Here is a 44,591-nt window from a genome sequence, read left to right on the forward strand (position 1 = left end):
GCCGTAGCGCTCCGCAAGCCGGTTGGGATAGTGAGTCGACAAAAAGCGGAGCGCATAGACGGCGACATCCTGCAAGTTTAAAATTTCGTCCTTAATGGCGCCGGTCACCGCCAACTTGTAGCCCACGTCCTCATCCTCAAATTTCGGCCATAGGATGCCTGGGGTATCAAGCAGCTCCATTTCTTTGCCGACTTTGATCCATTGCTGCGCTTTTGTCACCCCCGGCTTGTCGCCGGTTTTCGCGATATGGCGGCCGGCGAGCCGGTTGATCAGCGTCGACTTGCCGACGTTCGGGATGCCGACGATGAGCGCCCGAACCGGGCGCGGGTTTTTAATCCCTTTCGCCCGCATTTTCTCGAATTTGTCTTTCACCATCTCTTTCGCTGCCGCCGCGATTTGCCGGACTCCTGTTCCGCTTTGAGCATCGATGGGCAAAGCCAGCCGCCCTTGATCGTGGAAATAGCGGATCCACTGTTCGGTCACCGCCTCATCGGCCATATCAGCCTTATTGAGCAAAATGAGGCGCGGCTTTTGTCCGAGAATCTCGTCGATCATCGGGTTGCGCGAGGACATCGGCACACGGGCGTCAAGCAGCTCAAACGCTACGTCGATCAACTTTAATTTTTCTTGCACTTCCCGCTTGGCCTTCGCCATATGGCCGGGGAACCATTGAATCACTGTCATTGGCATCACCTGCCTCGTTTATTTCACAATCCGGGCGTCAGCCAACGGCCAATACACAAGATTCGCCTTGCCAACGACTTTGGACATCGGAATGAAGCCGATATGGCGGCTGTCTTTGCTGAAACGGCGATTGTCGCCCATGACAAACAAATGCCCCGGCGGCACCGTGCTTCGCCCGGTCAGTTCCTCCAAAGTGAACGATTCCGTCAGTGGACCGCCGTCGGACAACTGCTTTTTATACTCGTCCAAATACGGCTCTTCATACGGCTTGCCATTGATATAGAGCGTATCATTTTTGTATTCAATTCGGTCGCCCGGCAGGCCGATGACTCGCTTAATATAGTCTCTCCCTTCTTCGGCGTGAAAAACAATGATATCGAAACGGTGCGGCATGCCGATTTTATACGCCAGTTTATTGACGATCATCCGCTCATGGTTATGTAATGTCGGCATCATCGAATAACCGTCGACGATGATCGGAGCGAAAATAAAGTAGCGGATGCCCCCGGCGAGCAAGACGGCAACGACGATCGCTTTCATCCATTCACGCCATTCGCTTTTTTTCTGTTCCATTGTCCACCCACCTAAATCAAAGTTTGCAGTCGTGGATCACTACCGTAATCATCATTGGCGGTAGTGAAAAAAGGAGCTTGAAAGCAAGCTCCTTTTCCGCTGTGATCCACCGTTGTCCATTATTGCGCTGCGTTCGTATTTTCCTTGATGCGCGCCGCTTTGCCGCGAAGTTCGCGCAAGTAGTACAATTTCGCGCGGCGGACTTTCCCGCGGCGGATGACTTCCAGCTTGGCGATTTTCGGCGTATGCACCGGGAATGTGCGCTCAACGCCGACGCCATAGGACACTTTGCGGACCGTGAACGTTTCGCTGATGCCCGCTCCGCGCCGTTTAATGACGACACCTTCAAACACTTGGATGCGTTCGCGGTTGCCTTCGACGACTTTCACATGAACGCGCACCGTGTCGCCCGGGCGGAAATCCGGCAAATCCGTCCGCAGTTGTTCTTTCGTAATCTCTTGGATTAAATGATGCATCATGATCCACTCCTTCCACAGATGTTCATGCCAATGATCTCTTCATTGCAGCGGAACATCGTTTTCCATCCTCAAGCCAATCGCTTAAGGTCACACAAAAGACATGATAGCATAAACTGTTGACTCAGGCAATAGCTATTCGCGCTCCTTTTCCCACTCTTTCAGCCATTGCTTTTGCTTGTCTGTAAGCGGATATTCATCGAGCAAGTCCGGACGGCGCAAAAACGTGCGCCGGAGCGATTCCTTCTCGCGCCACTCGGCGATGAGCTGATGGTTGCCAGAAAGCAGAATATCCGGCACTTTCATGCCACGGAAATCGGCCGGTCTTGTGTATTGCGGATACTCAAGCAGCCCGGAGCTGAACGAGTCATCGACCGGCGACGCCTCATTGCCGAGCACCCCGGGGAGAAGACGGACGACGCTGTCGACAATGACCATGGCGCCGAGTTCCCCGCCTGTTAAAATATAGTCGCCGATCGAAATTTCATCGGTTGCTAAATATTGGCGGATGCGTTCGTCATACCCTTCGTAATGGCCGCAAATGAGCACCAAATGCGTTTCTTTCGCCAGCTCTTCCGCCTTTTTTTGCGTGTAGCGCTCGCCTTGCGGGCAAAGCAAAATGATGCGGGCGCCAGGCGATCCAGCCGTCACGTGTTCCACCGCGTCAAAAATCGGCTGCGGCTTGAGCACCATGCCGGCGCCGCCGCCATACGGATAATCGTCGACCGTTTTATGCTTGTTGTCGGCAAACTCGCGAAAATCAATAAGGCGGATGTCGACGGCCCCTTTTTCTTGCGCCTTCTTTAAAATCGACTCGCTCAACACCCCGGAAAACATGCCGGGAAACAACGTTAAAATATCGATCCGCATCACTCGAGCAGCCCTTCCATCGGCCGGATGATGATCGTTTTCCGATCCGGATCGACGTGCAAAACGACCTCGTCAATGTACGGAATGAGCGCTTCCGATCCGTCTTCGCGCCGGACGACCCAGACGTCGTTCGCCCCTGGAGTCAAAATTTCCTTTACCGCGCCAATGGTCTCCCCGCCTTCTGTCACGACAGTGCAGCCGATGATCTCATGGAAATAATATTCCCCTTCCGCGAGTTCGCCGAGCTGGCTTTCCGGCACCTTCAGCATCGCTCCCTTAAACCGTTCCACATCGTTGATGCTGTCATAGCCTTCAAACGACAACAAGTCAAACGATTTATGGACGCGGTGGCTTTTCACCGTGACTTCAATCGGTTCCGTGTCCCGTTCGCGGAAAATGTACAGCTTGTTTCCTTTTTTATACCGTTCTTCAGGAAAGTCGGTGCGCGAAATGACGCGCACTTCGCCGCGAATGCCGTGCGTATTGACAATTTTTCCGACATTAAACCATCGTTCCATCGCTTTCATCCCTTCTTAGCGAATCTCTTTGACGACGCCGTCTTCAATGATGATGGCGCGCGTTTTTGTCACCTCTTCCCAACGGTCGCCGACGTTCACCTCAACGAGCGCCTCGACTTCCCGCTCTTTCAATTCGCTCCCTAACGGTAGCATATGTAATTGTTCGAGCTGAAACTCAAGCAGTTTCATTTTCTCCATCCGCTCGTCGATCTCTTTGGCAAAATATTGTTTCACTAAAGCGGGCGGATAGTTTCCGCTTTTCTCCATTCGTTTCTGTTCAAAACGAAGCTGGTCGCACTCGCGCTCGAGCTGCTGCTTGCGCGCCAAAAACGCGGCGGCAAGCTCTTGTTTGCTCCGTTCGGTGACGATTTGCCGCACCTCAACCGTTTGAATGAGCTTCATCCTCTTCCCCCTTTTGACACGGAATGAACGGCACCCGGGCCATTTTTGCGCCCTTTGGCATCATATCAAAAAAGGGAGAGGAACATCCTCACCCTTTGTCTTTCACTTGCACAACAACCCGCTTTGGCGATCCGGCCGCGGCGGCGGCAACGACCGTGCGAATCGCCTGGATCGTCCGCCCTTGTTTGCCGATCACTTTGCCAGTGTCGTCTTCATGCACGGACAGCTCATAGATGACGGCCGTCTCTTCTTCGCGGCGTTCAACCGCCACCGCCTCCGGATGATCGACAAGCGCCTTGACGATCGTTTCAATGAGCGGCTTCATGTGCATCTCGCTTATTTGCCGTATTTCAAGTTATGGAACTTCTCTAAAATGCCTTGCTTCGACAGCAAGCTGCGCACCGTATCCGATGGTTTGGCGCCGTTTTGCAGCCATTTGAGCGCCAATTCCTCATCGATTTTCACTTGCGCCGGCTCAGCGACCGGATCGTACGTGCCGATCGTTTCGATAAAACGACCGTCGCGCGGCGAGCGCGAATCAGCTACCACGATGCGATAGAATGGTTTTTTCTTTGTCCCCATGCGTTTTAAACGAATTTTTACTGCCATAGTCAGTACGCACCTCCGTATAGAGTTCACACAAGATAGTATATTAACAATTCTTTTTCCGTTTGTAAAGGTTTTTCGCTTAACAGATCTTCATTTACATAAATGGAAAACGGAATCCTTTCTTTTTCCCTTTTGGCATATTCGTCATCATTTTCATCATTTTTTTCATCTCGTCAAATTGCTTCAAAAGCCGGTTTACTTCCTGCACCGTCGTGCCGCTTCCTTTGGCGATCCGCTTTTTGCGGCTAGCGTTGATGATTTCCGGATGCGTTTTCTCTTCTTTCGTCATCGAGCGGATGATCGCCTCAACGCGGGCGATTTGCTTTTCATCGACTTGGATGTTGGCGAGCCCTTTGATTTTGTTGGCGCCCGGCAGCATTTTAATCAGTTCGTCAAGCGGTCCGAGCTTGCGCACTTGGCCGAGCTGCTCCAAAAAGTCGTCAAGCGTGAAGGTGGCCGTGCGCATTTTTTGTTCGAGCTCCTTCGCCTTCTCTTCGTCGACGGCCGCCTGCGCTTTTTCGATGAGCGTCAGGACATCGCCCATGCCTAAAATGCGCGACGCCATTCGCTCCGGATGGAACGGCTCCAAAGCGTCAAGTTTTTCGCCCATCCCAGCAAACTTGATCGGCGCTCCGGTGACGGCGCGAATCGACAGCGCCGCCCCGCCGCGCGTGTCGCCGTCCAGCTTCGTCAAAATCACCCCGGTGATGCCGAGCTGCTCATGGAAGCTTTGTGCGACATTGACGGCATCTTGCCCGGTCATGGCGTCAACGACGAGGAAAATTTCATCCGGCTTGACCGCTTCTTTCATTTGCTTCAGTTCATCCATGAGCGCTTCATCAATGTGGAGGCGGCCGGCTGTGTCGATGAGCACGTAATCATAATGCTCTTCTTTCGCCCGCTCGAGCGCCTGTTTCGCGATTTCAACCGGATTGGCGTGCTCGCCTAACGAAAAGACAGGCATGTCGAGCTGCTTGCCAAGCGTCTCAAGCTGTTTGATCGCCGCCGGGCGGTAAACGTCGGCAGCCACCAGAAGCGGCTTCCGGTTATGCCGTTTGCGCAGCAAGTTGGCCAGCTTCCCGGTGGTCGTCGTTTTCCCGGCCCCTTGCAACCCGACCATCATCACAACGGTCGGCGGTTTCTTCGCGACAGCGATTTGGCTTTGCTCACCGCCCATTAACGCCGTCAGCTCTTCCTTGACGATTTTGATCACTTGCTGGCCCGGCGTTAAGCTTTTCATCACTTCCTGCCCGACAGCCCGCTCGCTCACCTGTCTGATGAAATCTTTGACGACTTTAAAGTTGACGTCAGCTTCCAAAAGCGCAAGGCGCACTTCGCGCATCATCTCTTTGACATCCGCTTCGGTGACTTTCCCTTTGCCGCGGATGCGGTTCATCACCTGCTGCAAACGTTCAGACAGTCCTTCAAACGCCATGGCGGCCACCCCCTTTTTTAATCAAGTTCGTCAAGCTCGCGGACTAGCGCCGCCAATTCGGCGTCAGCGCCGTAGCGCCGGCTGATGTAGTCTTTCAGCCGCTCGATGATCTGCCGCCGCCGTTCATATTTTCGCAGCAGCCCGAGCTTCTCTTCATACTGCTCCAGCATCGCTTCTGTACGCCGGATGTTATCGTACACCGCCTGGCGGCTCACCTCATATTGTTCGGCAATTTCCCCGAGGGAGTAGTCGTCCAAGTAGTAAAGCGCCATATAGTTGCGCTGTTTCGGCGTCAACAGCGCTTGGTAAAAATCGTATAAATAGTTCATGCGCATCGTTTTTTCCAGCACCGGACTCTCCCTCCCTCATTGTTAAGTAAAATACCTTTACAAAAATGTAGTGTACCGTCTTTTCGGCAAGGTGTCAAGGGATGGAACGGACAAAGGGCTTATCGGTTACACCCCCGTGGACGTAACAACAAAGGGCGCTCCATTGTTTTGGGAGCACCCTCTGTTGGCTTGTTTATGATTCCAGCAAATCAGCAAACAATCCGTAGACGTACTGTTCTGGATCGAACACTTGCAAATCGTCCATCTTCTCGCCGAGGCCGACGAGTTTCACCGGGATGGCCATCTCGTTGCGAATGGCAAGCACGATGCCGCCTTTCGCCGTGCCGTCAAGCTTCGTCAACACGATGCCGGTCACATCGGTCGCTTCTTTAAACAGCTTGGCTTGGCTCATCGCGTTTTGCCCGGTCGTCGCATCCAACACAAGCAGTACTTCATGCGGAGCGCCCGGAATTTCGCGGCTGATGACGCGTTTCACTTTTTCGAGCTCTTTCATTAAATTCACTTTGTTTTGCAGCCGCCCGGCCGTGTCGCATAACAATACGTCAACGCCGCGCGCTTTCGCCGCTTGAATCGCATCATACATGACCGCCGCTGGATCGGAGCCGGCCGCCTGCTTAATGACGTCGACCCCAACGCGCTCGCCCCACGCTTCGAGCTGCTCGATCGCCCCGGCGCGGAACGTGTCGCCAGCTGCCAACAAGACGGATTTCCCTTCCGATTTCAGCTTATGGGCGAGCTTGCCGATCGTTGTCGTTTTACCGACGCCGTTGACACCGACGAACAAAATGACCGTCAGCCCGCCTTCTTGTATATTCAAAGCGGAAAGTTCTTTGTCATCGGCGCCGGCGCGGTAAATGTCAACGAGCTTTTCGGCGATGACGTCGCGCATTTGCGCCGGGTCTTGAATGTTGCGGCGCTTCACTTCCATTTTCAGCTCATCGACAAGTTCCATGACGGTCGTGACGCCCACATCCGCGGCGATCAAAATTTCCTCAAGCTCTTCAAAAAACTCTTCATCCACTTTCCGATAACGGGCGATGAGGTCGTTCACTTTCCCGGCGAGCGAATTTCGCGTTTTTGACAGCCCTTCTTTAAACTTTTCGGTTACGGCATCCGCTTGCTTTGTCCATTTTTCTTTCCATTTTTGAAAAAAACCCATCCAAAGCGCCTCCTTTCCATTATGACCGCACGAGCTCCTTCGAATCTTCCAAACGGACGGAAACAAGCTTTGAGACGCCCGATTCTTGCATCGTGACGCCGTACAGCACGTCCGCTTCTTCCATCGTCCCTTTTCGATGGGTGATGACGATAAACTGCGTGTCGCGGCTGAACCGTTTTAAATATTGGGCATACCGCTGCACGTTCGCTTCATCAAGCGCCGCTTCGACTTCATCAAGGACGCAAAACGGCACCGGACGCACCTTTAAAATCGAAAACAAGAGGGCGATCGCCGTCAGCGCCCGTTCGCCGCCGGAAAGCAAGCTTAAATGTTGCAGCTTTTTCCCCGGAGGCTGAGCAACGATGTCGATCCCAGTCTCAAGCAAGTCGTTCGGATCGGTCAGCCGCAAATCGGCGCGCCCGCCGCCGAACAGCTCGCCAAATACCTCGCCAAAATGGGCGCGGATTTGTTCAAACGTCGCGAAAAATCGTTTTTTCATTTCATCGTCCATTTCATCAATGACTTGGTGGAGCGTCGCCTTCGCCTCTTCCAAATCGGTTTTTTGCTCGCTTAAAAAGCGGTGCCGTTCGGAAACTCGTTCGTATTCATCGATCGCCCCCAAGTTGACGGTGCCGAGCTCCTCCATGGCGCGCTTGATCAGCTTCACCCGCTTGCGCGCCTCATCGGCGCCGATCTCAAGCGGGTACGCGGAGCGAGCCGCTTCAAACGACAGCCCATACTCTTCGCGCAGACGGACAAGCAAATTCTCAAGCTCCACATCAAGCCGGTTCAACTTTACTTCTTCGTCTTTCACGACATCGGCGAGCTGTTTATGCTGCCGCTTCGTCTCTTTCCATTCCTGTTCCAAATGTTCAAGACGGCGTTGGAAATCGAGCCGCTGTTCGCGACGGCTCGCAATCAGCTCCAATGTCTTTTGCTTGTCCTCAAGCTTTTGCTTTCGCAGCTGCTCAATCTCTTCCTCGTTCCATTCCGGCGCCTCCATTTCCGCATCCAAAGCGGCTCGTTCGCGCTCTGCTTCTTTGAGCCCACGGATCGTTTCGGCAAGCTCCGCTTCCCATTCTTCCACTTTCCGGCGTGCATGTTTCACGCGCTCTTTCGTTTCCGCCAAGGCGATTTTTTGCTCCGTGATCGCTGCCTGGAGCGCCTCTTTCGTCGTTTGCTCCGTCTGTTTTTGCGCCTGCAGCCGGCTGATGTCGTCATCGATCGCCTGCAGTTTCTCGGCAAGCTGCTCAAGCTGCCTGTCAATGGCGCCGAGGCGGCGGTTGAGCTCTGCCATTTCGCGCTCGTCGTTCGCCTTTTCTTCATCATACAGTGCGAGCCGCTCGTCGATCCGTTTTTTCTGCCATTCGAGCTCGCGTTGCTCGTCCTTTTGTCTTTGCAGGGCCTCCCGAAGCGCCGCAACCTCTTCTTGCAGCGCGGCCGCCTGCGCTTCCTGCTCCGCCAGCTCGTGTCGTTTTGCGGCAACAGCCCGCTCAAGCCGAGCGATCGTTTCATCCATTTCCTGCAGTTTGACCGAAAGCGTCTCAAGCTCGCGGTTTCGACTTAGCAACGACGCGGTCTTTTTCGCCGCCCCGCCGCCGGTCATCGCCCCGCCAGGGCTGACGACATCACCGTCCAATGTCACGAGGCGATAGCGATAGTGAAGAAGCTTGGCCAGCTCATTCGCGCCTTTTAAATCGGCTGTCACGATGACATGGCCGAGCAAATGGGCGATCGCCGCCCTATAGGCGCGGTCGTATTCGACGAGCTCGCTTGCGATGCCGACAAACGCCGGATGGCGGTCAATCGCCGCCCGCTCCCGTTCGGAAAGCGCGCGCGCTTGGATGACGTCAAGCGGCAAAAACGTCGCGCGCCCGTAGCCGTTCGTTTTCAAATAGTGAATCGCTTGCCGCGCCGCCTGTTCGCTGTCAACGACGATATGCTGCATCGCCCCGCCGAGCGCCGTTTCAATCGCCGTCTCATAGCGGTCCGGCACGCGAATGAGCTCAACAATGGCGCCATGAATGCCGGGCAGAAGGTCGCGCGCCTTTAATACTTCTTTTACTCCTTGGACAAAACCGGAATAATCATGTTGCATCTCTTCCAACCATTGCTGGCGCGCTTTGGTTTGCTGCCGGTATTGGCGCGCCTGATGCAGCAACGCTTCATGCTGCTCGAGCTCCGTTTTTTGCGCTGCGAGCGCCGCGGCGAGAGCGGCTTGTCTGTTATGCGCTTCCGTCAGCGCCTGTTCGAGGCGGGTCTGCTCGGCCCATAAAGCCGCCCGCTTCTGCTCGAGCTGTTCACGTTCGGCGAGATGGCGGCGGTTCGCTTCATCGAGCGCCGTCCGTTTGGCATGCAGCTTGCCAAGCGCCTGCTCCACATGTGCGCGTTCGTTTTTCAACGCCGCCTGTTCATGAACAAGGTCGATGTAATCACCTTTTCGCCGCTCGATTTCTTCTTCAATGTCGGCTTCATGCGCCGAAAACAAAGCCTGTTTTTCTTTCAGCTCCCGCTCGAGCGCTGCGGCGCCCGCCTCAAGCCGGGCGAGTTCCTCCCGCTCGGCATGCAGCTGCTCCGTCAAGCGGCGCCGTTTCGCAGCCAGTGCAGCCGTTATGTCGTCCAGCTGCGCTTTTCGCCTCGCGGCATGCTTTTTTCTCTCTTTCAATACTTCTTTCCGCCCTTCGAGCTTCTCAAGCTCTTCGCTGGCTAAAAGAAGCACTTGCTGCAAACCGTCGATCGATTCGTCAATGGCGGTCATTTGATCGCGGAGCTGTTCGATTTGGGCTTCCATTTTCTGCAACGCCGCCGCCAGCGCCACTTCGTCCCGCTGGTGCCCATCAAGCGCTTCCTTCAACTCATTCCATTGCCCGCGCAGCTGCTCGATGTCGTGAACCATCAGCGCCACTTCAAATCTCTCGAGCTCTTCGCGTTTTTCCAAAAACTCTTTGGCGAGCGACGCCTGCATGCGGAGCGGCTCAAGCTGCTGTTCGAGCTCGTGCAAAATATCGTTGACGCGGTGCAAGTTGTCTTGCGTCTCCGCTAGCTTCGCCTCCGCCTTTTTTTTCCGCAGCTTGTACTTCAACACGCCGGCCGCTTCTTCAAAAATCGTGCGCCGCTCTTCCGGTTTGCTGCTTAAAATCTCTTCGACCCGGCCTTGGCCGATGATGGAAAACGCCTCCTTGCCGAGCCCGGAATCGAGAAACAAATCGACGATGTCTTTCAAACGGCACGGCTGGCGGTTGATGAAAAACTCGCTCTCCCCCGAGCGATAGACGCGCCGGGTCACGCTCACTTCCTGGTACTCAAGCGGCAAAAAGCCGTCTTCATTGTCGAGTGTGATCGTCACTTCAGCCACATTGAGCGGCTTGCGCGATTCGCTGCCGGCGAAGATGACGTCTTCCATTTTCGCCCCGCGCAACGATTTTGCTGATTGCTCACCGAGCACCCAACGGATCGCATCGGTAATGTTGCTTTTGCCGCTCCCGTTCGGACCGACGACCGCCGTCACACCAGGGACAAACTCGATCGATACACGGTCGGCGAACGATTTAAAGCCGATCACATCCAATCGTTTCAGGAACATGGTATGACGCCTCACCATCTTTCCACTGTGATCCACCACAAACACCCCGGAGCCCTTTTTGGAAACCGAGACGTTCGATCTTTTCATCCTACCATATGAGCTATCGAAAAAAACGCCTTTCTTCCCCCGCTCAAGGCGCGCATGTTCATCGAAACACCCATGAGCAGCGTTTGCTCTCCATCCCTTCGCACGTTCACAGAAAAAAGACTGACGTAACAGCGCCAGCCTTCACTGCTGATCGGCAGCCCGCAACGTTTCGAGCGCCATTTGCGCCGCATGTTGTTCGGCTTCCTTTTTCGAGCGGCCGACGCCGATGCCAAGCTCTTGGCCGTTTAACGCTACGCGGGCGACAAACTCCTTGTTGTGGGCCGGACCTTTTTCCTCCAAAATGGCGTATTCAAGCGTTCCGCTGCCGTCCCGCTGCACCAATTCCTGCAGCTGGCTTTTAAAATCCATCACATGAGAAAAAGCACCTTCATCAATTTTCGGAAACATCGTTTTCTCCAAAAAGCGGATGACCGCGTCCATTCCTTGATCCAAATACAAAGCGCCGATGAACGCCTCAAAGACGTCTGCCAAGAGCGCCGGACGCGTCCGCCCGCCGGTCAGCTCCTCGCCTTTGCCGAGCAAGACGAGCTCGCCGAACGACAGGGCGTTGGCAAATTTCACAAGCGACGGCTCGCAGACGATGGCCGCCCTCAGCTTCGTCAATTGCCCCTCGCTCATATGCGGGAACTTTTGAAATAAATATTGAGAAACGGTCAGCTCCAGCACGGCATCGCCTAAAAACTCAAGCCGTTCATTGTCTTCGTGAAGCCGCCGCCGATGCTCATTCACATACGATGAATGGGTGAACGCTTGAATCAACAGCTTTTCGTTTCGAAAGGTGATGCCGATTTTGTTTTGCAGCTCTTGAAACTTCGCCCGCCTCTTTTCATGGATGCGCTCTTTATCTTTTTGTTTTGACATAAAAATGCCCTCCGACTTCGTTCCAGAACAAAATGGCCGTGTCTTCTTCTATTATATCCGTTCTCCGGTCCGCTACGCGAGCGGGAATCGTGCGCTTTTTTCCGCAAGGCCCGCCGAGCATCCCTGAAAAAGCAGAGAAAGCCCCGTTCGAAGCAACGGGACTTTGCAAAAAAGCAGCATTACAGACGACTTTTTATGTAGTTCACAGCGTCTCCGACTGTGACGATTTTTTCCGCCTCTTCATCGGAAATTTCCATGTTGAATTCATCTTCAAGTTCCATGACGAGTTCGACGATGTCGAGCGAGTCAGCGCCCAGGTCGTCCTTAAACGACGCTTCGAGCGTCACTTGCGATTCGTCAACCCCCAGCCGGTCAACGATGATTTTCGTTACACGTTCCAATACATCGGCCATTGCGTTCACCTCCCTTCATGATTATAGTCGATTGGCAGAAAAAATACTAGCGCTGTTTTTCTTACGGCATCACCATGCCGCCGTCAACATGAAGCGTCTGTCCAGTCATGTAGCTCGCGGCGTCGGAAGCGAGGAAAGCGACGACGCGGGCGACATCATCCGGCTCGCCAAAGCGGGCGAGCGGAATTTGCTTTAACATTTCCGCCTTCAGCTCCGGGCTGAGCGCTTCGGTCATATCGGTCGTAATGAATCCTGGTGCGACGGCGTTAACGGTGATGTTGCGGCTGGCGAATTCGCGCGCCGCCGTCTTCGTCAGCCCGATGACGCCGGCCTTGGCGGCGACATAGTTCGCCTGCCCCGGATTGCCGATCACGCCGACGACCGAAGCAATGTTGACGATCCGCCCATAGCGCTGCTTCATCATCGGGCGCGTTGCCGCCTTCGTACAAAGAAATACTCCTTTTAAGTTCGTGTTAATCACGGCATCCCATTCTTCTTCTTTCATCCGCATCAATAAATTGTCGCGTGTAATGCCGGCGTTGTTGACCAAAATATCGAGGCGGCCAAAATGGTCAATCGTCGTTTTCACCATGCGCTCAACATCTTCAGCGCGGGCGACGTCCGCCTGCACGGCGATCGCTTCGCGGCCGAGCGAGCGGATGGCCTCGACAACTTCATTCGCTTTCGCCTCGCTGCCGGCGTAATTGACGGCAACGTTCGCCCCTTGGCGGGCAAGCTCCAGAGCGACCGCCCGGCCAATGCCGCGCGACGCCCCGGTCACAAGAGCAATTTTTCCTTCGAGCATCGCTTTATTCCCCTTTCAGCGCCGCAACGGTCGCTTCGAAGGAAGCAAGATCGTTCACCGCATAAACGCGGGCGTTGCGGTCGATTTTTTTCACAAGGCCGGACAACACTTTTCCCGGACCGATTTCGACAAACGTGTCGACGCCAAGCGAAAGAAGCGTGCGCACCGACTGCTCCCAACGCACCGGCGAATACAGTTGTTCAATGAGAAGGCGGGCGATGTCCTCTTTTTTCGTCACCGGCTCAGCAGTCACATTGGCGACGACCGGAATGACGGCGTCACGAATCACCAAACTGTCAAGAACCGCTTTCAGTTTTTCTGCCGCCGGCTTCATGAGAGCGGAGTGGAACGGACCGCTCACCTCAAGCGGAATGACGCGTTTGGCGCCGCGTTCTTTCAAAAGCTGAGCCGCTTTTTCCACTCCGGCTTTCGAGCCGGAGATGACAATTTGCCCCGGGCAGTTGAAGTTGGCCGGCTCGACCGGATCGCCTTGGGCGGCGATTTCATTTGTCACTGCTTCAAGCGCATCAGCGTCCATCCCAAGCACCGCCGCCATCGTCCCTTCACCGGCCGGCACCGCTTCATCCATCAGCTCACCGCGGCGGCGCACCGCGTAGACGGCATCGGCAAACGACATGGCGCCGGCGGCGACAAGCGCCGTATATTCGCCTAAGCTGTGGCCGGCAACATAGTCCGCTTTCAGCCCAGCGCCGTCGACAAGCTGGAGCAAGGCGATGCTGGCGGTCAAGAGCGCCGGCTGGGCGTTATATGTCAACGTCAGCTCTTCTTGCGGTCCGTTGAACATGAGCTTGGAAAGCGCGAATCCAAGCCGCTCGTCAGCCTCCGCGATGACGGCACGGGCGCGGTCGTCATGCTCGGCAGCGTCTTTCGCCATGCCGACCGTCTGCGATCCTTGGCCAGGAAATAAAAAGGCGATTTTCCCCATTTTTGATTCCTCCTTTACCGATTATGCCCGTTCCAGCTCCGCTCTGATCGTGCCGATGACATCATGAACCACCATCTCTCGCGCCTGGCGGATGGCGTGGAAGATGGCGTTCGCATCGGACGACCCGTGCGCTTTAATGACCGGAGCATTTAAGCCAAACAGCGCCGCGCCGCCATACTCCGAGTAGTCCATCATTTTTTTCAGCCCGGCGAGCTTTGGCTTGAGGACGGCGGCGGCCAGCTTCGCCGCGACGCCGCTTGTCAGCGTCTGCTTGAGCAAGGAAAAGAGCGCCAGCGCCGTCCCTTCAATCGTTTTTAACGCAACATTGCCGGCAAAGCCGTCGGCGACGACAACATCAGCCACTCCTTGCAGCAGATCGCGCGCTTCGACATTGCCGATGAAATGAAGGTTCGTTTCCTTGAGCAAGGCAAACGCCCGTTTCGTTGTTTCGTTTCCTTTTTGGTCTTCCGTTCCGACGTTCAGCAAGCCGATGCGCGGTTTTTCGACGCCGCGCACGTTCTTTGCGTACACATGTCCCATCAAAGCGTATTGCTGCAAATGTTCCGGCTTTGCATCGACGTTGGCGCCGACATCCAGAAAGACAAAGCCGCGCCCATCCAACGTCGGCAGCGTCGGGGCGAGCGCCGGGCGGTCGATGCTGGCTGCCCGCCCGACGACAAACAGTCCGGCTGCCATGAGCGCCCCGGTATTGCCGGCGGAAATGCAGGCAGCGGCGCGCCCTTCTTTCACTTCTTCCGCCATGCGCACCATCGACGAGTTCTTTTTGCGCCGCACTGCCCGCACCGGCTCATCATCTGCTTCGATCACTTCGTCGGTGTGGATGATCGAAATGCGCTCTTCACCCGTCACATGCGGGCGAATTTTCTCTTCATCGCCAATCAGCGTAATCTCGATGTCAGGGAAATGGGCGGCGGCCATAAGCGCCCCGCGCACGATTTCGCCCGGGGCATGGTCTCCACCCATGGCATCAACCGCGATATTCATTGCTGTCCCCATCCTTTTTCTCTATGTTTGAACGATACATTTCAAACGTACCAGAAAAGACGAGCTCCTGGCCGACGTAGCTGTTCACCTCGACGATTGTGCGCCCGTGCGCCGTTTTTCCGGTCACTTTCGCTTTGGCTACGACCCGCTCCCCTTCTTTCACTTGGCGCACAAAACGAATGGTCGCTTTCGCTGTCAGCGCCAGTTCATCATGGATGACAGCGACGGCAAGCGAGTTGGCCTGAGCGAACAAATGATGGCCGCGGGCGATGCGGGTGCGCCGAAAGACGTGCTCCTCTTTCACATCGAAAATCGAAATGGCGCTCGCATCCGGCTCGATGTCAATAATGTCGCCGATCACTTCTTCAAGCGGCAACGCCCGCACTTTATCAGCGAACGACTGGCGGGCGACATTCTTGATGCGCTCACGCAGTTCGGGAATCGACAGCTCAAGCCGATCAAGGCGGATCGTCTGCACGCTGACCGAAAATTTTTCGGCGAGCTCTTCATCGGTGATAAACGGGTTTTCCCGGATCGTCTCCTGCAACAACCGTTGCCGTTCGCGTTTGCTTTTTCTCATCGATTCGTGACACCGTCCGATTTTATGACTAGGTACTAAAAGTAATATATAATATCAAAAAACGAAATGCAAGCACAAAAAATGAACAGCGCCACATGCTGTCGGCCGCTGTGGATCCGACGCCCCCCTCGCCAAACGGCTTTCTGCTCCATCCTCGAGGCTCACAAACGAAATAGTGGGACAGGCATCTCCTGCCTCCTCCGTCCGAACAATAAAAATATAGGCTTTCACTGGCCAAAAAATCAATTACCATAAAAAACAGCGGGGCGCGAATGCGCCGGCGCCTCCTCCCCTGTCTATTAATCTAGCTTTTCCCCATCGAGTATGCCGGACGTTTCCAGCTCGGCGCGCAGCCCGGCGTACGCCTCATCGCGCCAAAACGCGGCCGAGGAAACGAGCTTGGCGGCATCGCGGTGGGCGACTTCCAAAATGCGGTAATCATGCACTGGATCGCCGTAGCGGAATTCCGGGAGCCCGCTTTGTTTTGTACCGAAAAAATCGCCCGGACCGCGCAGCTCCAAATCTTTTTCGGCCAACACAAACCCATCGGCCGTTTCCGTCATGATGCGCATTCGTTCTTTGCCGACTTCCGATTTCGGGTCGGCGATCAAAATGCAGTACGACTGGGCGTCGCCGCGCCCGACCCGCCCGCGCAGCTGATGGAGCTGGGCGAGGCCAAACCGTTCGGCGTCGTAAATGACCATCACCGTCGCATTCGGTACATTCACGCCGACTTCAACGACCGTCGTCGAGACGAGCACATGGATGCGGTTTTCGCTGAACGCCCTCATGACGCGTTCTTTTTCGTCGGCCGACAGCCGGCCGTGCATCAAGCCGATCTCATATTTCCCGCGATAATAATGGACAAGCTGGCTATGGACATCGATGGCGTTTTGCACATCCAATTTGTCCGACTCCTCAATGAGCGGACAGATGACATACGCCTGATGACCACGGCGCAATTCCTTTTCGATAAAATCGAGCACGCGGGAGAACTGATGATGCTTCACCCAATACGTCTCGACTTTTTTTCGTCCGGCCGGCATTTCATCGAGCACCGATACGTCCATGTCGCCGAACGCCGTAATGGCGAGTGTGCGCGGAATCGGCGTCGCCGTCATCATCAATACATCCGGTGCATGCCCTTTCTCACGCAAAACGCGGCGCTGTTCGACGCCAAACCGGTGCTGCTCGTCCGTAATAACGAGGCCGAGCCGGCGAAACTGCACTCCTTCTTGAATCAAGGCGTGCGTGCCTACGACGATATCAATTGTTCCTTCTTCCAGTTCGGCAAGCACTGCTTTGCGCTGCTTTCCCTTCACTGAGCTTGTCAAGAGCGCGATCGTCACATCCGTATCGGCAAACAGCTCGGCGAGCGAGCGGGCGTGCTGTTCAGCCAGAATTTCCGTCGGCACCATCAGCGCTCCTTGAAATCCGGACAAAGCGGCGGCGTAAAGAGCGACAGCGGCAACGACCGTCTTGCCAGAACCGACGTCGCCTTGCAAAAGCCGGTTCATTTGCCGCGGCGAGCGCATGTCCGCCAAAATTTCGCCGATGACACGGCGCTGGGCGTTCGTCAAGACAAACGGCAATCCGGAAAGAAAGGACGAAAGCCGCTCTTCAGAAAACGAATGAACGACGCCGCGCCGCTCATCGCGCATCAATCGACGGAGCGCCTGCATTTTCAGCTGGTACAACAAAAACTCCTCATAGATGAGCCGGCGCCGCGCCTGATGCAATTCTTCGCGCGTGCGCGGAAAATGAAGGGCGCGGAGCGCTTCTTGTTTGTCGACAAGGCGATAAGCGCGGCGCAAAGCGGGCGGCAACGGGTCGGGAATGTGCTCGCCAAACTGTTCGAACGCCGCTTTCATCAACCGGCGCATCGTTTTCACCGTCAGTGGGCTGCGCACGGAGTAAACCGGCTCGATGCCGGTGGTCTCCGGAGCCGGTCCGAACCGAAGCTCGTAGGCGTTGATCGTTTGCCGATGCCGGTCCCATTTGCCGATCACCGTCACCGTCTCGTTCAGGGCGATTTTTTCCTTCAAATAGGGACGGTTGAAACAAACGACGGTGATCAAGTAGCGATCGGCCAGCATGCGGAAGGAAAGGCGCGATTTTTTCTTTCCGTAATACGTCAACAGCGGGGCACTGTATACTTTTCCTTCCACTGTCACTTTTTCTTCATGGCGGACGGCGGCCAAATCTTTTTGTTCGTAATCATCATAGCGGTACGGGGCGTACGCAAGCAGCTCACCGACCGTCGCGATGCCGATGTCGGCAAGCGCCGCCGCCGTCTCTTCACCGATGCCTTTGACCGCCGTCACCGGCTGCTGCATCGCTTCGTTCACTTCGATGCCGCAGAAGCGCCGAAAATGCGGGCCGCAATGGCGCGGCCAGTCGGCGTCGCGGCCAACCCCCCTTGCGCCGTTTCTTTGAGCACCACCGGCATGGCTGCACCGATGCGATACATCGCTTCAATCACTTCATCGCACGGGATGCGGCTTTTAATGCCGGCTAGCGCCATATCCGCAGCGATCATGGCGTTCGCCGCCCCCATCGCGTTCCGCTTGACGCACGGCACTTCGACCAGGCCAGCAACCGGGTCGCATACTAATCCCAACATATTTTTTAAGGCGATGGCCATCGCTTCGGCCGCTTGAGCAGGCGTCCCACCGGCCAGCTCAACCAGCGCCGCGGCGGCCATGCCGGCCGCCGACCCAACTTCGGCTTGACAGCCGCCGGCGGCGCCGGAAATCGAGGCGTTGTTGGCGACAATGTAGCCAAACGCCCCGGCTGTAAACAAAAACTCAATCATTTCCATTCTTGTCGGCCGCAGCTTCTCTTTCACGGCAAACAGCGTCCCCGGGACGACGCCGGCCGCCCCAGCCGTCGGCGTGGCGCAAATGACGCCCATCGCTGCGTTCACTTCGTTGGTCGCCATGGCTTTGCTGACGGCGTCTAAAATCGTCTCTCCGGACAAAAAACGGCCGCCCTCAATATAACGCTGCATCCGCACCGCATCTCCGCCCGTCAATCCGGAGCGGGACACAACCCCTTCGAGTCCCCTCTCGACGGCGCGCTCCATGACGGCTAGATGGTGATCCATTTGCGCGATCACCTCTTCCCGGCTTCGCCCGCTCACTTCCACTTCCTGACGAATCATCACTTCAGCGATTTTGATGCTGTCCTTTTCGGCCAACGCCACAAGTTCAGCCACATTGCGAAACATTTGATTCCCACCTGTCCTCTCTCCATCATGGCTTATCTTCTTTGATGCACATCAACATGAAACCGATTTCTTTTCAATCCGCAAGCTTCGCCACTTGAATGATGTTCGGCAGCTGCTCCAATTCTTGAATCAGATCATCGGTCAACGGCTGGTCAACTTCGATCGCCATGAGCGCCTCTTTCCCTTTCTCCTTGCGCGACACTTCCATATGGCCGATGTTGATTTTCTGTTTCGCCAACACCGAAGCCACCGCCCCAATCGTCCCATACCGGTCATTATGCATAATGAGCAGCGCCGGATGGTGGCCAGACAGCTTCAAGGCAAACCCATTCAATTCGACGATTTCGATTTTGCCGCCGCCGATCGAAATGCCGACGAGCTCAAGCTCGCCTTCATCATCGCCAATCCGCAGGCGCGCCGTATTCGGATGATGCGGAATCGCCTCCTCGGCGAAAAACGACACATCTACACCTTCCGCTCGGGCGATCTCAAGCGCATTCGGAAGACGTTCATCGAACGTGTCAAACCCAAGCAGCCCGGCGACAATGGCAACGTCGGTGCCATGCCCCCGATACGTTTCGGCAAATGAGCCGTAAAACGAAATGCGCGCCCACGTCGGCTTTCGGCCAAACAACTTGCGCGCAACCAAACCGATGCGCACCGCCCCGGCCGTATGTGAACTTGACGGCCCGACCATCACCGGGCCAATGATATCAAAGACGCTTTTGTATTTCATCTCCGCTATTCCTCCACAAAACAGAAAAATAAGAAAAATAGAAGGGAATGCTCCCTTCTATTATTCTAACATATTATTCGACGGAAATGATAAATGGATACAGCGGCTGCTTTCCGTTATGCACTTCCACTTCGACCCCGTCATGTTTTGTTTCCAAATAGGCAACGACTGTTTCCACATCGATCTCCGTTGCGTCTTCGCCGTACAAAATGGTCACGATTTCGCTTTCTTCATCAATGAGCGCATCAAGCAGCCGCTTCGTTACGGCGAGTTTGTCTTTGTCAGCGGCAATAATGCGGTCATCCCATAACCCCATGTAATCGCCCTTTTGAATCTCGATGCCGTCAATCGTCGTATCGCGCACGGAAAATGTCACTTGCCCCGTTTTCACTCGCGACAGCGCCGCCGTCATCGCCCGCTCATTTTGCTCGGCCGATTGCGCCGGATTGAACGCCAAGAGCGCCGCCAGACCTTGCGGAACCGTTTTCGACGGGATGACGATCACCCGCTGTTCGGAAAGCTCCGCCGCTTGTTTTGCCGCCATCACAATGTTTTTGTTGTTTGGCAGCACAAACACCGTTTCCGCGTTGGCGAGGCGGATGGCGTCAGCGATTTCTTCCGTGCTCGGGTTCATCGTTTGCCCACCTTCAATGATGGCGTGTGCACCGATGCTCCGAAACAGTTCAGCCACGCCAGCGCCCATGGCGACGGCGACGATGCCGTACGGCTTTGCTTCCTCTTTGGCAACGCCAGGAAGCGTTTTTGCCTCCTTGCCGACGATGTTGGCATGTTGTTCGCGCATGTTTTCAATTTTAATATTGATCAAGCTGCCGTAGCGTTGACCGTATGTCAGCACCTCACCCGGCGTTTCCGAATGGATGTGCACCTTAACAAGCTCTTCATCCGCGACAACGAGCAAGGAGTCGCCGAACTGGCTTAACTCGCGGCGGAACGTTTCTTCGGAAAACGGGTGCTCGGCCAGCTTTTCGGGCTCAAAACGGACCATAAATTCCGTACAGTAGCCAAACTCGATCTCATCGGCATGAATATGGCTTTGCGCGCTTTGATGGTGCACCATTTTCACTAGATCGTCCATCCGCGCCTCAGCGCGTGCGGCGCTCACGATTTCTCCTTTCAAAGCAGCAAGAAACCCTTCATAGATGTATACGAGCCCTTGACCGCCGCTGTCGACGACACCGACTTCCTTTAAGATCGGGAGCAATTCGGGTGTGCGCTGCAGCGCCGCTTTCGCCTCGGCGAGCGCCGCTTCCATCACGGCGATCACGTCGCGTTCTTTTTTTGCCACCTCCACCGCCTTGCGCGCCGCTTCTTTGGCAACGGTGAGGATCGTCCCCTCAACCGGCTTCATCACCGCCTTATAGGCTGTGTCCACCCCCGCCTGCAAAGCGGCGGCGAATTCGAAGCTGTTCACCGCTTGTTTGCCTTCGACTGCCTTGGCAAATCCGCGGAACAGCTGCGACAAAATGACGCCGGAATTGCCGCGCGCCCCCATCAACAGCCCTTTTGCCAGCGCCGCGGCGACGTTGCCGATATGGTCGGAGGCATTCGCCTTCACTTCTTTCGCCCCGGACGTCATCGACAAGTTCATGTTTGTTCCTGTATCGCCATCTGGAACCGGAAAGACGTTCAGCGCATCGACCGTCTTGGCGTTGTTCGCCAAATGTGCGGCCCCTTGCTGCACCATATCGGCAAATCGTCTTCCGTCAAGCGTCCTCATTGTCACCGGCTAACTCCTCCTTACTACGGGTTTGACACCCGAACCCCTTGAACGTAAATATTGATCGACTGAACCGCCAGCCCGAGCGTCTGATCGAGCGTGTACTTCACTTTCGACTGCACGTTATGAGCGACTTCGGAAATTTTCGTTCCGTAGCTGACGATGATGTACATATCGATATGTACCTCGCCGTTTTCTTCGCGGACAATAACCCCTTTGGAAAAATTCTCCCGGCGCAAAATTTCCGACAGCCCATCGCGAATTTGGTTTTTCGACGCCATTCCGACAATGCCGTAGCAATCGACGGCAGCTCCCCCCGCGATCATCGCAATGACTTCATTGGCGACTTCGATGCGCCCGTATTTCGTTTGCCATTCGATCGACATGCTCGTTCCCCCTTTGCGTATCTCGCACAGCTACCCCTATTGTACTATAACGCTTTCTGTTTTCAAAGCGCTTCCCGTCCGCCCACTAGTATTATTTAGCCGAAAACTGAAATATATGTCAAGGACAGTTTCTTGAAAGAAAACCGCACGTCTATTGCAATCCCTACAGTTGTATGGTAAATTATAATAGTGTTTTTAGAGGGATGTGAAAGCAAGGAGGGAAAAACGATGGCGAAGTGCTTCATTACCGGCAAGAAGAAATCGTTCGGCAACTCGCGTTCGCATGCCATGAACGCCAGCCGCCGCACATGGAAAGCCAACTTGCAAAAAGTGCGCATTTTAGTTGACGGCAAACCGAAACGCGTTTGGGTTTCGGCGCGCGCGCTGAAATCTGGAAAAGTGAAACGCGTCTAACGGCCTAACGAAAAGAAGCCGCCCAAAAGGTTGCAACCCTCCTTTTGTTCGGCGGCAACAAAAAAGCACCAAAAATGGTGCTTTTTTCTTATCCTTTTTTAAATGCGTTCAACACCGCCCGCACGATTCCGCCTAAAAATCTCGGCAGCTTGATCGTATAAAACTTCATCCCGATTCCCTCCTCACACCGATCATAACGAGCTTCCCGCCATTTCCTTATCCATTATATTCCGTCATAAGCCAAGCGCGACTACGGGCAGCCGGCAAAATCGCTGCTCCTTATCATCATTAATATGCCTTCTGAAAACGAAAAAGTACCGGAAGATTGGATAAGTTCGTTACTAATACATAATGTCGAACCGCGGGAAATATGACAGTTTGTTAGCGGATATTTAAATCCGATAAGCGTAAGCTCCGCCACTGTTTCGGAAATCGGGATGTATGACACATAGCGGTATCGATCGTCGCGCGCAACCGTATGCACGCCGGGCAGATGGACGGTGAGCACGTTTTGCCGGTCGATGAGTTCAATGGGCCGCCCGGCGTACTTTAACAGCAGCTCAACGTTGCCAAACAAATGGTCAAGCCGCCCGCCGGTCGCCCCAAACAGACGGATGGCCCCATCTGTCTGCCTAACCGCCCAGTCAAGAGCGATCTCCATATCCGTTTTATCTTTTTCCGCCGGCCAAATGTCAAGCTCCGGCAGCATCTCCCTTAGCCGCTTGACCTCCTCTGCCGGCAGCGAATCAAAATCGCCAAACGCCCGCACCGGACGGAGTCCGAAATCCAGCAGCGCTTTCGTACCGCGGTCGACGCCGACCCACTGCACATCGTTCCCATCATACGAGCGCAAATCGGGAAGAAGGTGGCGCGGACCGCCGCCGACAATATGGATCAACACATGCGTTTCCCCCTTTCAGCAAGGGCCGAGGCGGCCATCTTCCGTCCTTTTCTTTGCTCTCATCACCCTGCGGCTCGATAAGATGGCAAAAGCGGCGCTGCCTTTTTGGCTAGTTGGCGCACACTTCGCGAAGCGTGCGAATGGCGGCGGCTCGATCCCGTTCATTGTAGATGGCCGAGCCGGCGACAAGCACGTTCGCCCCGGCTTCCACGCAAAGCGGCGCCGTTTCCGCATTGATGCCGCCGTCGACCTCAATATCGACCTCTTTATTTTGTTCGCTGGCCATCCGGGCGACCTCACGGATTTTTGGCACGACCGCCGGAATGAACGCCTGTCCGCCAAACCCTGGATTGACCGTCATCAACAAGACGAGATCGACATCACCGATCACATGGCGGATCATCTCGACCGGTGTATGCGGATTGAGCACCACCCCGGCTTTGACGCCTTGTTCTTTGATAAAATGAATCGTCCGATGCAAATGCACGCACGCCTCAACATGGACGGAAATCACATCCGCGCCCGCTTTCGCAAACGCCGGAATGTATCGGTCCGGGTCGGCGATCATCAAATGGACGTCAAGCGGCAGCTTCGTCACCGGTCGAATGGCGGCCACGACCGGCGGACCGAACGTCAAATTCGGCACGAAATGCCCGTCCATGATATCGACGTGAATCCAATCCGCCCCGCCTTCCTCGACCGAACGAATCTCCTCAGCCAGGCGGGCGAAATCGGCTGATAAAATCGATGGCGCAATTCGAATCATGTTCAATACCTCGGCTTTCGTTCTTTCATTTCGGCAACAAAACTAACGTAGTGGTCATAGCGGTACGACGGAATCTCCCCGGCCTCGACCGCCTCACGCACAGCGCATTTCGGCTCGGCGATATGAAGGCAGCCGCGGAACTTGCACCCTTCCCCGTACGTTCGGAATTCAGGAAAATAATGCGGCAATTCGTCAAGCTCGATCTGGTCGAACTCAAGTGCACTAAACCCTGGGGTGTCGGCGACAAGCCCACCGGCGACCTCAAGCAGTTCGACATGGCGGGTCGTATGCTTGCCGCGCCCTAAATGGGTGGAAATGTCGCCCGTTTTCAACCGCAAATCCGGACGGAGCGCGTTTAATAGGGACGATTTGCCGACGCCGGACTGCCCGGCGACGACTGAGACGCGGCCGCGAAGGCGCAACGCCAGTTCATCGAGGCCGCCCTTGGTCACTGCTGACGTTTCAATCACGTCGTAGCCGATGCGCCGGTAATCATGCACGTAGCGGGCAATCTCTTCTTTTGATTCGCCATCCAACAAATCGATTTTGCTGATGACAATGATCGGCGTGATGCGTTTCGATTCAACCAAGACAAGAAAGCGGTCGAGCAGCTTGGCGCTGAAGTCCGGGCTTACAGCCGAAAAGACTAAAATCGCCTGTTCGACGTTGGCAATCGGCGGCCGCACAAGCTCATTTTGCCGCTCGCCAATCTCCAAAATATAGCCTTCCGTTTCGCTCGTCGCCTGAAAAACGACGCGGTCGCCGACGAGCGGCGTCACTTTTTTCTTGCGGAACACACCGCGCCCGCGGCATTGGAACACGCGGCCTTCGGACAGGACGTAATAAAATCCGCTTAACGCCTTAATGATTTGCCCTTCCGCCATAGCCTCACCCCTTTTTTCCGTTATTTTCTGGGTACGGGATCGATCCTTCCTCTTTGACGACATTGTTGACAATGACGCGGTAATAAGCGGTCTCCCCATATGGAATTTCAAACTCGACCATCTCGGTCGCTGGCGCCGTCAGCCGGTATGTTTTGTATGGCGTTGACATATTGTGGGTGGCATCTTGGATGTAAAGCTGGGCTTCAACCATTTGCCCCGGCATCGCCGGTTCATATGGGATCATAATCTCTTTCACTACCGTTTTGGACGGCTTCGGCTCCGGCCCGCGGGAAATGACGACTGTGATGGTTTCCCCTTTTTTTACCCGCTCGTTCGCCGCTGGAGTTTGCGAAATGACAAGCCCTTCTGGCACCTCGTCCGAATACTCGTACTTCACGTCAATGCGCAGCCCTTGATCCGCGCCGTAGTCGCGCACGCTTTTTTCCGTATAGCCAGTCAAATCTTTAACGGTGACCTTCTCCGGCCCGAGGCTGACGGTGAACATCACTTCCGTTTCATCAGGCACGACTTCATCACCGGCGTACGGGTATTGATCCAAAATCGTCCCTTCCGGCTTGTCGCTGTAGCGGCCGCTGCGTGTGATGCGGGTAAATCCTTCGGCGCGCAGCTCCTCCTCCGCCGCAGCAATATCATCGCCAATGAAGCTTGGAAATTCGATTTTCTTTTTTCCAATGCTTTTATAAATAATGACGCCGGCACCTTTCTTCACCGTCATGCCGGCTTCTGGATCGGTGCGCACGACTTTTCCTTCTTCGATTTGATCATCTTCTACATCGATCGTATCTTTGATTTCCAAACCGAGCGACGACAGCTGTTCAACAGCGTCATCATAGTTTTTGTTGACCACGTTCGGCATCGTCACTTCTTTTGGAAAAATGAGGTCCGGAATCCATGTGACCGCGCTGATGCCGGCAGCTCCAATGAACAGCAAGGCAGCCACAAGCCAGGCAATCCATACCCGTTTCCGCTTCGGTTTCGGTTCGCCCGTCGTATGAACCGGTTCGCTCGTTTTTTCCTCGTACACAAGCGTCTCTTGCTCCAACGCCGCGCTTTCCGCATGTTTGATCATCGGAATGGCTTTCGTCGCTTCCTCATCGTCATCGGGTATGGTAAATTTCGGCTCATTGCGCCGCCTTGGATCCAGCGCTGTCCGAATGTCCTCGTTCATTTCGCGCGCGGATTGGTAGCGGTAAAACGGGTCTTTCGCCGTCGCTTTTAAAATAATGTTTTCCACACTTTGCGGGATGTCCGGATTCCACGCCTTCGGCGACGGCGTTTCCGCCTGCAAGTGCTTCAACACGATCGAAACGGCTGATTCGCCGGAAAACGGCAGCCGACCGGTGACGAGTTCAAACATGACAATGCCGAGTGAATAAATGTCCGATTTTTCAGTAGCGATGCCCCCGCGCGCCTGCTCCGGCGACAAATAATGAACCGAACCGAGCACAGAGTTGGTCTGCGTGATCGTCGTGCCGCTCATCGCCACAGCGATGCCGAAGTCGGTCACTTTCACATTGCCGTGCTCATCAAGCAAAATGTTTTGCGGTTTAATGTCGCGATGGATGATGCCGTTCTCATGGGCATGGGCGATCGCTGATGTCAGCTGGTCCATGATGCCAAGCGCCCGTTCGACCGGAAGCGGAGCGTGCTGCTGGATGTATTGCTTCAGCGTCGCGCCGCGCACATATTCCATGACGATGTAATAGACGCCTTCCTCTTCGCCGACGTCATAAATGGAGACGATATGTTCATGGTTTAAGCTCGTCGCCGCTTGCGCCTCGCGGCGGAACCGTTTGATGAACTGATCATCATTGGCAAAATCAAGGCGGAGCACTTTGACAGCAACATCGCGTTCCAAAATCATATCGCGGGCCAAATACACGTTGGCCATGCCGCCGCCGCCGATGAGGCTGATGATTTTATAGCGGTCATTCAATCGCTTTCCAATGAGCACGCCGATCACCCACCTTCACGTTCCGCTGAAACATCGATGACCGCCAGCGAAATGTTGTCTTCTCCGCCCCGCCCGTTGGCGAGCTGGATAAGCGCCTCCGCCTTCTCTTCCAGCGTGCCGGCACCCGTCAAAATATGTATCATGTCCGCTTCCGGCACTTTATTGGACAACCCGTCCGAACATAACAACAACATGTCGCCCTCGTCGAGCGCCACTGTTTTCACGTCGATTTTCACCGCCGGTTCCGTGCCAAGCGCCCGCAACAGCACGTTTTTGCGCGGATGATGCTCAGCCGCTTCTTTCGAAAGTTGCCCGCTTTTGACGAGCTCATTGACCAACGAATGGTCGTCGGTCAGCTGCTGAATTCCGCTTTTGTTGAGCACGTAGCAGCGGCTGTCGCCGATATGGGCAACCGTCGCAAACGAATTAGCGCAAACGGCGGCGACGACCGTCGTCCCCATTCCTTGACATTCCGGGTGGGAACAGGCATGGCGAAACAGTTGTTCGTTCGCCGCCGCAATTTGCGTCTTGAGCCATTGCTCCGCCTCAGCCGGTGAAGCAAGGCTACTCTCTTTCTCCCATCGCTCCTGCAAATACGCCACCGCCATGGAACTGGCCACATCACCGGCGCGATGGCCGCCCATCCCGTCAGCGACGACCGCTAAATATTGGCCGCTTTGATTGACAAATACGCCGCCGCTGTCTTCGTTATGTTCGCGAATTTGGCCGATGTCAGTTCGGAAAACGGCTCGCATCCGATTCACCTCGTCTCCTCTTTTCGCTCCTTCGCGCGAAGCTGTCCGCAGGCGGCATCGATGTCGTGTCCATGTTCGCGGCGAATGGTGACATTGATTCCATGTTTTTTCAACGCCCGTTCAAAGGCGAAAATTTGGCTGCGCGGCGTGCGCACATAGTTGCGCTCCGGCACGTAGTTAACCGGAATCAAATTCACATGGCATTTCAGCCCTTTAATCAGCTCGGCCAACTGCTCGGCGTGCTCAAGCTGGTCGTTCACCCCGCCGAACAATCCGTATTCAAACGTCACGCGCCGGCCGGTTTTTTCAATGTAATACCGAACCGCCTCCATCAACTTGGGCAGCGGGTACGCTTTATTGATCGGCATGAGTTTCGTCCGCAGCTCATTCGTCGGTGCATGCAACGAAATGGCGAAGTTGATTTGCATTCCTTCATCGGCAAATTGGTAAATTTTTGGGATGATGCCGCTGGTGGAAACGGTGATATGGCGGGCGCCAATGTTCAACCCTTTTGGGTGATTGACGATGCGCAAAAACTTGATGAGCGCATCGTAGTTGTCGAACGGCTCGCCGATGCCCATGACGACGATGCTGCTGACGCGTTCATTCGTGTCATCGAGCGCCTTTTGCACTTGCACGACTTGGGCGACGATCTCGCCCGCCTCTAAATGACGCTTCAGTCCGCCGAGCGTCGAAGCGCAAAACGTGCAGCCGATGCGGCAGCCGACTTGCGTCGTGACGCACACCGAATTGCCGTAGTTATGACGCATGAGCACCGTCTCGATCGAATAGCCGTCATGGAGCTCAAACAAAAATTTGATCGTTCCGTCTTTAGACGTTTGTTTGACCACGGTTTTCAACGTCGTGATCGAAAACGATGACGCTAGCTGTTCGCGCAGCCGCTTCGGCAAATTCGTCATGTCGGCAAAATCGGTGACACGGTTTTGATACAGCCACTCGTAAATTTGCGTGGCCCGAAACGGCTTTTCGCCTTGAGCGACAAGCCATTCCTTCAATTCGTCTAGCGTGAGCGAATAAATCGATGGCAACGGAGGCTGCGTTTCGCCGACAGAGCGGCGGGCAGCCGGACGAACCATTTCCATGCTTTTACACCTTCTTTCGCAGTCGGGCGATAAAAAACCCGTCAGAGTCAAAATGATGCGGCAAAAGCTGCAACATGCCGCCTTTCACATGCGGCCGCACCGGTTCCGGCATCCGTTCGGCAAGGCTGGCGTCGAGGAAAAAGTCCGGATGATCCGCTAAAAAGCGGGCGATGGCTTCTTCATTTTCCTCGCGCTCCACCGTGCATGTGCTGTAGACAAGCGTACCGCCTTTTTTCAAAAGCGGGGCGGCCGCCCGCAAAATGGCTTGCTGAATCTCGACAAGCGCGGCGATGGCGTCTTTCCCTTTCGTATATTTGATCTCCGGTTTGCGGCGAATGACGCCGAATCCAGTGCACGGCGCATCGACCAAAACGCGGTCAAACGATTCCGGGGCAAACCGCTCGCCGAGCCGGCGGCTGTCAAGGGCGAGCGTCGCAACGTTGTCAAGCCCGAGCCGCTTGGCCTGCTGTTCGATCATCATTACCTTACGTTCGTGGATATCAACAGCAACGACCTCGCCGCGCCCGTCCATCCGCTCGGCGATATGGGTCGTTTTCCCGCCCGGCGCCGCGCAGCAGTCAAGCACCCGCTCGCCGGGGGCTGGGTCGAGCGCTCGAGCGACAAGCATTGAGCTTTCATCTTGAATCGTCAGCCAACCGGCGCGAAACGTCTCCGTATGAGCCAAATTCCCTTTTTCCGCCCGGATGGCCTCCGGAGCGACATGGCCAGGGATTGCCTGCATCCCTTCAGCGCGCAGCCGCTCAAGCGCTTCTTCGACAGTCGCACGCAGCCGGTTGACGCGGGCCGTTGATTGCGGCGGGCGCAAATTCGTCTCGCACATGCGCGCCGCTTCTTCATAACCATATTGCTGGATCCAGCGCCGAACGAGCCACTCGGGATGGCTGGTGGCAAGGGCGAGCCGCTTGCCCGCGTCATCAACCGCCTCGATCGACGGCAGCCCCTCGCGGCCGATGGCCCGCAATACGCCGTTGACAAGTGAAGCAATGCCGCGATGGCCGCGCCGTTTGGCGATTTCAACCGCTTCAAAGACGGCGGCGCGGTCGGGAACACGATCCAAATACACCATTTGATACAGCGTCAACCGAAGAAGCACGCGCACCCACGGCTCAAGCCGGCGCGCCTTGCGCAAAAACGGCGCCAAATAATAATCGAGCGTGTCGCGCCGTTGCACCGTGCCGTAGACAATCTCGGTCAACAGCGCCGCATCGCGCCCGTCAAGGCGTCCTTTTTGAATGGCTTCGTTTAATTGCAAATGACTGTACGCTCCTTTTTGTTCAATGGCTAACAGCGTATCTAAAGCAAGTTCACGTACGTTCATGATCCTCTCCTAGCTTCATGCCGACCGCCAGCCGGCTGCCGGCGCCGCGCAAAAATTCGCCCGCCGCCATCCGTTTTTTTCCGGCCGGCTGCAATTCGGTGATGCGAATGGCTGTCTCATTGCCGGTGGCCACGACAATGCCGTTTTCCTCGAGCGCCAAAATCGTGCCCGGCGGCGCCGAACGGGGCGCCGGCACTTTTTCACCCCACCAAACCTTCCAAATGTGCCCATCCTGCGTTGTATACGTGACCGGCCACGGATGGAAGGCGCGAATATGGTTGTAAATGGCTTCGCCGGGCTGCGTCCAATCGATCCGCTCCTGCTCGCGGCGAATGTTCGGCGCATACGTCGCTTTCTCCTCATCTTGCGGAACGGGCGCAATGTTTCCTTCCAATAAAAGTGGAAGCGTTTCTGATAGTAGTTTAGCCCCGGCGGCGCTCAATTTATCATGGAGCGTGCCGACCGTATCCGTTTCGGCAATCGGCACTTCGACTTGCGCTAACATGTCGCCGGCGTCCAACCGCTCCACCATATACATGATCGTGACGCCCGTTTTCGTTTTCCCTTGCCAAATGGCGTAATGGATCGGCGCCCCGCCGCGCAGCTCGGGCAGAAGCGAGGCATGGACGTTGATGCAGCCGTATTTTGGTGCATCAAGCAGCGCTTTCGGCAAAATTTGCCCGAACGCAGCCGTGACAATCAAATCGGGCGCAAACGCCAGCACTTGTTCGTATTGCTCCGGCTCGCGAATTTTTGTCGGCTGAAGCACCGGGATGCCGCGGCGCTCCGCTTCCACTTTCACCGGGGGCGGAACGGGCTCGCGCTTCCGCCCTTTTGGCTTATCCGGCTGGGTGACGACCGCTGCAACATGATAACCGTCATCAAGCAGCTGGCGCAAAATCGGCACGGCAAAGTCAGGTGTTCCCATAAACACAATGTTCGTCATTGGCATCTATCCTTCCAATTCTTCAAGATCGCAATATCGAATCACTTTCGACGTAAACAGCACGCCGTGCAAATGGTCGATTTCATGCTGCAGGGCGCGCGCCAAAAAACCGGTCGCGGAAAGCGTAAACGGGCGGCCGCGCCGGTTTTGCGCCCGCACTTTCACAAATTTCGCGCGCGGCACTTCGCCAAACAAACCAGGAAAGCTCAAACAGCCTTCAACATCCACTTGTTCGCCGCGCGCCTCGATCACGACCGGGTTGATGAGCTCAATGCGTCCGTGCTCATCTCCGACATCAACGACCGCAACCTGTTCCGCGACGCCGATTTGCGGGGCAGCTAGGCCCACCCCGTCAGCGGCAAGCATCGTTTCATACATATCGTCAAGCAGCCGCCCGAGCCGACGGTCAAATATCGTCACCGGCGCGCACGGCTGTTCCAAAATTGGATTTGGATGCATCACAATCGACAAAACGGCCAATGTCATTCCTCCATCTTCACATCATCATATACGGATTCGTGTCGACCGTAATCGTCACTCCGCCATGGGCGGCATCGGCTTGGTAGCGGTCGATGACCGCCTTGAGCGCCGCGGTCAAATTCGGCTCCCGTTTGTATTTTATCATGCATTGGTAGCGATATCTATCGTGAAGACGGGCGATTGGCGAGGCAACCGGGCCGAGAACGACCGCTTCGTGCGACAGATGCTTGCGCAAATAGGCGGCGATCTTTTCCGCCGCTTTGGCCGCAGCCGGCGCCTCTTCGTGGGCGGCGGTAATGAGCGTCAAATAATAGTACGGCGGATAGCCGTGCGCTTTGCGCAGCGCCATCTCCCGCTGGTAAAAGGCGCGGTAGTCGTGGCGGGCGGCCAGTTCAATGCTGTAGTGGTCAGGCGTATACGTCTGAATGATGACTTCGCCGGGCAGCTCGTGCCGCCCGGCGCGCCCGCTCACTTGCGTCAACAGCTGGAACGTTTTTTCCGCGGCGCGGAAATCGGGCAAATGAAGCATCGTGTCGGCCGCCAGCACACCAACAAGCGTGACGTTCGGAAAATCAAGTCCTTTGGCGATCATTTGCGTGCCGAGCAAAATATCGGCTTCCTTGGCGGCAAAACGGGAAAGCAGCTCTTCATGCGCCCCTTTGCGGCCGGTCGTGTCGACATCCATGCGGATGACGCGCGCTTTCGGCAGCAACCTCGTCAGTTCTTCTTCCACTTTTTGCGTGCCGGTCCCGAAAAAGCGGATGTGTTCGCTTCCGCACGATGGACAGCGAGGGACAAGCGGCTCTTCATGCCCGCAATAATGGCATTTCATCCGCTCGCCGGCGCGATGGTACGTCAACGAAATGTCGCAGTGCGGACAGCGGATGACATAGCCGCAGCTGCGGCACATGACAAACGTCGAATAACCGCGTCGATTCAACAGCAACACTGCCTGCTCGCCGCGCTCAAGCCGGCGGCGCAATTCGTCAAGCAACCGGCGTGAAAACATCGAACGGTTGCCGCTTCGCAGCTCCTCGCGCATATCGACGACATGAACGTCCGGCAGGCCGCGGTCGCTGATGCGCTCCGGCAGCTCGAGCAGCTCGTACACCCCTTTGGCGGCGCGGGCGAACGTCTCAAGCGAGGGGGTGGCGCTGCCAAGCACGACCGGGCAGCTGTGGCGGCGAGCGCGGTAAATGGCGACATCGCGCGCATGATAGCGCGGCATTTCTTCTTGCTTGTAGCTCGTCTCATGCTCCTCATCGATGATGATCATCCCTAAGTTTTCAAATGGGGCAAACACAGCCGAACGCGCACCGACGACAAGCTGCACTTCTTTCCGGTGAATTTTCCGCCATTCGTCATATTTTTCGCCGACCGACAGCCCGCTGTGAAGCACCGCTACTTTCGAGCCGAACCGGCTTTTGAAGCGCTCGACCATTTGCGGCGTCAGCGAAATTTCCGGCACGAGAACGATCGCTTCCTTTCCTTGGCGCAACGCTTCATCAATCGCCTGCATATACACTTCCGTCTTCCCGCTGCCGGTGACGCCATACAGCAAAAACGTGCGATGCTCCCCAGCGCGCACCGAAGCGGCGATCTTCGCCAACGCCGCCTCTTGCGCCTGGGTGAGCGCCGGCGGCTCGCTCGGCTGAAACGTGCGATGCTCGTACGGGTCGCGGTACACCTCGACATCGTTCAGCACCACAAATCCTTTGTCGACGAGCGCTTTCAGCGGCGCTGAGGAGACGCCAAGCACCGCTTGCAGTTCGGCAACCGACGCCGCCTTCCCTTTTTCAAGCAAAAATGAAAGCACCTCTTTTTGTCTTGCCGGCAGCGACCCGAGCTCCTGTTTCGCCTGTTCCGATGGAATGGCAAGAGCGGCGTGCTTCACCGTTTTCTTGCCCGCTTTTTCTTTCACCTTGTAGACCGCCTCGAGCACGCCCTGCTGCACCGCTTTTTGCGCCGCCCGCCATAAACCGGCCGCCTCAACCTCTTTCCAAGCGGCTTCCGTCCGCCCGGCAAACAGCGGCTTTACCTCATCCGGCAACCTCTCTCTCTTCTCTTCATCTGTCAAACGGAGCGTTTTTTCATATTTCGCCCGCATCGCTGCCGGCAGCATCGCCTGGTACGCCGAAATGGCAAAACAAAGCGTCGTTTCCGTTAAATAGCGGCCAAGATCAAGCAGCTCTTCGTTTAACACCGGCACGACATCAAGCACATGCTCAATCGGTTTCAGTTGTTTGATGTCGGAATGGTCTTTCACATCAACGACAAACCCTTGCAAACGCCGCGCCCCAAACGGCACCGTCACCCGCATGCCCGGCTGGATGATGCCTTGCCAGCGTTCCGGAATCAAATAATCAAACGGGCGGTCCGTCTGCCGGGACGGGACATCGACAATCACGGATGCTACTTTCATCGAATCGCCTCGATATACGCGTGAATTTCTTTTAAAATTTCCTCGGCCGCCTCGCGTTTCGTCATGAGCGGCAGCGGCCGAACGACGCCGTCGCGGCGGAAGATGGTGACGATGTTCGTATCGCCGGCAAACCCTGCCCCTTCTTCGGTGACATTGTTGGCGACGACCATATCAAGCCGCTTTTCTTCAAGCTTTTTTAACGCATACTGTTCAAGGTTGTCCGTCTCAGCGGCAAATCCAACTAAAATCTGTCCCGTTTTCCGCTCACCAAGCGCTTTCAAGATGTCCACCGTCCGCTCCATCTCCACCACATAATCACCCGGTTGCTTTTTGATTTTGGACGCCGCCACATATTTCGGCCGATAATCGGCGACCGCCGCCGCCTTGATCACGATGTCCGTTTCCGCAAACCGAGCCATCACCGCTTCATACATCTCTTCCGCCGATTCAACCGCCACCGTCTCGACGCCATCGGGCGAAGAAAGCGCCGTCGGTCCGGAGACAAGCGTCACCGAAGCGCCGAAGCGGGCCGCCGCTTCGGCGATGGCGTAGCCCATTTTGCCGCTCGAATAGTTGGAGAAATAGCGGACTGGATCAAGCCTCTCCCGCGTCGGCCCAGCGGTGACAAGCACACGCTTCCCGCGAAACAGCGGCGGATCACCGGCAAAAAAGCGCTCGATATGGGCGATGATGTTCTCCGGCTCCTCCAGCCGCCCTTTGCCGATGTAGCCGCACGCCAAATAGCCTTCCGACGGCTCGATGAACCGGTAGCCGAATTGGCAGAGCCGCTCAATGTTCGCCTGGACGGCCGGATGCTCGTACATATGGACGTTCATCGCCGGAGCAATCCAGACGGGCGCTTTCGTCGCCAAAATCGTCGTCGTCACCATATTGTCGGCGATGCCGGCGGCCAGCTTCGCCATCGTATTGGCCGTCGCCGGTGCGACCAAAACGAGATCAGCCCAGTCCGCCAAATCGATATGGGCGATGACGGCCGGGTTGTTTTCGGCAAACGTATCGACATACACTTCCTGGCGCGACAAAGCTTGAAACGTGAGCGGTGTAATGAACTGGCACGCCCCTTCTGTCATGATCACTTTTACTTCAGCGCCGCGCTGGGTCAACTGGCTGGTGAGCGCCGCCGCCTTGTACGCCGCCACCCCCCCGGTCACACAAAGCAAAATATGTTTTCCCTTGATCATGTTGGCCACCCCCCGACATTGAAAAAAATAACAACCTAAAGCTAGGTTGTTATTTTTCCTCCTCCACTAATTCGACCTTGTCACCAGCGATTTCCTCGAGCGCCTGGCCGACAAATTTTTTCGACACCGGCTTTTTCACCATCAACTCCGCACCGTCCTGCAGCTCGCGCGCCCGTTTGGCCACCACCGTGACGAGCTTGTATTTCGAATCGACTTTTTGCATCAGCAAATCGATGGAAGGATACAGCATCGTCATTCCACCCCCAACATCCGTTTATATCGCTCAGCGACGCGTTCGCGCCGGCAATGTTCGGCGATGACGATCGCCTTGATCCGCTCGCAGGCGAGCTCCACTTCATCATTTTCCACGACATAGTCGTACTCGTCCATCATTTCAAGCTCCTCTTTCGCCGCCCGCAGCCGATTTTCAATCAGCTCTTTCGACTCGGTGCCGCGTCCCATGATCCGCTTTTCAAGCTCCGTGAGGCTTGGCGGAGCAAGGAAAATGAAGAGCGCCTCTGGAAACGCCCGCCGTACTTTCATCGCTCCCTGCACTTCGATCTCTAAAAACACATCTTTCCCTTCGGCAAGCGTCTTCTCCACGTAGTCGATCGGCGTGCCATAGTAGTTGCCGACGTATTCCGCCCACTCGAGCAGCTTGTTTTCCCGAATCATTTGTTCAAACTGCTCGCGCGTGCGGAAGAAGTAGTCGACGCCTTCCACTTCGCCTTCGCGCGGCTTGCGCGTCGTGACCGACACCGAATAATGAAGATTGATGTCCGGCTGTGAAAACAGCGCCTTGCGCACCGTTCCTTTGCCAACGCCAGACGGACCCGACATGACGATCAACAACCCACGTTCGTTCTTCAACGCCCAAAACCCTACCCTTCCTCGGAGAAATCGTCGCTTCCATATAAGCGGTTCGCCACCGTTTCCGGCTGCACGGACGACAAAATGACGTGATCGCTGTCCATAATGATGACGGCGCGCGTCCTCCGCCCGTGCGTCGCGTCAACAAGCTTGCCGCTTTCGCGCGCATCTTGAATGATTCGTTTGATCGGCGCCGAATCAGGGCTGACAATCGTAATGATGCGGGCGGCTGACACCATGTTTCCGTACCCGATATTGATAAATTTCATCATCATGACACGCCCACCTGCCATATCCGATATTGTTGCCGCCAATAAGTCGTTTTAAACAGTTATTCCACGTTTTGCACTTGCTCGCGCATTTTCTCAAGCACGCTTTTCATCTCAACGACTTGCGCGGCAATCAGGCTGTCGTTTGCCTTGGCGCCGATCGTGTTGACTTCCCGGTTCAACTCTTGCACCAAAAAGTCCAGCTTCCTCCCGATCGGTTCGTCCATTTCTAAGGCGTCTGCCATTTGCGCCAAATGGCTGCGGATGCGTTTCAATTCCTCATGAATGTCCGCCTTTTCGGCAAACACCGCCACTTCTGTGAGCAGGCGCGCCTCATCGACCGGAGCGGGCGCCCATTCGCGCAGGCGGCGCGCAAGCCGCTCGCGGTATTGTTCAATAACAAGCGGCGCCCGCTGTTCAATGGCTTCCACCCCGGCTTCGACTTCATGAAGACGGGCGCGCAAATCCGCGGCAAGCGCCTCCCCTTCGCGCCGGCGCATGGCAACAAGTGCCTTTGCCGCTTCATCGACAGCGGTCAAAAGCAGCGGCTCGACCTCCTCGTTCGCTCCTTCCTCTTCCACCACTTCGACCGCCCCATCAAGCCGAAGCAGCTCGGCCGCCGTCACGCTGCCGTCAACAGCAAATCGCTTTGCAGCCTCCTGCAACCCGGCCCAATATTGGCCGAGCAAATCCCAATCAATATGTACGTTCCGCTTTACAAGTCCTTCGCCGGCGATCGTGACGAACACTTCCACTTTTCCGCGCCGCACGTACGGCAAAATTGCTTTCTTTATTTTATCCTCAAACACGAGCCATTGTCTAGGGAGGCGAATGGAAATTTCGCAAAACCGGTGGTTGACCGATTTCATTTCCACCGCCACCATCAAACGATCCGTTTTTTTTGTGCTTGCGCCGAAGCCGGTCATGCTGTAAACCATATCATCACATCCGTCGTTGCCTTGATGAAAAAGAAAAGGTCATAGAGCGTTCCTCTATCACCCTTTTTATTATAACATATCCATCCTTTTATTTTCTCGTAAAAAGCGAGCCAGCAAACAAAAATGTCGGCAAGGCGGACAAGCCAATGATGAGCAGCCAATCGACTGTTGCGAGCGGCTTCGTATGGAACACTGCGGCAAGCGGTGGGTAATAGATGACGACAATGAGCAAAAGCAGCGACACGATCACCGCCGCGACAAGGTATATGTTCCCGAACGGACTGCGGTCAAAAACCGAATGGTCGCAACGGCAGTCGAACACATGGATCAATTGGGCCAACACAAGCGTCGCAAACGCCGCCGTCTGGGCGTAAACGAGATCCTCGCCGCTCCGTTCATAGGCGGTCAGAAACGCAGCCAGCGTAACAACGCCGATCAAAAAGCCGCGGCTTACGATTTTCCAGCCGAGCCCGCGGGCGAACACCCCTTCATCGGGACGGCGCGGCGGCCGCTTCATCACGTTTTCTTCTGGTTGGTCGAGCCCGAGCGCCATGGCTGGCAAACCATCGGTGACAAGATTGACCCATAAAATTTGAATCGGCACGAGCGGCAGCGGCAAGGCAAGCAGCATCGCAAACAACATGACGAGAATTTCCCCGACGTTCGAGGCAAGCAAGTAGCGGATAAACTTGCGAATGTTTTCGTAAATGTTGCGCCCCTCTTCGATCGCGGCCTCAATCGTCGCAAAGTTGTCATCCAACAAAACGAGCGACGCCGCCTCTTTCGCCACCTCTGTCCCCGACCGGCCCATGGCGACGCCAATATCGGCTGCTTTCAGAGCGGGCGCATCGTTCACCCCGTCGCCGGTCATGGCAACAATATGGCCGCGACGCTTGAGGGCGTTGACAATTTTTAACTTATGCTCCGGAGCGACGCGGGCAAACACGTAAATCTCATCAACTACGCGTTCGAGCTCATCGACCGACAGCTTCGACAACGCCGCACCATCCATCACTTTTCCGCCAGGCGGCAGCACGCCAAGCTGTTTGGCGATGGCGGTGGCTGTCAACACATGATCGCCGGTGATCATCACCGTTTTCATGCCTGCCTCTTTGCATCGCGCCACTGCTTGCTTCACCTCAGGGCGCGGCGGATCGATCATGCCGGCGACGCCGAGGAACCGAAGCTTTGTCTCCGCATCCTTCTCCGACTCGATCCGTTCCGTTTCCGCAAGCAGCCGATACGCGACGGCGATCGTGCGCAAGGCGGAAGACGCCATCTGGCGAATCGCCTTCTCGATCGTTTCTTTCCACGCCGGGGTCAGCATCTGCTCGCGGCCGTTCCATTCAAGGCGGTCCGCCCGCTCAAGCAGCACATCGGGCGCCCCTTTCGTCACGACAAACCGACGGCCGTTTCGGTCGCGGACGATCACCGTCATCATTTTCCGCTCGGAATCAAACGGAAACTCCTGTTCGATCGTGTACTCACGCAAAAGCATTCCTTTCGCCAATCCAGCTTTGGCCGCCGCGACCAGCAGCGCTCCTTCCGTCGGATCGCCGTCGACGTAACGCCGGCCGTTTTCCTCTTTCAACTCCGAACTATTGCAAAGCACCCCCATTGTCAACAGGCGAGCGAGCTGGGGAACGCGGTTCGGATCAACCGTCCGGCCGCGTTCAGAAAACTCGCCATCCGTTTCAAGACCAACGCCGCTTACCGCAAATGTCCGCCCGCCTGCCCATACTTGCGTGACGGTCATCATGTTTTCCGTCATCGTCCCCGTTTTGTCGGAACAAATGACCGAAGCGCAGCCGAGCGTTTCCACCGCCGGAAGCTTGCGGACGATGGCGTTTCGTTTGATCATCCGCTGCACGCCAAGCGCCAAGACGACCGTCACAATGGCCGGCAACCCCTCCGGAATGGCGGCGACCGCGAGCGACACACCAGCCAAAAACATTTCATACAGGTCGTGCCCTTGAATGACACCTACGGCCACGACCGCTGCCGTCAGCGCCAATGCGACGACAAGCAAAATTTTCCCAAGCTGCTCGAGCCGGCGCTGGAGCGGGGTTGCCCCCGCATCCGCCTCTTCGAGCATCGTTGCGATTTGTCCCATCGCTGTTTTCATCCCAGTGGCGATGACAATCCCGACCCCATTCCCTCTTGTCACGAGCGTCCCCATAAACGCCATATTGTGCAAATCGCCCAACGACGCCTGTGCTGTATGAAGCGGGGCGGCGGATTTGGCCACCGGCACTGATTCGCCCGTCAGCGCCGACTCCTCGATTTCCAGGCCGGCCGCCTCAATCAAGCGGATGTCGGCCCCGACCCGGTCGCCGCTTGCAAGTCTCACCACATCGCCGACAACAAGCTCGCGCGTGGGGACTTTCACCCACTCCCCGCCGCGCAACACAACCGCTTGCGGAGCGGACAACCGTTTTAAGGCGGCAAGCGACTTTTCCGCCCGCCGCTCCTGGATAAACCCCAGGATGGCGTTCATGATCACGATGACGACAATCGCCACCGCATCCACATACTCGCCTAAAAACGCGGAAATCACCGTCGCCAAAAGCAACACAAGCACCATAAAATCTTGAAACTGGCGAAAAAAGACAACGATGGCCGACTCCTTCTTCCCTTCCGCCAGCTCGTTGTACCCGAACTGCCGCAGCCGTTTTTCCGCCTCCGCCGCAGTAAGCCCGGTCTTGACATTCGTCTTCGTCTCGTGCGCGACATCGCTTGCCGCGAGCGTATGCCATTGCATCTGTCTCCCTCCGTCCTTCCATTTTTTTCGCACGCCGTTCCCGCTTCTCTATGCTTATTCATACATGTCCCAAAAAATGATAGTCCCCGCCATGATGTTTAGCGACACAAACATAAGGAGTCGTGGGGCCCTTTGCCACGCCATCTCCCCCATAAGGGAAAAAATCGTGTCAAAAAAGCGGGCCTCCCCATTTTATGCAACATGTTCGTCGGGCATCTTCGTCCGTCTTCAGGTAATATTCAAAGAAATGTTCAAAACGGCGGGTCGTATGGTAAGATCGAAATAGCAAACAAACGAAATAGAAAGGTGTTTTCCATGTCCTTTGACGGAGTGTTTACGTACGCCATTGTCGGTGAACTCGAAGAGGCGCTTGCGGGCGGGCGGATCACGAAAATCCACCAGCCGTCGGCGTATGAGATCGTGCTGCTTGTGCGCGCCCGGGGCCATAACCATAAAGTGATGCTGTCGGCGCATCCGACGTACGCCCGCGTCCATTTGACAAACGAAACGTACAACAACCCATCCGAGCCGCCGATGTTTTGCATGCGGCTGCGCAAACAGTTGGAAGGAAGCGTCATCGAAGCGGTCCGCCAAGTCGATTTTGACCGCATCATCGTCATGGACACAAAAGGCCGCGACGAACTCGGCGACGTGCAGACAAAGCGGCTCATCATTGAAGTGATGGGCCGCCATAGCAACATCATCCTCGTTGATGCATCGACCGACACGATCATCGACAGCTTGAAACATTTGCCGCCGTCGGTCAACCGCTACCGGACGGTGCTTCCCGGGCATCCGTACGTCGCCCCACCGACGCACGGCAAGCTGAACCCGCTTGAGGCGACGGAAGAAATGGTGCTGAAAAAAATCGACTTTCACGCCGGCAAGCTCGCCCATCAGCTTGTTTCCGCCTTCAGCGGCATTTCGCCGCTATTTGCCAATGAGGCGGTGTTCCGCGCTGGACTCGCCAACCGGACGACGCTGCCGAAAAGCTTCCTCGCGCTCATCGATGACGTTCGGCACCGCCGCTTTGCCCCGATGATGTACACGAACGGGGAAAAAGAATGGTTTTACGTTTTGCCGCTTAAGCACTTAAAAATCGAAGGCCAACCGTTTGCGAGTGCAAGCGAGCTATTGGACCGCTTTTATTTCGGCAAGGCCGAGCGCGACCGCGTCAAGCAGCAAGCTCATGACATCGAGCGTCTCATGGCGAACGAAAAGGCGAAAAACGAGAAAAAGCTCCTAAAGCTCGAACAGACGCTTGAAGAAGCAAAGAAAGCCGACGTTTATCGACTGTACGGCGAACTGCTCACCGCCCATTTGTACGCCATAAAGCGCGGCATGACGGAAATCGAGGTCGCAAACTACTACGACGAAAACGGAGGCACCATCACCATTCCGCTCGACCCGCAAAAATCGCCGTCCGAGAACGCGCAACAGTACTTTCAAAAATACCAAAAAGCGAAAAACTCGTTCGCCGTCGTTCAAGAACAAATCGAGCGGACGAAAGAAGACATCGCCTATTGCGACACGATTTTAAGCCAGCTTGAAACCGCCTCGCCGAAAGATGTCGAGGAAATCCGCGACGAGCTCATTGAACAAGGCTATTTGCGCCCGCGCGCGGCGAAAGGAGCAAAAAAGCGCAAACCAACCGCGCCCGAGCTTGACCGCTACGTCGCAAGCGACGGCACGGAAATACTCGTTGGCAAAAACAACAAACAAAACGATTATCTCACGACAAAGCTGGCCCATAAGGACGATGTTTGGCTGCATGTGAAAAACATTCCCGGCTCGCACGTCGTCATCCGGAACAAGCAGCCGTCTGACGAGACGCTCTTGGAAGCGGCGAATCTTGCCGCCTACTTCAGCAAAGCTCGCCACTCCGGGTCGGTGCCTGTCGACTACACACACATCCGCTACGTGAAAAAACCGAGCGGCGCCAAGCCGGGGTTTGTCATTTACGAACACGAGCAAACGCTCTACGTCACGCCGGATGAAGAACTCGTCCGCGCCATGAAACAACGGCAAAAACAACAAGCGGCAAAACCATCGTAAACCCGCCCCAATGACCGCCCAACACGGCATCGGGCGATCCGCGCGAACTCCCGCAAACCGAAACGGTCTAGTGCCGCATAAAAGACAGCGGGCTGTCTGTAAGACCAGCTGCATTGGCCTTACGGACAGCCCGCTTTGCAAACTTGTCGAGTCAACCACAAGCCGCCATCACGAATGCAACTCCATGCACGTCTGCCATCCGTCTCAACGAAACATATCCTCAAGAGCCACTTGAAGCCCAGGAAAGCATGCCGACTGCACCACACCCGTTCCCGCTTTCACATCCGCCTGCTCATACAGTCCTTCCTCGTTCAGCGTATAGACGGTAATCGCCTCTTTCATCGGATTGACGATCCAATACTCTTTCACATCGTACGCCATATACAAATTGAATTTGGTCACTAAATCGTGCGCCTGGTTGGAAGGGCTCAAGATCTCAACGATAAGAGTAGGCACGCCGACATACTTCGTTTCCGTAAACCCTTTTGAATCGCAAATAACGCTTAAATCCGGAATGACGACTTTGCGATCGGGAAACTTGTCGCTAGCCAGTTCAATATCGGTCGGCGCCGCAAACACGTTGCACGGCTTCCCACGAAAATAAAGGCCCAATTCGGTATGAAGGTTGCTCGAAACAAGCTGATGCTTGATGCTTGGCGACGGAGCCATATACACAGCGCCATCAATATATTCAAGCCACTCATCGCTTTGTTCCCGCAACGCCCAATATTGCTCGTACGACACATTGGAAAACCGAGGCAAGGACATCGGCATCTTCTCCTTTGTCGCTTACATATTCCCCAAAAGAAGAACGCAACAGCCGTAATGGCCGGCTATTCCTCAAGCATCTTATCCAGCTTCTTATCAAAAGTATACACTTGATATCCCTTCACTTTGTTATAGGCGTATAAAAGGGTATCGACAAAGTCCAAGCGCCTTTTGCCAAACAGAGCAAGCGCCTCCTCTACGACCTCGATATCATCCACCTCGATATTATCGTATTTGAGCAATTCTAAAAGAATATCGCTGATCTCGTCATTTTTTACGTTGTACACTTTTTCAAGAACATTACTTCTCTTAGCAACAATACTTTGTTATCTTCAATAATCGTTGCGGCTTTGCCCGACAACTCATCATGGTCATTAAGCAGATATCTTAAAATAATATTCGCATCAATGATTTTCATATTGATCCACCACAGCTTTAGACCAAGCATCGCTTTCTCGGGCTTGCAAAGTCTCATTTTTATATTTGGACAGAGCCCCTCTTAGATTCCTTTTTTTTGGCTGTTCCAAATCTTCTTTATCCGCATAAGGAAGAATAATGACTTCCACTTTTCTATTTTTTAATGATTGAGGCAAATCGATGATCTTTTCTAAGTCATTGCTGTTTTTGATTACTCTTACAAAATCCATAACGTTTTCACTCCTTTCAAGGAAGATGGATCCTTTTAAACATATTATACCCGTTCATTGTACATCATGAGATGAAAATTCACTTTACGATCTATATAGACTCCCATGACAAAAAGATTTCGTCACCATCGAAGGGATGAAAATGCCGCTATGTCGAACTCTGAAACCTTGCACATTTTGAAGTTCGGGTATTTTCAGGATAGAAAAACTTTTTTAACGTCAGATATCCCTTCTTCAATCATACGTGTACTCTTTCTTGTTTCCTTTCTTATCGTACTCGCTTAACAAGTTTCCTACGGCATCATAATTCTTTTTCGCCACATAGCCTTCTTCATCCACTTCTTCCGTGACATCATTTCCGCTGGCATCGTATTTGTTTTTCGTCACCACGTTTCCTTCCATGAGCCGGATCGCGTCAAACCATACCGTTCCCGTGTAATTGCCGCGGAAGACAGCGGATATGTCGATTTTATCAATTGGCTTGGAAGGTTGAATCGAAACGGCGGCACGGTTCCAATCTTGATTGCCAGCAGGGAAATCCGCAGGTGTGAGTAAAATATTTGTAGGTGAAATGGAGAATGCGAATGGTTGCTTGTGATGATGATCGTGACCACTAAGCGAAATGCTGTAAATGATCATTTTATTTGAATGCCAAGCCACCCGTTTTTTCTGTGAACATAACCATCCACGAATGGTTATGTTCATGCTTGGTGGTGAGCGAAACTTGCTCATGTTCAGAAAACCCACGAAATATTGACGACATTAGACGCTGTCGCACTCCGTTTTTCCCCATGGAATGACGCCGATGGCGAGTGAGTCATCTCCCCGCTTCGTCCATGACAAAAGCGCGAACCATCCTTTGGTCCGCGCTCCTCTTTTCCTCTTTTAGCTCCCCCACTCCTCCGGATTCTCCCGCCATTGCCGCAATGTCGCCAGATCGTGTTCGCTGACGGCGCCAAGGCGGACGGCCGTTTCGATGAGGGTGTTGTAGTCCGTAAGCGTGTAGGCAGGCAAATTCTCTGCGGCAAACGCCTGTTTCGCTTTTTCGAGCCCGTATGTGAAAATGGCGGCGACGCCCAGCACCTCGCAGCCTGCCTCTTTCAAGGCGCGGACGGCCGCAAGCGAGCTGCCGCCCGTCGAGATCAAGTCTTCGATGACGACGACGCGCTGGCCCGGTTCGGCTTGGCCTTCGATTTGTTTTCCTTTGCCGTGTGCTTTCGCCTGGCTGCGGACGTAGCACATCGGCAGCTCAAGCCGCTCGCTCACCCAGGCGGCGTGCGGGATGCCGGCGGTCGCCGTGCCGGCGATGAGGTCCGCTTTAGGGAAATGGGTGCGGATGAGTTCGGCGAGGCCGTCGGCGATCAGGCGGCGCACGCCGGGGTAAGCGAGCGTCAGGCGGTTGTCGCAATAAATCGGCGATTTCAAGCCCGAGGACCAGGTAAACGGTTCATTCGGCTGCAGGGCGACCGCCCCGATTTGAAGCAGTTTGGCGGCGATGTCGTGTTTCATCCTATTTCGCGCAGGAGACTCCCACTTCAACGACCAAAGGGAGTAAGTGGGAGAGGAATGCGCGTTCCCCCCTTTCTTTTGTGTATGATATAATAAAGGCGTGGAGAAAACCGTTCAATAA

Annotated in this window: 47 protein-coding genes (1 of these 47 cut by a window edge); 2 read left to right on the forward strand and 45 right to left on the reverse strand. The window is 55.2% G+C overall.

Annotated features, from left to right (window positions below):
* The 23 genes from ylqF to ACVBDQ_RS01075 form a co-directional block, all read right to left on the reverse strand.
* Positions 1 to 690, reverse strand: the 5' portion of a protein-coding gene (gene ylqF, locus ACVBDQ_RS00965; RefSeq protein WP_021321697.1) for a ribosome biogenesis GTPase YlqF. The gene continues 177 nt to the left of window position 1, outside the view; the window shows 690 of its 867 coding nt (coding positions 1–690); it begins with the start codon at positions 688 to 690; its stop codon lies beyond the left edge, outside the window.
* 12 nt (positions 691 to 702) lie between these two features.
* On the reverse strand, positions 703 to 1,257 hold the full coding sequence (lepB, locus tag ACVBDQ_RS00970; RefSeq protein ID WP_011230703.1) for a signal peptidase I: 555 nt from the start codon (positions 1,255 to 1,257) through the stop codon (positions 703 to 705).
* Positions 1,258 to 1,376: 119 nt separating this feature from the next.
* On the reverse strand, positions 1,377 to 1,733 hold the full coding sequence (gene rplS / locus ACVBDQ_RS00975) for a 50S ribosomal protein L19 (protein WP_013145772.1): 357 nt from the start codon (positions 1,731 to 1,733) through the stop codon (positions 1,377 to 1,379).
* A 135-nt stretch (positions 1,734 to 1,868) separates the two neighbouring features.
* On the reverse strand, positions 1,869 to 2,603 hold the full coding sequence (trmD, locus tag ACVBDQ_RS00980; protein WP_011230701.1) for a tRNA (guanosine(37)-N1)-methyltransferase TrmD: 735 nt from the start codon (positions 2,601 to 2,603) through the stop codon (positions 1,869 to 1,871).
* Complete coding sequence (gene rimM, locus ACVBDQ_RS00985; protein WP_015374399.1) at positions 2,603 to 3,121, reverse strand: ribosome maturation factor RimM; 519 nt, start codon at positions 3,119 to 3,121, stop codon at positions 2,603 to 2,605. The genes trmD and rimM overlap by 1 nt, the downstream gene beginning before the upstream one ends.
* A gap of 15 nt (positions 3,122 to 3,136) precedes the next feature.
* Positions 3,137 to 3,523 (reverse strand): YlqD family protein, encoded by a 387-nt coding sequence (locus ACVBDQ_RS00990; protein WP_011230699.1) that lies wholly within the window; start codon positions 3,521 to 3,523, stop codon positions 3,137 to 3,139.
* A gap of 88 nt (positions 3,524 to 3,611) precedes the next feature.
* Complete coding sequence (locus ACVBDQ_RS00995) at positions 3,612 to 3,848, reverse strand: KH domain-containing protein (protein WP_011230698.1); 237 nt, start codon at positions 3,846 to 3,848, stop codon at positions 3,612 to 3,614.
* Between the two features lie 11 nt (positions 3,849 to 3,859).
* The gene (gene rpsP, locus ACVBDQ_RS01000) at positions 3,860 to 4,132 is read right to left on the reverse strand and encodes a 30S ribosomal protein S16 (RefSeq protein WP_011230697.1); all 273 of its coding nucleotides are present in this window, start codon (positions 4,130 to 4,132) and stop codon (positions 3,860 to 3,862) included.
* Between the two features lie 94 nt (positions 4,133 to 4,226).
* Positions 4,227 to 5,567 carry a signal recognition particle protein gene (gene ffh / locus ACVBDQ_RS01005; protein ID WP_011230696.1) on the reverse strand — a complete coding sequence of 447 codons (1,341 nt, stop codon included), beginning with the start codon at positions 5,565 to 5,567 and terminating at the stop codon, positions 4,227 to 4,229.
* A 17-nt stretch (positions 5,568 to 5,584) separates the two neighbouring features.
* The gene (locus tag ACVBDQ_RS01010; protein WP_011230695.1) at positions 5,585 to 5,917 is read right to left on the reverse strand and encodes a putative DNA-binding protein; all 333 of its coding nucleotides are present in this window, start codon (positions 5,915 to 5,917) and stop codon (positions 5,585 to 5,587) included.
* A gap of 172 nt (positions 5,918 to 6,089) precedes the next feature.
* Positions 6,090 to 7,076, reverse strand: coding sequence for a signal recognition particle-docking protein FtsY (gene ftsY, locus ACVBDQ_RS01015; protein WP_013523383.1), 987 nt, complete (start codon positions 7,074 to 7,076; stop codon positions 6,090 to 6,092).
* A 19-nt stretch (positions 7,077 to 7,095) separates the two neighbouring features.
* Entirely contained in the window at positions 7,096 to 10,659 is a 3,564-nt protein-coding gene (smc, locus tag ACVBDQ_RS01020; RefSeq protein WP_021321696.1) for a chromosome segregation protein SMC, read from the reverse strand.
* A 228-nt stretch (positions 10,660 to 10,887) separates the two neighbouring features.
* A complete protein-coding gene (gene rnc / locus ACVBDQ_RS01025) occupies positions 10,888 to 11,628 on the reverse strand; it encodes a ribonuclease III (RefSeq protein ID WP_011230692.1) in 741 nt (246 codons plus the stop codon).
* A gap of 179 nt (positions 11,629 to 11,807) precedes the next feature.
* Positions 11,808 to 12,041 carry an acyl carrier protein gene (locus ACVBDQ_RS01030; RefSeq protein WP_011230691.1) on the reverse strand — a complete coding sequence of 78 codons (234 nt, stop codon included), beginning with the start codon at positions 12,039 to 12,041 and terminating at the stop codon, positions 11,808 to 11,810.
* A gap of 61 nt (positions 12,042 to 12,102) precedes the next feature.
* Positions 12,103 to 12,846: a 3-oxoacyl-[acyl-carrier-protein] reductase gene (gene fabG / locus ACVBDQ_RS01035; RefSeq protein WP_011230690.1), complete on the reverse strand. Its 744-nt coding sequence runs from the start codon at positions 12,844 to 12,846 to the stop codon at positions 12,103 to 12,105.
* A gap of 4 nt (positions 12,847 to 12,850) precedes the next feature.
* Positions 12,851 to 13,792, reverse strand: coding sequence for an ACP S-malonyltransferase (gene fabD, locus ACVBDQ_RS01040; RefSeq protein ID WP_011230689.1), 942 nt, complete (start codon positions 13,790 to 13,792; stop codon positions 12,851 to 12,853).
* 21 nt (positions 13,793 to 13,813) lie between these two features.
* Positions 13,814 to 14,797 (reverse strand): phosphate acyltransferase PlsX, encoded by a 984-nt coding sequence (plsX, locus tag ACVBDQ_RS01045; protein ID WP_011230688.1) that lies wholly within the window; start codon positions 14,795 to 14,797, stop codon positions 13,814 to 13,816.
* Complete coding sequence (gene fapR / locus ACVBDQ_RS01050) at positions 14,781 to 15,377, reverse strand: transcription factor FapR (protein WP_011230687.1); 597 nt, start codon at positions 15,375 to 15,377, stop codon at positions 14,781 to 14,783. Before fapR ends, plsX begins: the two co-directional genes overlap by 17 nt.
* 299 nt (positions 15,378 to 15,676) lie before the next feature.
* Positions 15,677 to 17,725, reverse strand: a complete 2,049-nt coding sequence (gene recG / locus ACVBDQ_RS01055; RefSeq protein WP_062898522.1) for an ATP-dependent DNA helicase RecG — start codon at positions 17,723 to 17,725, stop codon at positions 15,677 to 15,679.
* A complete protein-coding gene (gene sdaAA, locus ACVBDQ_RS01060) occupies positions 17,722 to 18,606 on the reverse strand; it encodes an L-serine ammonia-lyase, iron-sulfur-dependent, subunit alpha (protein ID WP_062898521.1) in 885 nt (294 codons plus the stop codon). The genes recG and sdaAA overlap by 4 nt, the downstream gene beginning before the upstream one ends.
* A 73-nt stretch (positions 18,607 to 18,679) precedes the next feature.
* Positions 18,680 to 19,342, reverse strand: coding sequence for an L-serine ammonia-lyase, iron-sulfur-dependent subunit beta (gene sdaAB / locus ACVBDQ_RS01065; RefSeq protein ID WP_023634005.1), 663 nt, complete (start codon positions 19,340 to 19,342; stop codon positions 18,680 to 18,682).
* A gap of 73 nt (positions 19,343 to 19,415) precedes the next feature.
* Positions 19,416 to 21,086 (reverse strand): DAK2 domain-containing protein, encoded by a 1,671-nt coding sequence (locus tag ACVBDQ_RS01070; RefSeq protein ID WP_014195419.1) that lies wholly within the window; start codon positions 21,084 to 21,086, stop codon positions 19,416 to 19,418.
* Between the two features lie 17 nt (positions 21,087 to 21,103).
* Positions 21,104 to 21,466 (reverse strand): Asp23/Gls24 family envelope stress response protein, encoded by a 363-nt coding sequence (locus tag ACVBDQ_RS01075; protein ID WP_011230682.1) that lies wholly within the window; start codon positions 21,464 to 21,466, stop codon positions 21,104 to 21,106.
* 228 nt (positions 21,467 to 21,694) lie between these two features.
* Here ACVBDQ_RS01075 and rpmB point away from each other — a divergent pair, with 228 nt between their 5' ends.
* Positions 21,695 to 21,880, forward strand: a complete 186-nt coding sequence (gene rpmB, locus ACVBDQ_RS01080) for a 50S ribosomal protein L28 (RefSeq protein ID WP_011230681.1) — start codon at positions 21,695 to 21,697, stop codon at positions 21,878 to 21,880.
* 88 nt (positions 21,881 to 21,968) lie between these two features.
* On the opposite strand, the gene spoVM is transcribed toward rpmB, so the two are convergent.
* The 17 genes from spoVM to ACVBDQ_RS01165 form a co-directional block, all read right to left on the reverse strand.
* Complete coding sequence (spoVM, locus tag ACVBDQ_RS01085; RefSeq protein WP_011230680.1) at positions 21,969 to 22,049, reverse strand: stage V sporulation protein SpoVM; 81 nt, start codon at positions 22,047 to 22,049, stop codon at positions 21,969 to 21,971.
* An 81-nt stretch (positions 22,050 to 22,130) separates the two neighbouring features.
* Positions 22,131 to 22,781: a thiamine diphosphokinase gene (locus ACVBDQ_RS01090; protein ID WP_033025061.1), complete on the reverse strand. Its 651-nt coding sequence runs from the start codon at positions 22,779 to 22,781 to the stop codon at positions 22,131 to 22,133.
* A 109-nt stretch (positions 22,782 to 22,890) separates the two neighbouring features.
* Positions 22,891 to 23,547 (reverse strand): ribulose-phosphate 3-epimerase, encoded by a 657-nt coding sequence (rpe, locus tag ACVBDQ_RS01095; protein WP_014195417.1) that lies wholly within the window; start codon positions 23,545 to 23,547, stop codon positions 22,891 to 22,893.
* 2 nt (positions 23,548 to 23,549) lie between these two features.
* On the reverse strand, positions 23,550 to 24,431 hold the full coding sequence (gene rsgA / locus ACVBDQ_RS01100; RefSeq protein WP_014195416.1) for a ribosome small subunit-dependent GTPase A: 882 nt from the start codon (positions 24,429 to 24,431) through the stop codon (positions 23,550 to 23,552).
* Positions 24,432 to 24,435: 4 nt separating this feature from the next.
* The gene (gene pknB / locus ACVBDQ_RS01105) at positions 24,436 to 26,406 is read right to left on the reverse strand and encodes a Stk1 family PASTA domain-containing Ser/Thr kinase (protein ID WP_011230676.1); all 1,971 of its coding nucleotides are present in this window, start codon (positions 26,404 to 26,406) and stop codon (positions 24,436 to 24,438) included.
* Between the two features lie 5 nt (positions 26,407 to 26,411).
* Positions 26,412 to 27,161 (reverse strand): Stp1/IreP family PP2C-type Ser/Thr phosphatase, encoded by a 750-nt coding sequence (locus ACVBDQ_RS01110; RefSeq protein WP_011230675.1) that lies wholly within the window; start codon positions 27,159 to 27,161, stop codon positions 26,412 to 26,414.
* Between the two features lie 5 nt (positions 27,162 to 27,166).
* Positions 27,167 to 28,264, reverse strand: coding sequence for a 23S rRNA (adenine(2503)-C(2))-methyltransferase RlmN (gene rlmN / locus ACVBDQ_RS01115; protein ID WP_011230674.1), 1,098 nt, complete (start codon positions 28,262 to 28,264; stop codon positions 27,167 to 27,169).
* 4 nt (positions 28,265 to 28,268) lie between these two features.
* Positions 28,269 to 29,603 carry a 16S rRNA (cytosine(967)-C(5))-methyltransferase RsmB gene (gene rsmB, locus ACVBDQ_RS01120; RefSeq protein WP_011230673.1) on the reverse strand — a complete coding sequence of 445 codons (1,335 nt, stop codon included), beginning with the start codon at positions 29,601 to 29,603 and terminating at the stop codon, positions 28,269 to 28,271.
* On the reverse strand, positions 29,590 to 30,549 hold the full coding sequence (gene fmt / locus ACVBDQ_RS01125) for a methionyl-tRNA formyltransferase (protein ID WP_014195414.1): 960 nt from the start codon (positions 30,547 to 30,549) through the stop codon (positions 29,590 to 29,592). The genes rsmB and fmt overlap by 14 nt, the downstream gene beginning before the upstream one ends.
* A 6-nt stretch (positions 30,550 to 30,555) precedes the next feature.
* Positions 30,556 to 31,029 carry a peptide deformylase gene (def, locus tag ACVBDQ_RS01130; protein WP_011230671.1) on the reverse strand — a complete coding sequence of 158 codons (474 nt, stop codon included), beginning with the start codon at positions 31,027 to 31,029 and terminating at the stop codon, positions 30,556 to 30,558.
* A gap of 16 nt (positions 31,030 to 31,045) precedes the next feature.
* Complete coding sequence (gene priA, locus ACVBDQ_RS01135; protein ID WP_011230670.1) at positions 31,046 to 33,451, reverse strand: primosomal protein N'; 2,406 nt, start codon at positions 33,449 to 33,451, stop codon at positions 31,046 to 31,048.
* Positions 33,448 to 34,653, reverse strand: a complete 1,206-nt coding sequence (gene coaBC, locus ACVBDQ_RS01140) for a bifunctional phosphopantothenoylcysteine decarboxylase/phosphopantothenate--cysteine ligase CoaBC (RefSeq protein ID WP_021321693.1) — start codon at positions 34,651 to 34,653, stop codon at positions 33,448 to 33,450. Before coaBC ends, priA begins: the two co-directional genes overlap by 4 nt.
* Positions 34,654 to 34,702: 49 nt before the next feature.
* A complete protein-coding gene (gene rpoZ / locus ACVBDQ_RS01145) occupies positions 34,703 to 34,903 on the reverse strand; it encodes a DNA-directed RNA polymerase subunit omega (RefSeq protein WP_011230668.1) in 201 nt (66 codons plus the stop codon).
* A 2-nt stretch (positions 34,904 to 34,905) separates the two neighbouring features.
* Positions 34,906 to 35,523, reverse strand: a complete 618-nt coding sequence (gene gmk / locus ACVBDQ_RS01150) for a guanylate kinase (protein ID WP_011230667.1) — start codon at positions 35,521 to 35,523, stop codon at positions 34,906 to 34,908.
* 11 nt (positions 35,524 to 35,534) lie between these two features.
* Positions 35,535 to 35,798 carry an extracellular matrix/biofilm regulator RemA gene (remA, locus tag ACVBDQ_RS01155; protein ID WP_011230666.1) on the reverse strand — a complete coding sequence of 88 codons (264 nt, stop codon included), beginning with the start codon at positions 35,796 to 35,798 and terminating at the stop codon, positions 35,535 to 35,537.
* Positions 35,799 to 35,854: 56 nt separating this feature from the next.
* Complete coding sequence (locus tag ACVBDQ_RS01160) at positions 35,855 to 36,730, reverse strand: YicC/YloC family endoribonuclease (RefSeq protein WP_020278162.1); 876 nt, start codon at positions 36,728 to 36,730, stop codon at positions 35,855 to 35,857.
* Positions 36,731 to 36,818: 88 nt separating this feature from the next.
* Positions 36,819 to 39,491, reverse strand: coding sequence for a cation-translocating P-type ATPase (locus ACVBDQ_RS01165; protein WP_014195410.1), 2,673 nt, complete (start codon positions 39,489 to 39,491; stop codon positions 36,819 to 36,821).
* A 315-nt stretch (positions 39,492 to 39,806) separates the two neighbouring features.
* Here ACVBDQ_RS01165 and ACVBDQ_RS01170 point away from each other — a divergent pair, with 315 nt between their 5' ends.
* Positions 39,807 to 41,546 carry an Rqc2 family fibronectin-binding protein gene (locus tag ACVBDQ_RS01170; RefSeq protein WP_446663005.1) on the forward strand — a complete coding sequence of 580 codons (1,740 nt, stop codon included), beginning with the start codon at positions 39,807 to 39,809 and terminating at the stop codon, positions 41,544 to 41,546.
* Between the two features lie 204 nt (positions 41,547 to 41,750).
* Here ACVBDQ_RS01170 and ACVBDQ_RS01175 read toward each other — a convergent pair whose 3' ends face one another.
* From ACVBDQ_RS01175 to pyrE, 5 genes are all read right to left on the reverse strand, one after another.
* The gene (locus tag ACVBDQ_RS01175) at positions 41,751 to 42,314 is read right to left on the reverse strand and encodes a Uma2 family endonuclease (protein WP_014195408.1); all 564 of its coding nucleotides are present in this window, start codon (positions 42,312 to 42,314) and stop codon (positions 41,751 to 41,753) included.
* A gap of 65 nt (positions 42,315 to 42,379) precedes the next feature.
* Positions 42,380 to 42,601 carry a PIN domain-containing protein gene (locus ACVBDQ_RS01180; protein WP_014195407.1) on the reverse strand — a complete coding sequence of 74 codons (222 nt, stop codon included), beginning with the start codon at positions 42,599 to 42,601 and terminating at the stop codon, positions 42,380 to 42,382.
* Between the two features lie 117 nt (positions 42,602 to 42,718).
* Positions 42,719 to 42,961 carry a hypothetical protein gene (locus ACVBDQ_RS01185; RefSeq protein ID WP_011230660.1) on the reverse strand — a complete coding sequence of 81 codons (243 nt, stop codon included), beginning with the start codon at positions 42,959 to 42,961 and terminating at the stop codon, positions 42,719 to 42,721.
* Positions 42,962 to 43,195: 234 nt separating this feature from the next.
* The gene (locus ACVBDQ_RS01190; RefSeq protein ID WP_190304882.1) at positions 43,196 to 43,693 is read right to left on the reverse strand and encodes an RHS repeat domain-containing protein; all 498 of its coding nucleotides are present in this window, start codon (positions 43,691 to 43,693) and stop codon (positions 43,196 to 43,198) included.
* Positions 43,694 to 43,846: 153 nt separating this feature from the next.
* Positions 43,847 to 44,470, reverse strand: coding sequence for an orotate phosphoribosyltransferase (gene pyrE / locus ACVBDQ_RS01195; RefSeq protein ID WP_014195405.1), 624 nt, complete (start codon positions 44,468 to 44,470; stop codon positions 43,847 to 43,849).
* Positions 44,471 to 44,591: the final 121 nt, after the last annotated feature.

This window comes from Geobacillus sp. CCR (assembly GCF_052906625.1).

Bases quoted from the DNA above. Each gene is read 5' to 3' on its own strand.
- spoVM (WP_011230680.1), bottom strand. From the start codon at position 22,049: ATGAAGTTTTATACGATCAAGCTGCCGAGATTTTTAGGCGGAATCGTG.
- ACVBDQ_RS00990 (WP_011230699.1), bottom strand. From the start codon at position 3,523: ATGAAGCTCATTCAAACGGTTGAGGTGCGGCAAATCGTCACCGAACGG.
- ACVBDQ_RS01165 (WP_014195410.1), bottom strand. From the start codon at position 39,491: ATGCAATGGCATACGCTCGCGGCAAGCGATGTCGCGCACGAGACGAAG.
- rsmB (WP_011230673.1), bottom strand. From the start codon at position 29,603: ATGAACGTACGTGAACTTGCTTTAGATACGCTGTTAGCCATTGAACAA.
- rlmN (WP_011230674.1), bottom strand. From the start codon at position 28,264: ATGGAAATGGTTCGTCCGGCTGCCCGCCGCTCTGTCGGCGAAACGCAG.
- sdaAA (WP_062898521.1), bottom strand. From the start codon at position 18,606: ATGTTTCGCAATGTGGCTGAACTTGTGGCGTTGGCCGAAAAGGACAGC.
- plsX (WP_011230688.1), bottom strand. From the start codon at position 14,797: ATGAATATCGCGGTTGATGCCATGGGTGGAGACCATGCCCCGGGCGAA.
- ffh (WP_011230696.1), bottom strand. From the start codon at position 5,567: ATGGCGTTTGAAGGACTGTCTGAACGTTTGCAGCAGGTGATGAACCGC.
- ACVBDQ_RS01185 (WP_011230660.1), bottom strand. From the start codon at position 42,961: ATGGATTTTGTAAGAGTAATCAAAAACAGCAATGACTTAGAAAAGATC.
- ACVBDQ_RS01175 (WP_014195408.1), bottom strand. From the start codon at position 42,314: ATGTCCTTGCCTCGGTTTTCCAATGTGTCGTACGAGCAATATTGGGCG.
- coaBC (WP_021321693.1), bottom strand. From the start codon at position 34,653: ATGATCAAGGGAAAACATATTTTGCTTTGTGTGACCGGGGGGGTGGCG.
- rplS (WP_013145772.1), bottom strand. From the start codon at position 1,733: ATGCATCATTTAATCCAAGAGATTACGAAAGAACAACTGCGGACGGAT.
- pyrE (WP_014195405.1), bottom strand. From the start codon at position 44,470: ATGAAACACGACATCGCCGCCAAACTGCTTCAAATCGGGGCGGTCGCC.
- rpe (WP_014195417.1), bottom strand. From the start codon at position 23,547: ATGATTCGAATTGCGCCATCGATTTTATCAGCCGATTTCGCCCGCCTG.
- fabD (WP_011230689.1), bottom strand. From the start codon at position 13,792: ATGGGGAAAATCGCCTTTTTATTTCCTGGCCAAGGATCGCAGACGGTC.
- lepB (WP_011230703.1), bottom strand. From the start codon at position 1,257: ATGGAACAGAAAAAAAGCGAATGGCGTGAATGGATGAAAGCGATCGTC.
- ACVBDQ_RS01110 (WP_011230675.1), bottom strand. From the start codon at position 27,161: ATGCGAGCCGTTTTCCGAACTGACATCGGCCAAATTCGCGAACATAAC.
- ACVBDQ_RS00995 (WP_011230698.1), bottom strand. From the start codon at position 3,848: ATGAAGCCGCTCATTGAAACGATCGTCAAGGCGCTTGTCGATCATCCG.
- ACVBDQ_RS01160 (WP_020278162.1), bottom strand. From the start codon at position 36,730: ATGGTTTACAGCATGACCGGCTTCGGCGCAAGCACAAAAAAAACGGAT.
- priA (WP_011230670.1), bottom strand. From the start codon at position 33,451: ATGAAAGTAGCATCCGTGATTGTCGATGTCCCGTCCCGGCAGACGGAC.
- fabG (WP_011230690.1), bottom strand. From the start codon at position 12,846: ATGCTCGAAGGAAAAATTGCTCTTGTGACCGGGGCGTCGCGCGGCATT.
- remA (WP_011230666.1), bottom strand. From the start codon at position 35,798: ATGATGATGAAATTTATCAATATCGGGTACGGAAACATGGTGTCAGCC.
- ftsY (WP_013523383.1), bottom strand. From the start codon at position 7,076: ATGGGTTTTTTTCAAAAATGGAAAGAAAAATGGACAAAGCAAGCGGAT.
- rimM (WP_015374399.1), bottom strand. From the start codon at position 3,121: ATGGAACGATGGTTTAATGTCGGAAAAATTGTCAATACGCACGGCATT.
- rnc (WP_011230692.1), bottom strand. From the start codon at position 11,628: ATGTCAAAACAAAAAGATAAAGAGCGCATCCATGAAAAGAGGCGGGCG.
- ACVBDQ_RS01190 (WP_190304882.1), bottom strand. From the start codon at position 43,693: ATGAGCAAGTTTCGCTCACCACCAAGCATGAACATAACCATTCGTGGA.
- ACVBDQ_RS01170 (WP_446663005.1), top strand. From the start codon at position 39,807: ATGTCCTTTGACGGAGTGTTTACGTACGCCATTGTCGGTGAACTCGAA.
- rsgA (WP_014195416.1), bottom strand. From the start codon at position 24,431: ATGGCGGAAGGGCAAATCATTAAGGCGTTAAGCGGATTTTATTACGTC.
- smc (WP_021321696.1), bottom strand. From the start codon at position 10,659: ATGTTCCTGAAACGATTGGATGTGATCGGCTTTAAATCGTTCGCCGAC.
- rpoZ (WP_011230668.1), bottom strand. From the start codon at position 34,903: ATGCTGTATCCTTCCATCGATTTGCTGATGCAAAAAGTCGATTCGAAA.
- sdaAB (WP_023634005.1), bottom strand. From the start codon at position 19,342: ATGAAATACAAAAGCGTCTTTGATATCATTGGCCCGGTGATGGTCGGG.
- rpsP (WP_011230697.1), bottom strand. From the start codon at position 4,132: ATGGCAGTAAAAATTCGTTTAAAACGCATGGGGACAAAGAAAAAACCA.
- fapR (WP_011230687.1), bottom strand. From the start codon at position 15,377: ATGAGAAAAAGCAAACGCGAACGGCAACGGTTGTTGCAGGAGACGATC.
- ACVBDQ_RS01030 (WP_011230691.1), bottom strand. From the start codon at position 12,041: ATGGCCGATGTATTGGAACGTGTAACGAAAATCATCGTTGACCGGCTG.
- trmD (WP_011230701.1), bottom strand. From the start codon at position 2,603: ATGCGGATCGATATTTTAACGTTGTTTCCCGGCATGTTTTCCGGGGTG.
- ACVBDQ_RS01075 (WP_011230682.1), bottom strand. From the start codon at position 21,466: ATGTCGATCGAATGGCAAACGAAATACGGGCGCATCGAAGTCGCCAAT.
- fmt (WP_014195414.1), bottom strand. From the start codon at position 30,549: ATGACGAACATTGTGTTTATGGGAACACCTGACTTTGCCGTGCCGATT.
- rpmB (WP_011230681.1), top strand. From the start codon at position 21,695: ATGGCGAAGTGCTTCATTACCGGCAAGAAGAAATCGTTCGGCAACTCG.